The organism is Sphingobacterium paludis, from assembly GCF_004364125.1.
Classification (GTDB): Bacteria; Bacteroidota; Bacteroidia; order Sphingobacteriales; family Sphingobacteriaceae; genus Sphingobacterium; species Sphingobacterium paludis.
In genome coordinates, this window is record NZ_SNZV01000014.1 from 1 (window position 1) to 57,671 (window position 57,671).

Annotated in this window: 46 protein-coding genes; 18 read left to right on the top strand and 28 right to left on the bottom strand. The window is 44.5% G+C overall.

Features of this window, described 5'->3' with window-relative positions; translation table 11 throughout:
- Positions 1-286: 286 nt before the first annotated feature.
- The 4 genes from B0I21_RS18990 to B0I21_RS19005 form a co-directional block, all read right to left on the bottom strand.
- On the bottom strand, positions 287-1,249 hold the full coding sequence (locus B0I21_RS18990) for a helix-turn-helix transcriptional regulator (RefSeq protein ID WP_133642076.1): 963 nt from the start codon (positions 1,247-1,249) through the stop codon (positions 287-289).
- A 68-nt stretch (positions 1,250-1,317) separates the two neighbouring features.
- Entirely contained in the window at positions 1,318-3,042 is a 1,725-nt protein-coding gene (locus tag B0I21_RS18995) for a heme ABC transporter ATP-binding protein (RefSeq protein WP_133642077.1), read from the bottom strand.
- Between the two features lie 30 nt (positions 3,043-3,072).
- A complete protein-coding gene (locus B0I21_RS19000; protein ID WP_133642078.1) occupies positions 3,073-4,104 on the bottom strand; it encodes a FecCD family ABC transporter permease in 1,032 nt (343 codons plus the stop codon).
- Positions 4,105-4,120: 16 nt separating this feature from the next.
- Complete coding sequence (locus B0I21_RS19005) at positions 4,121-4,975, bottom strand: heme/hemin ABC transporter substrate-binding protein (RefSeq protein ID WP_133642079.1); 855 nt, start codon at positions 4,973-4,975, stop codon at positions 4,121-4,123.
- A gap of 286 nt (positions 4,976-5,261) precedes the next feature.
- On the opposite strand from B0I21_RS19005, the gene B0I21_RS19010 reads away from it, so the two are divergent.
- The 7 genes from B0I21_RS19010 to B0I21_RS19040 all read left to right on the top strand — a co-directional run bounded on the left by B0I21_RS19010 (position 5,262) and on the right by B0I21_RS19040 (position 12,594).
- Positions 5,262-7,670 carry a TonB-dependent receptor gene (locus B0I21_RS19010; protein WP_243836268.1) on the top strand — a complete coding sequence of 803 codons (2,409 nt, stop codon included), beginning with the start codon at positions 5,262-5,264 and terminating at the stop codon, positions 7,668-7,670.
- A 28-nt stretch (positions 7,671-7,698) separates the two neighbouring features.
- Entirely contained in the window at positions 7,699-8,442 is a 744-nt protein-coding gene (locus B0I21_RS19015; RefSeq protein ID WP_133642080.1) for an HmuY family protein, read from the top strand.
- A gap of 167 nt (positions 8,443-8,609) precedes the next feature.
- Positions 8,610-9,203, top strand: a complete 594-nt coding sequence (locus B0I21_RS19020) for a hypothetical protein (protein ID WP_133642081.1) — start codon at positions 8,610-8,612, stop codon at positions 9,201-9,203.
- A 192-nt stretch (positions 9,204-9,395) separates the two neighbouring features.
- Positions 9,396-10,199: an HmuY family protein gene (locus B0I21_RS19025; protein WP_243836270.1), complete on the top strand. Its 804-nt coding sequence runs from the start codon at positions 9,396-9,398 to the stop codon at positions 10,197-10,199.
- A gap of 17 nt (positions 10,200-10,216) precedes the next feature.
- Positions 10,217-11,197 carry a hypothetical protein gene (locus tag B0I21_RS19030; RefSeq protein WP_133642082.1) on the top strand — a complete coding sequence of 327 codons (981 nt, stop codon included), beginning with the start codon at positions 10,217-10,219 and terminating at the stop codon, positions 11,195-11,197.
- 61 nt (positions 11,198-11,258) lie between these two features.
- Positions 11,259-11,831 (top strand): hypothetical protein, encoded by a 573-nt coding sequence (locus B0I21_RS19035; RefSeq protein WP_133642083.1) that lies wholly within the window; start codon positions 11,259-11,261, stop codon positions 11,829-11,831.
- 205 nt (positions 11,832-12,036) lie between these two features.
- Positions 12,037-12,594 (top strand): hypothetical protein, encoded by a 558-nt coding sequence (locus tag B0I21_RS19040; RefSeq protein WP_133642084.1) that lies wholly within the window; start codon positions 12,037-12,039, stop codon positions 12,592-12,594.
- A 258-nt stretch (positions 12,595-12,852) separates the two neighbouring features.
- Here B0I21_RS19040 and B0I21_RS19045 read toward each other — a convergent pair whose 3' ends face one another.
- The gene (locus B0I21_RS19045) at positions 12,853-14,094 is read right to left on the bottom strand and encodes a PQQ-dependent sugar dehydrogenase (RefSeq protein ID WP_133642085.1); all 1,242 of its coding nucleotides are present in this window, start codon (positions 14,092-14,094) and stop codon (positions 12,853-12,855) included.
- 166 nt (positions 14,095-14,260) lie between these two features.
- Between B0I21_RS19045 and B0I21_RS19050 the strand changes: the two genes are divergently transcribed.
- The 5 genes from B0I21_RS19050 (at position 14,261) to B0I21_RS19070 (ending at position 19,148) form a co-directional block, all read left to right on the top strand.
- Positions 14,261-14,863: a helix-turn-helix domain-containing protein gene (locus B0I21_RS19050; protein WP_133642086.1), complete on the top strand. Its 603-nt coding sequence runs from the start codon at positions 14,261-14,263 to the stop codon at positions 14,861-14,863.
- A 94-nt stretch (positions 14,864-14,957) separates the two neighbouring features.
- On the top strand, positions 14,958-16,274 hold the full coding sequence (locus B0I21_RS19055) for a S41 family peptidase (RefSeq protein WP_133642087.1): 1,317 nt from the start codon (positions 14,958-14,960) through the stop codon (positions 16,272-16,274).
- A 26-nt stretch (positions 16,275-16,300) separates the two neighbouring features.
- Positions 16,301-16,570, top strand: a complete 270-nt coding sequence (locus B0I21_RS19060) for a hypothetical protein (protein WP_133642088.1) — start codon at positions 16,301-16,303, stop codon at positions 16,568-16,570.
- 273 nt (positions 16,571-16,843) lie between these two features.
- Positions 16,844-17,410, top strand: a complete 567-nt coding sequence (locus B0I21_RS19065) for a biliverdin-producing heme oxygenase (protein ID WP_133642089.1) — start codon at positions 16,844-16,846, stop codon at positions 17,408-17,410.
- A 685-nt stretch (positions 17,411-18,095) separates the two neighbouring features.
- Positions 18,096-19,148, top strand: coding sequence for a sugar phosphate isomerase/epimerase family protein (locus tag B0I21_RS19070; RefSeq protein ID WP_133642090.1), 1,053 nt, complete (start codon positions 18,096-18,098; stop codon positions 19,146-19,148).
- Between the two features lie 68 nt (positions 19,149-19,216).
- On the opposite strand, the gene B0I21_RS19075 is transcribed toward B0I21_RS19070, so the two are convergent.
- The 5 genes from B0I21_RS19075 to rocD all read right to left on the bottom strand — a co-directional run bounded on the left by B0I21_RS19075 (position 19,217) and on the right by rocD (position 27,110).
- Positions 19,217-22,156: a M16 family metallopeptidase gene (locus B0I21_RS19075; protein ID WP_133642091.1), complete on the bottom strand. Its 2,940-nt coding sequence runs from the start codon at positions 22,154-22,156 to the stop codon at positions 19,217-19,219.
- A 232-nt stretch (positions 22,157-22,388) separates the two neighbouring features.
- Entirely contained in the window at positions 22,389-23,513 is a 1,125-nt protein-coding gene (locus B0I21_RS19080; RefSeq protein WP_133642092.1) for an AI-2E family transporter, read from the bottom strand.
- A gap of 149 nt (positions 23,514-23,662) precedes the next feature.
- On the bottom strand, positions 23,663-24,916 hold the full coding sequence (dctA, locus tag B0I21_RS19085; RefSeq protein WP_133642093.1) for a C4-dicarboxylate transporter DctA: 1,254 nt from the start codon (positions 24,914-24,916) through the stop codon (positions 23,663-23,665).
- 144 nt (positions 24,917-25,060) lie between these two features.
- The gene (locus B0I21_RS19090) at positions 25,061-25,738 is read right to left on the bottom strand and encodes a YceI family protein (RefSeq protein ID WP_133642094.1); all 678 of its coding nucleotides are present in this window, start codon (positions 25,736-25,738) and stop codon (positions 25,061-25,063) included.
- Positions 25,739-25,874: 136 nt separating this feature from the next.
- Positions 25,875-27,110, bottom strand: coding sequence for an ornithine--oxo-acid transaminase (rocD, locus tag B0I21_RS19095; protein WP_133642095.1), 1,236 nt, complete (start codon positions 27,108-27,110; stop codon positions 25,875-25,877).
- Positions 27,111-27,281: 171 nt separating this feature from the next.
- Between rocD and B0I21_RS19100 the strand changes: the two genes are divergently transcribed.
- Positions 27,282-29,147 carry a mechanosensitive ion channel family protein gene (locus B0I21_RS19100; RefSeq protein WP_133642096.1) on the top strand — a complete coding sequence of 622 codons (1,866 nt, stop codon included), beginning with the start codon at positions 27,282-27,284 and terminating at the stop codon, positions 29,145-29,147.
- A gap of 41 nt (positions 29,148-29,188) precedes the next feature.
- Here B0I21_RS19100 and B0I21_RS19105 read toward each other — a convergent pair whose 3' ends face one another.
- From B0I21_RS19105 to B0I21_RS19135, 7 genes are all read right to left on the bottom strand, one after another.
- Positions 29,189-29,968, bottom strand: a complete 780-nt coding sequence (locus tag B0I21_RS19105; RefSeq protein WP_133642097.1) for an SDR family NAD(P)-dependent oxidoreductase — start codon at positions 29,966-29,968, stop codon at positions 29,189-29,191.
- A 144-nt stretch (positions 29,969-30,112) separates the two neighbouring features.
- Positions 30,113-30,490 (bottom strand): response regulator, encoded by a 378-nt coding sequence (locus tag B0I21_RS19110; RefSeq protein ID WP_133642098.1) that lies wholly within the window; start codon positions 30,488-30,490, stop codon positions 30,113-30,115.
- Positions 30,491-30,527: 37 nt separating this feature from the next.
- Positions 30,528-31,106, bottom strand: coding sequence for a chemotaxis protein CheB (locus tag B0I21_RS19115; protein WP_133642099.1), 579 nt, complete (start codon positions 31,104-31,106; stop codon positions 30,528-30,530).
- Between the two features lie 5 nt (positions 31,107-31,111).
- The gene (locus tag B0I21_RS19120; protein WP_133642100.1) at positions 31,112-31,939 is read right to left on the bottom strand and encodes a CheR family methyltransferase; all 828 of its coding nucleotides are present in this window, start codon (positions 31,937-31,939) and stop codon (positions 31,112-31,114) included.
- Positions 31,940-32,332, bottom strand: coding sequence for a response regulator (locus tag B0I21_RS19125; protein ID WP_243836272.1), 393 nt, complete (start codon positions 32,330-32,332; stop codon positions 31,940-31,942).
- Positions 32,322-35,921 (bottom strand): response regulator, encoded by a 3,600-nt coding sequence (locus B0I21_RS19130; protein ID WP_133642101.1) that lies wholly within the window; start codon positions 35,919-35,921, stop codon positions 32,322-32,324. Before B0I21_RS19130 ends, B0I21_RS19125 begins: the two co-directional genes overlap by 11 nt.
- A gap of 5 nt (positions 35,922-35,926) precedes the next feature.
- The gene (locus tag B0I21_RS19135; RefSeq protein WP_133642102.1) at positions 35,927-37,393 is read right to left on the bottom strand and encodes an ATP-binding response regulator; all 1,467 of its coding nucleotides are present in this window, start codon (positions 37,391-37,393) and stop codon (positions 35,927-35,929) included.
- 607 nt (positions 37,394-38,000) lie between these two features.
- Between B0I21_RS19135 and B0I21_RS19140 the strand changes: the two genes are divergently transcribed.
- Complete coding sequence (locus B0I21_RS19140; protein ID WP_133642103.1) at positions 38,001-38,444, top strand: nuclear transport factor 2 family protein; 444 nt, start codon at positions 38,001-38,003, stop codon at positions 38,442-38,444.
- A gap of 68 nt (positions 38,445-38,512) precedes the next feature.
- On the top strand, positions 38,513-39,835 hold the full coding sequence (locus tag B0I21_RS19145) for a porin (RefSeq protein ID WP_133642104.1): 1,323 nt from the start codon (positions 38,513-38,515) through the stop codon (positions 39,833-39,835).
- A 241-nt stretch (positions 39,836-40,076) separates the two neighbouring features.
- On the opposite strand, the gene B0I21_RS19150 is transcribed toward B0I21_RS19145, so the two are convergent.
- The 3 genes from B0I21_RS19150 to B0I21_RS19160 all read right to left on the bottom strand — a co-directional run bounded on the left by B0I21_RS19150 (position 40,077) and on the right by B0I21_RS19160 (position 43,256).
- Positions 40,077-40,505: a cold-shock protein gene (locus B0I21_RS19150; protein ID WP_208292398.1), complete on the bottom strand. Its 429-nt coding sequence runs from the start codon at positions 40,503-40,505 to the stop codon at positions 40,077-40,079.
- A 222-nt stretch (positions 40,506-40,727) separates the two neighbouring features.
- Positions 40,728-42,011 carry a Gfo/Idh/MocA family protein gene (locus tag B0I21_RS19155; protein WP_133642105.1) on the bottom strand — a complete coding sequence of 428 codons (1,284 nt, stop codon included), beginning with the start codon at positions 42,009-42,011 and terminating at the stop codon, positions 40,728-40,730.
- Positions 42,012-42,038: 27 nt separating this feature from the next.
- The gene (locus tag B0I21_RS19160) at positions 42,039-43,256 is read right to left on the bottom strand and encodes a Gfo/Idh/MocA family protein (protein WP_133642106.1); all 1,218 of its coding nucleotides are present in this window, start codon (positions 43,254-43,256) and stop codon (positions 42,039-42,041) included.
- 147 nt (positions 43,257-43,403) lie between these two features.
- Here B0I21_RS19160 and B0I21_RS19165 point away from each other — a divergent pair, with 147 nt between their 5' ends.
- From B0I21_RS19165 to B0I21_RS19175, 3 genes are all read left to right on the top strand, one after another.
- Complete coding sequence (locus B0I21_RS19165; protein ID WP_133642107.1) at positions 43,404-43,967, top strand: helix-turn-helix domain-containing protein; 564 nt, start codon at positions 43,404-43,406, stop codon at positions 43,965-43,967.
- Between the two features lie 116 nt (positions 43,968-44,083).
- Positions 44,084-44,743 carry a class I SAM-dependent methyltransferase gene (locus B0I21_RS19170; protein ID WP_133642108.1) on the top strand — a complete coding sequence of 220 codons (660 nt, stop codon included), beginning with the start codon at positions 44,084-44,086 and terminating at the stop codon, positions 44,741-44,743.
- Positions 44,744-44,749: 6 nt separating this feature from the next.
- The gene (locus B0I21_RS19175) at positions 44,750-47,395 is read left to right on the top strand and encodes a heavy metal translocating P-type ATPase (RefSeq protein WP_133642109.1); all 2,646 of its coding nucleotides are present in this window, start codon (positions 44,750-44,752) and stop codon (positions 47,393-47,395) included.
- A 91-nt stretch (positions 47,396-47,486) separates the two neighbouring features.
- Here B0I21_RS19175 and B0I21_RS19180 read toward each other — a convergent pair whose 3' ends face one another.
- The 8 genes from B0I21_RS19180 to fbaA all read right to left on the bottom strand — a co-directional run bounded on the left by B0I21_RS19180 (position 47,487) and on the right by fbaA (position 57,386).
- On the bottom strand, positions 47,487-49,781 hold the full coding sequence (locus B0I21_RS19180; RefSeq protein ID WP_133642110.1) for a GH92 family glycosyl hydrolase: 2,295 nt from the start codon (positions 49,779-49,781) through the stop codon (positions 47,487-47,489).
- Between the two features lie 77 nt (positions 49,782-49,858).
- Complete coding sequence (locus B0I21_RS19185; RefSeq protein ID WP_133642111.1) at positions 49,859-50,824, bottom strand: NAD(P)H-quinone oxidoreductase; 966 nt, start codon at positions 50,822-50,824, stop codon at positions 49,859-49,861.
- A 2-nt stretch (positions 50,825-50,826) separates the two neighbouring features.
- Complete coding sequence (locus tag B0I21_RS19190) at positions 50,827-53,580, bottom strand: outer membrane beta-barrel protein (RefSeq protein ID WP_243836280.1); 2,754 nt, start codon at positions 53,578-53,580, stop codon at positions 50,827-50,829.
- Between the two features lie 155 nt (positions 53,581-53,735).
- Complete coding sequence (locus B0I21_RS19195; protein ID WP_133642112.1) at positions 53,736-54,263, bottom strand: ferritin; 528 nt, start codon at positions 54,261-54,263, stop codon at positions 53,736-53,738.
- A gap of 174 nt (positions 54,264-54,437) precedes the next feature.
- Positions 54,438-54,800 (bottom strand): hypothetical protein, encoded by a 363-nt coding sequence (locus B0I21_RS19200; protein ID WP_133642113.1) that lies wholly within the window; start codon positions 54,798-54,800, stop codon positions 54,438-54,440.
- A gap of 106 nt (positions 54,801-54,906) precedes the next feature.
- Positions 54,907-55,251, bottom strand: coding sequence for a ribosome hibernation-promoting factor, HPF/YfiA family (hpf, locus tag B0I21_RS19205; RefSeq protein WP_133642114.1), 345 nt, complete (start codon positions 55,249-55,251; stop codon positions 54,907-54,909).
- Positions 55,252-55,265: 14 nt separating this feature from the next.
- On the bottom strand, positions 55,266-56,147 hold the full coding sequence (locus B0I21_RS19210) for a tyrosine-type recombinase/integrase (RefSeq protein ID WP_133642115.1): 882 nt from the start codon (positions 56,145-56,147) through the stop codon (positions 55,266-55,268).
- Between the two features lie 159 nt (positions 56,148-56,306).
- Positions 56,307-57,386: a class II fructose-bisphosphate aldolase gene (gene fbaA / locus B0I21_RS19215; protein ID WP_133642116.1), complete on the bottom strand. Its 1,080-nt coding sequence runs from the start codon at positions 57,384-57,386 to the stop codon at positions 56,307-56,309.
- Positions 57,387-57,671 lie beyond the last annotated feature (285 nt).

Here is a 57,671-nt window from a genome sequence, read left to right on the forward strand (position 1 = left end):
GCAACTTTACATTAGGTTTGGGGATAGACTCAAGCTCAATAGAGGCTTTTAGGGTTAGATTAATTATCCACTGACACAGTTGGAGTTACACTCCCCGAGAAGTTTAGGTTTCCCTTACGCTATTGCTTCCTACCCTAATTAAACGAAATGTCGCATCGAAAGCTTTGCGATGTGTAGAAACTTGCCCATGCTCAAGCCCTCCCTGCAAAGGTTTCAAGCGACGGGGTTTTGCTACTTTTGCCCTACAAAAGTAGTGCCCTGCTGCGGCATGCGACCGATGTAACGTTTAAAATTTGAGCTCACCTGGCGATATACCATAATACTTCTTAAAGGCACTGCTGAAATTATTCTGGTGCCCAAAGCCCGTCAGCAACGCAACCTCGTACACCGACATTCTATCTTCCAGCAAATAGGAACGTGCCTTTTCCATGCGTAAGCGCGTCAGGTAGTCATGAATGGTCACCGAAAAATATTCTTTAAAATCTTTACGAAGTTTACTTTCACTCATCAGGACCTCCGTGGCAAGCTCCTTTTGTGTGGGTGGGTTGGCCAGACGTTGTTCCAATATCTGCCTAGCGAGCTCTAGCCGCGTGATATCATCATCGTTAAACAGGGGTGCGCTCTGCTGCGTCCGATCATTGTATTGTTCAAACTGATACATCAACAGCTCAACCACCCTAGATTCTGTATGCAAACGACGAATTTCACCAGTCTTCTTGGACGCTACCAATTCGGAAATGGTATGTTGCATTTCATAGGTCGCCATCAAATCTTCTTCGGAGAAGGAAGCATACCGCCCTTTTTCAATATCGTCCACAAAATGTTTATGTAGAAGGGAATCTCGTTTAATAAGGTTTAGGTAATATTCTTTGGAAATGACTGCAATAAAATAGCTATATTCCACGCCTTCTTTCACTTCATGCGTGGTTTGTACCGAGGGAATATAACGTATGTTATGCCGACTCATGCCGTAAGGCTTTTTACTATCTATGGTTTTGTAAAAGATAAATTGACTCGTAATCGCTTCGCCTTCTATTTCTGTATGAATATGCACAGGCCGATCAAAAAACATCTGTGTATGTAGTACGAAGAGGCCGCTGGTAGAGAGCTGAAAGTTCGTCATGTGCACCGGTTCGCGTTTTATGATCAATCGACTCTCCACCAAAGGTTTGTCGGGCACATAATAATCGGGTATCTCTTCTATGAAAAGCCATTCATCCAACTCTACTATTTTGCCTTTTACCAACATATCATACTTTATTTGCGCAACATATCTGCCTTAAATATACACATAATAGTTCATTGTTTATATTAATTCTAAATAACAACCTCTTGGGTTTGCCACATGCCGTCTACGCTTCCTTGTTTTGCAGGCCTATGCATAACGCGCAAATTCAGTTTCCCAGCATGATCAAAGAACTCCACGACGACGTCGTCCGATGGTAAAGCCGTCAGGTAAATTTGGTCGACCAAAGGCAGGCGTAGTTCCAATTCGATCATATCGTGCTTCAAAATATACCGAAAGCCTTGATCGACAACGTTGCTTATGGACCCAACGTAGCGATGTTCGCAGCCTTCATTTATGGTGGTAAGGGCTAAAGGAGAAGCGCTTGCAGCCGCCGTTGCAAACATTTTTCGCACATCCGCCATGTCGATCGATCTTTTTTGGCAATGTTGAAATGCTAAGCTTTCGGGATCAACGGTCGTTGTCTTTTGTGCGGGTTGAAATTGTGGTTTCTCGTTTGCTTCTTTTTCTAGCCAAGCTGCAACAGCGCAAAACGCATCCTTATTGCTGTTATCGCAAAGTTGCACACCATGGATCAGTTCACCATTGTTGTTAAAAAAATGCATCCCTTCATCTCCCAGTTCCGTGACCAACAGCCCGGCATGCCAACGGCTTATATCATACTGCAGCGACTTCGTCGTAGCGAATGATTCTGCTGCATGCTGTGCAGAACCACCGAAGGCGGTAGCCTCATAGGTATGCATGGTTCTCTGTGTGCAGCAGGCATTTTGAGTGTACACCCAAACCGGTCCCAATTCGGAAAACTGACGAATAACGTCTTCTAGGGACCGGTGAATGAAGTGGGCACGCCTACCCTTGTCTATTATCCAAAGTTCCACTTCCGGGACATGCAGTGCTGCCGCCTGCTCTGCAATACGGAGATACGGGTTTTTGGCGATCAACTGTTCGCGCCGCTGCTGTAGAGAAATAGCTTCCAGAGGTCTGGGCTGCAGTTTGGAATTTATTTTAAATACGTCAACAGGCATTTCTTCCAAACGAACATACGGGCGAAGTGTTCTCGGGTTGAGTTCAACAGAAGCTTCTACAGAGAATACGGTATAGATATTAGCCGGATTAAGGACTTCCACGGGTGTGCCATCAAACAGTTTACGGCCATGCTTCAGCATAATGATACGATCCGCATAGGTGGCAGCAAAATTAACTTCGTGAACGACAAGGACAACCATAAAACCCCGTCGAGACAAGGCCTTTGCAATGGCCAGTACCTTTTGTTGATAATGCATGTCCAGTGCTGAGATAGGCTCGTCAAGCAACAGCAGGCTGTCGGGGTTTTCCCAGACCTGCGCGAGGGTTCGCGCGAGCTGTACACGTTGCTGCTCGCCACCAGATAAACTCATAAATATGCGATGAGCCAACATATCCACCCCGCAAAGCGCCATGACTTCTTCCACGACCTCCTTATCCAAAAGTGATGGGCTGGATTTGAAATGGGGGTATCGCCCCATCATCACTATTTCATCTACAGTAAAAGCGAGCGATACATGCTGCTGCTGGCTGAGCATAGCACGGCTACGTGCCAATGTACGCGGATCATAGCGATCCAGCCTTTTTCCATTGAGCGTAACGACACCACTCGTGGGCCTGTATTCACCGCAAAGAACCTTCATCAACGTCGATTTTCCGGCGCCATTGGATCCTAGTAACGCTACAACTTCGCCTTTCCTAATCTGCAAAGAAACATCACGCAATAGTTTCCGCCCTTTTACTTCATAATGTACTTTCTCAACCCTTAGCATGCTTTATTATTTGAATATCTGCTCAATCCGTTATTTTTCTTTGATCAGTATATATATAAAAACCGGTGTGCCCAGCAATGCGGTAATTACGCCAATAGGCAACTCCATTGGGGCAATCAAGGTTCTCGAAACGACGTCTGCCAGCGTCAGCACCAGCGCACCCAAGGCCAATGAGCCTGCCAGTACATAGCGATTGTCTGCTCCGCCCAAGAGCCGTACCATATGCGGTACCAACAAACCGACAAAACCAATAACACCCGATATGGCTACTGAAGCGCCTACAGCCATCGTCGATAATAGCACGACCAAAAGTTTTACCCGATCGGTACGCATACCCAACAGATCCGCTTGCATCTCTCCTAGCGCAAAGGCGTTCAGCGGTTTACCAAAAAACAGCAGTAAGATGGAAGGAAGGAAGATGCATGGCGCAACAACGGCTACGTTATCCCAGGTTGCTCCGCCCAGACTTCCGAGCATCCAGAATGTAATGCTTCGCAATTGCTGCTCAGTAGCCATGTAAGTCATTAACCCCGTTAAGGCGCCGGCAAACCCATTGATCGCAATGCCCGCAAGCAGCATCGTCGTTACTTGTGGGCGCCCGTCTTTTACCGCAATACGATATACAATAAAAGCTGTTAATCCCGCTCCGGCAAATGCGCCGAACACCAACAAATAGTATCCCAAAAAAGCAGATATTGTAGTAAACAACATGGTTTCAAAGGCGATTATCAAAACAGCAAACAGCGAAGCGCCAGATGATATGCCGATGAGGCCAGGCTCTGCTAACGGATTTCGAAAAATTCCTTGGATTGCGGCTCCGGAGACGCCTAAAGCAGCTCCCACAAGCAGGCCAAGAACCACACGGGGAAACCTCACGACAAAAAGTACGTCTGCAGGCAATACATCATTCGTGTGGATAGACAGCATGCCGAGTTTCTCCACAATGAGCTGTATAACCTCACTTACAGGAATGTAAAAAGCACCCGAACCGAGCGATACAAGTGCTGTTACGAGCAACAATAGCAAGAGTAAAGCGATGATTATGTGTTGTTTGTTTGACACCTTATTCGTTAAGCAATTATGGTGTGACTGCCGTTAAAGCCTGATGAAGCGCCAATACCGCTTCCGGTAAACGCGTACTGAAATTCACCAACAAGGACGCATTCATACTTAAGATGCGCTGCTGTTTTCCAGCTTCCGTCAACCGGACACCCGGCATGTTCAGTATAGCTTCTTTTCCCCCGAGACTACTCAACCCAAAGTCAAACATCAGAATAACATCTGGATTAGCGCTTACCAGTGCTTCTGTGCTGTAAGGTTTAAATTCAGCAAATTCCTGCACCGCATTTTTCCCCCCGGCCAGTCGAATCAGGGCATCCAAACTGCTGCCCTTCCCCGAAACACTCATGGTACCTGTTCCCCTTGCATAGATAAATAGAACGGTTGGCCTTTTTTTACCGCCCCCCTCGGCTGCAATTATCTCGGCAATCTTTTCCATGGTCACCTTCGTTCTGGAAACAACTTCCTTCCCGCTATCCGAAACGTTCAACGCATCGGCAATTTGCTGAATAAAACGATACGCGCCATTCGCTGTAAACTCTTGCTTGAATACGATAACGTGAATGCCTGCTGCTTTCACATGTTTGAGGACTGCAAGCGACATGTCGCCATCGGGGACCAATACGATGGTTGGCCGAAACGCCATAATACCTTCTGCGGATATCGAGCGGTTTTTACTAACTTTTGGTAAGTCGGCCGCTGCTCTTGGTGAGATACTCGTGACGTCGGTAGCCACCACATGCCCACCTAACCCAAGTCCGAATACGGTCTCTGTTATCGCGCTGCCCAACGTAATAATGCGCGTCTCCTTGCCATAAACGTCCATCAATGTGCTCGCGAAGAACATAATAATTACTGCAATACGGTTGATCATACGTGACTGTCTTATGCCTGTGGGAACGTGTTCGTCCTGCCGAATCCTAACGGAGGAGCAAAACAGCGTTCAACTATATGGATACAAAACAAATCAATAATCAGTCTAAATACAAATAATTTTATTTCATGGGATCGTGCGGCTCTAGTTAACATAGTGATCTTTAAGCATTAATTATCAGTTTATTAAGCCAATAAATTGAGCAAAAAAGATCCATATCAAACCGCATTGAAGATAGGAATTATCAATTTTAATATAGTAAAAATCGATTCGATTCACTTCTTTTGTGTCATTATTTAGATTGAATAAAAATAATTTGACACCAATAAGCTTGACGATATACATTAAATTAATATTCGTTATCTGGTTTTTCTTGCCGTCCATACTCGTAGGACAACAGCGGAACGTGCTCTCCGGTTACGTGCTGGATTCCTTAAACCGGCCGATGGCAAACATCCAGGTGACCCTTTTTCCAGATAGAATGATAGTGCATACCGATACTACCGGATTTTTCTCCTTTCCTAATCTCTACAGCGGCACTTACCAGCTGGAGGCGCGGCAAGAAGGCTTTACGACAGCGGTACGCTCTGTCGCACTAGAGAATGTGGATACGCTGATTACCTTACACGTGAACACCGAAGGTCGACGTATTGATACGGTATTGGTCAATGGAAAAGTGGCCGCAGTTGATAATCTTGTTCGGGCAGAAAGTGCTGCCATGCCAGTCAAGATAATCACCCGGCGGGAGATAGAATTAATGGGGAGCCGCAGGCTGGATGAGGTCATGAAAGAGCAAACCGGTGTTGCTGTTGTCAACGATATTGCCGGCGGTTCGCGCGCTGTGGGCGTGCAAGTGCAGGGCTTCAGCAGCAACTACGTGATGGTCTTGATCGACGGGCAACCGATGATGGGTAGAAATAATGGTAATTTCGACCTATCGAGAATATCAGTTACCAACATAGAACGCATTGAAATTATAAAAGGGGCGACATCCTGCTTATACGGTAGCGATGCCTTGGGCGGTGCCATCAATATTGTGACCAGACACGGAGCGTTAACGCCACAGGCGCAAGCTTCGATACTATATGGGAGCCTCAATATTGTCGATGCAACACTGGAGGCCGAAACGCCTTTCGCTCATCAACGCGGATCGGTGGTTGTCTCTGGAAACTATTACCGCACAAATGGTTTCAACAGCGATCGTCAATTTTTGGATAACGAAAGTACCACCTTCCCGCCTTACGAGAATTACAGCTTTCAAGGCCGCGGTCGGTATAGAACGAGTAAAAGTGGCACCATCGGCTTAACGAGTCGCTATGCCGCACGTCAATCAACCATGTTTAATTCCTGGTCAGATAACCTACGCATCGAAGATAGACAGGAAGATCAGGAACTAAGCGTGGCAGGAAGCTATGACCATGTCTTGTCGTCGACGTTTCGAAGCATGAGCCGCTACTATTATACACGCTTTCATACACAACTGCAGGCAGCTTGGCTTCAACAAAATATAGTAGCGGGTGCTGAATCTTTTGGACAGCAGGCGCACCGAATAGAGCAACAATTTGCCTACACGCCTATGCAGGTGCTGAAATTTACAGGCGGTATCGGCGCAGGTCTGGAACGCATGGATGAGCAGAGCCTAGACGAACGCCGCTCACTCCATACGGCATTCGCTTTTTTACAAACCGAGTGGAAAGCTACCGACCGCCTGCTAAGCACGCTAGGTATACGTTATGACTACTCCAATGTGTACGATGGTCGCTTGAGCCCCAGCTTCGGTTTGCAGTATCAGCTGCGGCCTTCTCTCTTGCTAAAAGCTGGTGTGGGTGCAGGCTTCAAAGCGCCTGACTATAAAATGCGCTATCAGGTATTTTACAATCCGGCGGCAAATTATTTGGTTGTCGGCAGTGACCGGGTGCAAGAAATTATCGCAGCAATGGATGCTAGTGGCGAGATCAGTTACCGAAACACCTATATGCTTAACGTGTTGGCAAACAACCTGAAAGCGGAAAAAAGCCTATCCAACAATGTTGGCCTGAGCTGGAGCCCGAGCACGAAATTGCAAGTGGATGCATCGGTGTTTTATCACCGCATCAACGATCAGATTAATACGGTTATCGTGGCTAACGGAACATCGATAGCCAGCATCTTCAGCTACCGCAATTTACCCAAAGCCGTTAACAAAGGTTTTGAAGTTTCTGCGACATACCAAGCAAGCTCGCGCCTGCAATTCTCCGCCGGCTATCAATACCTGATCGCGAAAGATCTTGCCATGCTAGACAGTATACGCGCTGGCCGCTATCCTTACAACCAGTACAACAACGCCGCGACAGGCGAATACCGAGAAAGTCGGCCAAGCGATTACTGGGGAATTGAAGACCGATCAAGGCATATGCTCAACCTAAAAGCACTGTACAGCTATCAGCCCTGGGGTCTGAACCTAAATGTACGGGCGAATATCCGTGGACGATATCCTTTTCAGGATATCAACGGAAACCAGTTTATCGATGATGCGGATGCGTTTGTGCCCTGGCATACTTTACTCAATCTAACGCTTGAAAAGAGCTTACTGAATCGTCGGCTGATCATTCGAGTGGTGGGCGACAACCTGCTAAACTTTACGAATAGAAATATGTTGGGGCAACCTGGACGGGTTTTGCTTGCCGGCCTAAGCTACCGCTGGATGAAGGATTAAAATCGTAATAGATGTAAACACTACAACAATGAAAATAATAATAAAATTTATGGATTTGCTCAAGCCTGTTTTATTCTCGGGTACTGCCTACTTATTCATCCTGTTGTCTGCCCTATTGTCTTCCTGCGGGAAGGAAGAGGATGCCCGGCCTGCGCTAGACGATGGAATAAGCACAGTGGTGTATGATCTGCCCGGGGATACGGAAGCATCAATGGGCCAAGCCGTTGATGGTAAACAACGACGACCTTTCTACACGTTTTTGTTCCGGTTGCGCGATCAACGACAGATCTGGATCAAAAATGCCGCAGACTCTGCACAGTGGCTGAAAAGTGCGGACTGGGATCTTGCTTTTACCGATGAATACAATTCCGGGCTATATCTCAATAATGCACATTTTGAGCACAACCCTGGTTACCAAGGTGCTGCAATAAGCACGGCGGTGGTCCTGGTGAAAGAGGCATATGAAAATGTGCATAGCGCGCCGAGCGATGAGGTCTTCGCGAACAGTACCGTCAACAAAATTGGCTGGGCATCTTCCGAAATTTCAAACGGCTGGTTTCAGTACAGTCTGAATACGCACATTATGCAGGCACTCCCAAACCGCACCTATGTTTTGCGCCTACCCGACGGAAAATACGCCAAATTACAATTGATCAACGCCTATAAAGGCAATCCGCAAACCGTAACCAACATGAATTGGCCAGCTCCTTATTTCACCTTTCGCTATTTCGTGCAGCAAGACGGAAGTCGGAATTTGAGGGGGGAGAAGTGAGAAGTCAAAAGTGAGAAGTAAAAAGTCAAAAGTTAGAAGTGAAAAGTTAGAAGTGAAAAGTTAGAAGTTAGAAGTTAGAAGTAAAAATTTAGAAGTTAAAAATCAAAAGTGAAAATTCGAAAGTATAAAGGAAAACATATAACATTTTATTTTTTATCAATATTTACATGAACAAACTAGTTAAAATTACAGCGATCGCTTGCACGGCTACTATCGGATTTATAGCTTGCAACAAGGGGGATGACCATATGGCTGTTCCAGCCTTAAGCGATGAAAGCGCCGTACAAGTGGAAGCAAAAATAGACGTCCCTGCCGGGCAAAAGGTATTTTTTGATTTTAACACCAATGCACAGGCGGATAGTGCCAAGAGCATGGTTAATCTGTCAGGCATGTACGGTTCTACACTCAAAAATTCGCAGGAAACCGTTTACAAAATGGGTTACTTCGATATGCAAAATACGTCGGTTTCCGCCTTGACTGTACAACAGGTGCTTGGCGCTAACATCACTTTAACGAATACCTTTTCCATTGATGCGACTTCCGCGGGTGCGCCCGCCGGATCAACGCCGTTTTGGATTGTGTATGACTTTGCGAATAACCATGCAGTCTACCCTACCGCAAATCGCTATATCGTGTGGTACAAAGGTGAAAACCTCAGCGCGGCTTCTGACGAACTATTCATCGCTCAAGCAAAACGCGTAACGGCAGCACGTGGCAATGCATCCTACGAAATCGATGTAAAAAAGATAACCAAAAAATAGGGCCAAGACCATACATCTTTTCTATCCTATAGTGTTCAATTCCAATAGCAATAGCCAAGGACGCGTATAAACGCGTCCTTGGTTTATAAAGCAAAATTCATAAACGAAAAATCATTTTGAATAGACCGAATCTACTGAATCCCAATTATATTTGCTATTATTTATAATGATTTTAAATAAAAACAACAAACCATGATGTTTTGTAAACGCATCCATACCTATCTCAACAGCATACGCTATACCCTATTGGTAATGCTCCTTTTGGGCACACTCGTTTCTGCTTGTAGCAAGGGCAATGGTACGGAGCCGAGCCCCGAGCCGGATGTTCCGACAAATGATTCCATCTTCAATCGACTTATTGTCGTTAAAAATTTCGGGGAACTCATTCCCGTTGGTGCGGAACCAACCACACCGCAATCACCCATCTACTATAGCTTAGAAACGAATAGCGCGATCACGGCCGACTACCAACGTACCTCGCGCTGGGACATGTCCTTCGCCGATATCTACCGCAGCAATATCAATTGCAACAACACGCGAGCGGGGGGCGGTGTCGGTGGCCCTGGCAAAGGAGGTATCTTGTTACTGGAACAAGCTTTTGAAGATGTGGTTGATATTCCTGCCGATAACCTGTTTAAAACAGGCGATAAACCTTACGGATTGGATATCAACGGCGCCTTAGGAGAAGATATAGGCTGGGTATTGTATGATTTCAGCGGATCTTTGGTCCGTGACGGCGCGTATGACAACGCTCATATTGCCTATCCCTTAGACAAACCGCTAACTATAAAACTGGAAAACGGTCAGCTGAAGACAGTGCCTGCGCGAACCCTTGTTATCCGTACGGCGAAAGGAAACTACGCTAAGCTAAAAGTAACCAGCTTTTATAGAGACAAATTGGATCGGGATTCTTGGAGAAGAAATGACGCTAAGCCATTTTTCTCGTTCGAGTATGTGTTGGCTAAAGCCGGCAGCAGCAAATTTGAAATTAAATAAAGCTAGTTTTTAACCATATGAACAAGATCTATCTCTTTACACTCCTGCTGAGCATCTTTTGGCTATCGTCTTGCACAAAAACCGAAGGGCTCGAACCGCTGCCGCAAGATAAGATCACCGTATTTAAAGTGGTCAATTTACCCGATGAAAACGTGATCTATGGCGCAGTGGACAACCAAAAGAATACCATCACCGTATACATCCCGTATTACTACAGTTTACTTGTTATTGATCCCGAAATAGAAGTGTCTAACGGTGCACAAATCGACGGGGAAATATGGCCTGTCCTGGTCGAGGAAAAAGAAAAAACATATACGGTCATTGCTGCCAACGGCAGTAAGCGGACCTATACCTTGATCATCGAATCGCAGAATACGCCATCCTTTGAAGCCGCTTGGGTGAGCGCGAGTACCTTTTCTTTACGAAAAGCGCCGTTTACTTCTCTTGTAGGCATACAGGGTAACTTTGGACACACCAATACGGCTGCTACGGGCATTATCCTAGTCAATCAGGAAACGGGAGAGCGTGTAACAATGCCGGTATTAAACTCACTCAAACCGGATATACAAGGTTTTTACGTGCTTATTAACGAAGGCAATATTGATGCGCATCGTATTCCGGCAGATACCAAAGCGGGTATATACGATGTGGAGGTACGCAATCTAAATCACGTTTACCAATTAAAAGAGCCCTTGAATATCCGGTACGTCCAACCTAATCCACACATTCCGCTGGCTGGCGTGCAAGTGCAAAAAAATGCAGACTGGAAAATAGGCCCGGCGCTGGGCACTGTTTTTTTAAACCCGAAGGCAGCCAAGGTAACCTTGGATAACAAGGACTATCCGCTCACTATTAAATCGCATTCGCGCACTGAATTGGTGATCACATTTCCCGACGATCTGCCGGTTGGGACATTCCCTAATGTCAATATTACATTTGAGTTTGAAGGATGGAATACCGTTAGTAAGCCAACAACATTTATGGTATCAGCCACCTAGAAAAGCATCCACAACCCCTCGGGGCAGTATATATATTTATTTATTTCAACTTTTATTTATTATGAAAATTCAATCAATCTTAAAAACTACATTAGCTGTCGCACTTCTTTCCACAACGGTTTTTGCAACTTCTTGCGATAAGGAAAAAGACGAGTCGCAGCTGCAGCTTCAACAAGCGCAGGCCGCTACGCCCTATACGATCAACGGCCAATGGGGATCACCATTTAATCCTGTAGGCTGGGCAAAGGTATACGTGAACTTCGCAACGGCAACCCAAAGTACCTCATCAACGGCCACACATCAAGTTGCCTTCGAGCGTCAGGTAAACGGAAACATTATCGCGGGTGCGGGTTATCAGTTACGCTACATCATAAAGGATATTGATAACGTGACCGCAGCCGATTGGAATACGGCAACAGGCGCTACCTCTATTGGTAGTGGCGTGTGGTATAACTACGACACCAGCACAAATGATTATGAGGCAGTGGATCCATTGACCGTTATCGTCGCAACAGCGGCGGGTGCACCGGTGTACGCCGTGAAGCTTGTTAGGTTTGATAATATCCAGCAAACAGGTTCAGGCAGCTCATTACAAGTAAAAGCTGATCCGGTCATCGAATACAAAGCACTTTAATATTACTTAAGCCGTTTGCTGACCAGTGGATGGGTCGGCAAACTGTTTTCATTCACACATCCGCATATCAATTTTAATAAAATAGATTATGCTAACCACTGCCATTTCTATCCCATCAAAAAAGATACTATTTTGTATTTGTGTGTCCATAACATGCTTGATCGTATCGTGCAAGACGGAATACCCCGATTTTCCGTACAACGAAATGGAAAGCTTTTCCATACAAGACGCAGCCGGAAATCCACTGCATGCCAGCATCGTAGGCAATCAAATCGTAGTTTACTGGCCTCCGTTGGTTGCGCAACCCGAAACCGTGACACCCTATATTACCGTTGCGGAACGCGCCAGTGTAAAGCCTACATCCGGTACAGCAATATCGCTGGCCTCCAAAGAACCGATCACGTACACCGTCACCGCACAGGACGGAACCGAGAAGATCTATACATTCGTCTTCCATTATAATCAACCTATCTTGATTGCCAATATAACCGACCAACAATATGTCACCGGAGACATTGAATACGCCTACGCATTTTTTCGGATTTCAGGCCAAAACATATTGACCGATTCGTTACAGACGCAAGGATACCTTGTTGATAAAGAGGGTAAAGAGACAAAGTTAGACATAGCCTCGATCAAATCTACATTTATCACCTTTAGCCGAACAAAAGCCACGGATCCAGCCCCTGGATTGTATAGGATAAAATTGATATCGGGCAAGTACACGGTATTTACTGACGAATTTGAGGTTGTCCGCTTATAAGAAAAGTAGTGCTCATAAAAAACTATAGTCGGCGAAAAGCTGTAGAGCAGCACAACTATTAAAAACAAAAAAAACCGGATTCACAGGAATCCGGTTTACTTACACATTGCCATGAGGCAATACATATATTACTTATTTCATCACAAAAATACAATCTTTTCAGAAGTGACAAGCTGCACCATGTGTTAAAAATAGCTAATTCTTACACCTTGTAGTGAAACAACTACATTTTACACGTACCACAAACATGTCCAATTTTTAATAGATGCGGTATAGGCGACCTTGATCCGTAATCGCATAAAGCGCTCCATCCGCGCCTTGCGTCACGTCTCGGAAGCGTTGATTCTCGCCAGCTAAAAGCCTTTCTTCGCCCACAACCTTACCATCGCGAATAACAAGCCGCACGATGTGCTGACCACTTAGCGAGCCGATGAAAAGGTTATGCCGCCACGCTGCATGATGACTATGGTTATAAAACGTCATACCGCTTGGCGAAACAACCGGATCCCAATAGTATACGGGTTGTTCCATACCTGGGAGTTGCTGTATGGCGTCCCCTATCACCGCTCCACTATATTCAATACCATAAGTAATAGTTGGCCAACCGTAGTTTGCTCCAGGTTTTATCAGGTTCAGTTCATCCCCACCGCGTGGACCATGCTCGCCCTGCCAGAGATCTCCGGTTTCGGGATGTATGGCTAAGCCTTGTGGATTGCGATGCCCTATCGTATACAATTCAGCACGAGCGCCCCCCTGCGTAAAAGTCGGATTATCGGCTGCGGCCTGCCCTTCTGTCGTGATTCGCACTATTTTGCCAAGCGCCGAACCTACGTCCTGCGCTTGCGCTCGCGTGGCTAAATCCGATCTTTCGCCGGTACTGACCAATAGATGGCCTGTCCTATCGAAAAGGATGCGCCCACCATAGTGGAGCGTGCCCGCATAAACCGGTGTTGCCCGGTAAATGACTGTTGCATTTTCGACCTGTCGTTCGTTCGCAGCAAGCACACCTCTTGCCACGGCAGTAAGATTACCGCCTGCCTGTGGGTCTGTAAAAACCCAATACAGTCTCCGGTTTGATGCAAAGTTGGGGTCCAAGCAAATGCCGAGAAGCCCTCCCTGCCCCGCCGCATCGACCGTTGGCAGTCCCGTAATAGGCTCGCTCACCTCTCCCGTGGCTGTTGCTATCCGAAGTGTTCCCGCTTTCTGCGTGATCAGGAGTCGCCCATCCGGCAAACTCGTAATACCCCAAGGACTAGTGAGTTGTGTGCTAATAACATTGGCTGTATAATTCGACCTGGTCGTTACGCCTGGTGCGCGTGTTTGTCCAACAAATGCTGGTGCGTAGTCGGTCTCCGCGTGATTTGTTTCCACTGGCGGCCCCAGTACCATCGTATCTTGGATAACGTCATTGGTCTTACAGGAATAAAGGCCGGCAGTACAACTAAGGATTAAGCCAAACAAGACTGCTCCTTTGAGAAAAAATGGAGTGAACGTTTTCATAGTTAGCTGTATATCTGATTACAAGTATATAACACGAAATGCTGAAATAGGTTCTAAAAATTTTGAAGATGGTCGGTGATTCGTTTTGGCAACGTATCTTTGTACAACATCTATATATCGAATGCGATGTTTTAAATAGATAATATAAAATTATTTGATCTACATCATGTACGGAGAAGCAACATACAGGCGGGAATATGGCAAACAAGTTGAAAAATACTTGAAAGCTTTCGGTTTGACAGAGGAAGACTTAGGGAAACTAATCAACTCTAGTTCGGACAATGTGCGCGATATTGTGCAAGGTGTTGTCGGACTTAGCCTAGGAAAGATGATAAAAATTGCGAATGTGTTCTCTGTGCATTATTATCAATTTGCCGACCCCGCCTATCCATTGCCCGAAGAAAGGCATTTATCCAGCAGTACCCGCAAAAAAATCGAAAAGCGTAAATCTATGGGCGTGGTAGTGCGGGATAATCAAAACCTGCTGGCCAAAGAGCTCGATCGATTGATAACTGCCGGTTTTCTGAATAAACCGGTTACCGCATCGGCCATACATCAAGCGATGGATCCAGGCCTATCCAACCGAAATCCAACCGAAATCAGCAACCTTCTCCTCAAGCGCCCTCGTAACCAGCTAATCGCAAAATTAGCTGCAAAAATTGGTAAGCAAAATCTGTATGTACACCGAGATTTTCTCCCGCATTACAAGCCGCAGCAGACGCTCGATCTATTCCCATCTGCTGAGCAAGAAGATCGTGTGCTGAAATAGCAATATGCATAGTCGAATCATCGGTTTTAATAGATGAAGAAATAGCGAATCGTGTACATTTGTTATTATTTAGAATAATTTCAAATAAAACGCCATGCACAACCGTTTAGCGAATTTGCTCTTTATCAGTCGTCCTAGTAAGAAACCTACGACTATGGCGTGCATGACGTATATGCTGATCCTGATCTCCTTGATTTTCTCCTGCAAAAAAGACAAAAGTGACTATGCTGAAGACGAGCTTCGCTCACCTCGTACAGGGAGTCGCATGGAATTGACCTTAGATTCCATATTTCTTTACAGTCGGCAAGTCTATTTATGGCGGCAAAGCCTACCTTCTTACACTGCATTCGACCCTCGGGGCCGTTATGGATCTATCGTTCCCGAGTTGCGTGCATACCAAAACGAACTGTACGATATCACACAGCTTTCAAAAGATCCTAGCGGCAGGCCCTATGAGTGGGCAGGCATAGAACAAAGGGCTAAATATTCCTACTTGGAGCGCATAAGAGCGCCATCTTCGTCTGAACGACATGCATCAATTGGGTTGACCAACTTTGTAAACCACCTTCAATTTTGGGATATGGGTACGGCGAAGGTGGCCTACCTGTACCTATCCAGCTTTCCGGATCTTGCGAAAATAAGATCCGAACTCGACGGCATCTTTGAACATATACAACAACGAGCGGTTACGCACCTTATTGTAGACCTACGCCATAACGGTGGCGGCTTTATCAATTCAGCGGTCTATTTAGCTAACCTTATTGCACCGGATCAATTGAACGGTAAGACCATGTTTGTCGAGCAATTTAACGAAGAGATGCAGAACGGCAAAGCCCGCATACTACGAAAACAGGTTTATCGCGATGCAAATGGCAAAACCGTGCACTATCAAGGTAGGCTAGCAACCATGGCTGATGTGGATTACAGTGAAAAAGCCAACACGCAGTTATACGCCAAACAAGGAAATTTCAATTCCGTCCAAAAGCTGTATTTTATAGTGTCTGGAAGAACAGCATCAGCGAGTGAATTATTAATAAGCAGCTTCAAACCCTATATTCCCTTAAAGCTTATTGGGCAAAAAACGTATGGGAAACCGGTTGGCTTCTTCCCTATTCAGATAGACAATTACCGTATTTACTTAGCAAGCTTTCTTCTTAAAAATGCAGCAGGCTGGTCGGACTATTTTGACGGCATACCCGTAGATATTCCAATCAACGATACGCTCACCGATAACCAGCAGATTGGTCAACCGGAAGAGAAAATGCTGGCCGCAGCATTGCACGATATCGCTTCTGGCAACCATAAGATGACACCAAAACAAACCTTTCATACTACGAAAACCATATCCGGAAGCAGCCCTACCTCCCTTATAAAAAAAGATTATTACCTATTACCCCCGGCACGTGAATAGACCACTATAAACAAAAGCTTATGCATATGAACATCGAAAACAGGCCCAACAAGTGGATCCAGGAATTGAAAGACCGCGGGCACGCGGCCAGTCGCCAACGCATTCTTATTATGACGGCCCTATCCGAAAAAAGGGTTATCCATGATATGGAAAGCTTTTGGCTGGAGTTGCGCCAAGAGCACCCGATCTCTTGGGCTACCTTTTACAGCTTTATTCGCTTAGCGGTGAAGGAGAAATGGATCGCCAAACAGGGCAAGGTATCAACGTATGCGCGCTATAAGGTATTGGTTGACTGACTGATTTTCTAAGCTCATGCAGTAGATTTTAACAGATTTTAAGAGGATGGAATCTTTCTACATGATACAGAAATTCTTATATTTGATCTGGAAAGGATGTATCGCGGTAGTTATTTGCCTGTCCCGCTGCGCAGACGATCGAGAAGCGTTACTTTTTGATAGCCGCCTAGCAACGATGAATTAGCGATTTTCATACATCATTAATCATATATCAGCATACAACGTAATGCAGAAATCTGAATATTTGTATAGAATCGTTTTAAATAATAAACTATGGTATTAAGCGAAAATATTAAAGAAAATACAAAGGCTGCCCACCAAAAGCTGGAAGGAGTTGTCGTGCGACAGTTGAAAGCTGTACGATCCAATATGGACTATGCAGAAGTGTTGAAAAATTTCTACGCGTATTTCAATACAGTAGAGCTGGCTATCGCCCCATTTATTACTCCGGATGTGTTACCCGATTATCAAGAACGCCGAAACTCTTCGCACATCAAAGATGACATTCTCGAACTGGGAAGTGATACCAATGAGCTGCCTGTAGCATTTGCACCATCTATCCAGAATACGTTAGATGCTTTGTCAGCACTGTACGTGCTGGAGGGCTCCATCATGGGTGGGCCATACATCGTACAAATGCTCAACAAATATGGTATCGAATTGGGCACGTCGTTTTTCTCAGGTTATGGCGAAAATACAGGCAACATGTGGGCGGCATTTACGGCTGCGTTGAACCAGCATGCGCAGGATCCTGCCGATCACGAACGTGCTATAGCCGTAGCAAATGAAACATTCGCTAAGTTTGGAGATGTTTTTGCATCAAGCACGGTGGAAAAATAGTCTTGCAACTCGCCCATGTCAGAAAATAAGGAAAACAAATCGAAAGTATGGCTTAAACGCGCTGGTATAGGTGCGTTTATGTTTTTTTTGCTGAAAGGCATCGCTTGGCTGGTCGTTTTTGCGCTGGCCGCAAAGTCATGTACATAACACAATAGGCATCTATTCCAGTTACCCCATCTCTCCTGTGTTAAGCAGCGGCTACCTCCTTCCTGTTCCCTCTATTTTTTCTTACGTTTCCTTCAAATGTCACGCACAGCAGCATGAGCAATCTCCTATTCATGTAAAAATTATTCGGGACAAAATATGCAACGTACTGACATCTAGAATAATGCAAATCAGGATACTTTTTCTTTGAAATAAATTGCATAAGCAACTTCACTTAGTGTAGGTAATACACTATATTTGTGCTTTCATAATTTAGGTTTATAATTGGTTAATTAAGGCTTTCATTCTTCGTGTTTGGAAGCCTTTTTTAATTCAAAAAAAGTTACCATTTTTTTCTACACGATCAGCCGGCAGCTGCCGTCTTCGTTTTTAACCACCTTACCTTTAGATTGCGCCTTTTAGGTTGTGTCCTAATTTTAAAAATGCTATTTTTAAATCTGGCATACCAACATCGTTCGGTAAGTCTCTTACATCCAACGTTGAAAAACTATTTTATCATAAAATTAAGCGTATTATGCACATGAAAACGATTAAAGGCCCTGCGATATTTCTAGCGCAGTTTATGGATGACAAAGCGCCATTTAACAGTCTGCAAGCTATCGGAGGCTGGCTCGCTGACTTGGGTTATAAGGGCGTGCAAATTCCTACTTGGGACAAACGTTGCATAGACCTGGAGCAGGCCGCAACCAGCAAAACTTATGCGGATGACATCAAAGGTGTGTTGGCAGAACGTGGTTTGGAAATTACCGAGCTTTCTGTACACCTGCAAAGCCAGTTAGTTGCCACTCATCCAGCATATGACACCATGTTTGATGGCTTTGCACCAGCGCAATATCATGGAAATGCAAAGGATAGAACAGCTTGGGCAACAAGACAAGTCGAGCTGGCGGCACAAGCCTCTGAAAATCTCGGACTGAAAACTATCGCTGCCTTTTCCGGATCTTTACTATGGCATACCGTCTACCCTTGGCCGCAACGCCCTGCAGGTCTTGTAGAGGCGGGCTTTAAAGAGCTCGCTGCCCGATGGAAACCTTTGTTGGACACCTGTGATAGCCATGGCGTTGATGTGGCTTTCGAGTTGCACCCTGGTGAAGACCTACATGACGGTATCACCTTCGAACGATTTTTACATGCGGTGGATGGGCACCCCCGGGCAAACATCTTGTATGATCCAAGCCATTTTGTGTTGCAACAATTGGATTATCTTCAGTTCATTGATTTCTATCACGAACGGATAAAAGCCTTCCATGTCAAAGACGCGGAGTTTTTGTACAACGGTAAGTCTGGTATTTATGGCGGCTATCAGGATTGGATAGATCGGCCAGGTCGTTTCCGCTCTCTTGGCGATGGACAGGTAGACTTCAATGGGATTTTCACTAAACTTTCCCGTTACGGTTTTGACGGATGGGCGGTCATCGAATGGGAATGCTGCATCAAAGACCCGGTACAAGGTGCAGAGGAAGGTGTCGCGTTCGTTAACGATCATATCATCCAAGTAACGACAAAAACCTTCGATGATTTCGCCAGTGCTGGCGCAGACGAAAACCTGAATAGGCAGATATTAGGGCTGTAAGAGAACGCAGTATAAAGCAAGAGGTGCCCTTTTTGGACACCTCTTTTTTTCTGTAGTCTGGTTAGCTATTAATAGCCAAATATTTCTTCCATAGACAGTTTTTTCAGCTTCCCTACTTTTTCTAATTCTTGATCGGCTAAGCTCTCCCGGTTCCCAACAATACAGTATGCGTATGGCTTGTTGCTAAACTCGCGCTGATGGAATGCCTTTAGGTCTGCATAACCCAATTTCGGAGCTTCTTCATAAACCGTTTTCCGGATATCACTTGTGTTTCCCAAGCGTTTAGCCGCAAGGTAACTGTAGAGAATTCCGGCATTCGTTATCCGCTCGCTCGCCAACGACTTTAAAAGGCTCACTTTAGCGGTTTCCAGGGCCAATGGCGACTCAGGAAGTGCGGTCAATAAATCGTTCATCCCGTCGATTGCTTCCTTGAATTTATCGCTCTGCGTGCCGATGTACGCGCCTACTACGTAATGGTTTTCCTTCTTTTGCGGCTGGCCATAAAACGCATATGTGGAGTATGCAAGAGCTTTGGATTCGCGTATGGTCTGGAAGACAATGCTCCCCATACCACCTCCAAAATAGTTGTTGAATAAGGATACCACCGGCGTATTGGCGGAATTGTACACATCTGAGTTACGGAACCAATATACCTCAGCTTGCTTCATGTCGTAGTGGGCAAAAAGCACCTGATTCGCTGTGGTAGGTAGCTCTTTAAATCCTATTCCTCGCTGTATAGCAAGATAATCCTTTTTATCCGCTTTTAAAGGTGGAAGTGCGGCAGTTAACTGCTTCATTTCACGCGGGCCGTAGTACAAGATACTGTGTTTCATACGCGATAAATCGTGTAAGACCTTCACTAAATCCGCTGCTTTTAACTGATCTAACTCGGCGTCCGTAAATGTATTATTGAACGGATTTTTAGCTCCATATTTTGCATAGGCTTTCAGCCCTTCCATAATACTTCCTTTGTTTTCTTTCGCATTTGATCTTGCTTTTTTCAAACGCAGCAAATACGCTTGAAAAGCATCCTCGTCAACCACGCAATTGCGTAACAGGTCTTGGATAAGAAGCACCGTTTTATCAAAATTTTCGTCAAGGCCAGCGATAGAGATCCGCGTCTCTTCATTACCCGCAGCAACCGAAAATGTTGATGCAAGCTTATAAAACTCCTTGCTGAAAGCCTCACTGCTTTTGTCTTTCGTTCCTAAGAATTCAAAATAATCGACGGCTAAAGGAAGCAGCTTATTATCCCATTTACCTAATGCATATTGATAAGAGAGACTAAACAAGGCATTGTCTTTATTTTGTACGGCCAATACTTCTGTATCGATCAGCTTTCCTTTCGCGATGTCTTTTTCGTAATCCACCCATACCGGATTGATCGTTGTTTCCGGCATGGCGTTCACCGCTTGCAAAAACTCGGATTGGTCATCTCGATTGACTGGTATCGGCGTAATAGCGGGCTTCTCCACCTTCACGACATCGGTATCCACCCCTTGTCGTTTATACACCAGCACGTAGTTGTCATCGTTGAGATAGCGGTTCGCAAAATTCACTACGTCTTGCTTCGTCAGTGTGGCGAGCCTGTCTACATAGCCTAATTCATGCGCCCAGTCTACTTCAGAAGTAAACGCAGACATAAGCTCTTGGGCGCGCCCCTGATAGCTTTCGTTCAGCGATATTTGGTCCTTACGCTCATTGTTGATGATGGACGTGATGAGGTCTTCCGAAAACTCCCCATTACGAAGTTTCTTTAATTCTCCCAAAAGAAGATCGCGCACCTGCTCCAACGTTTGTCCTTGTGACGGATTACCTTGAAGAATTAACATGGAATAGTCTTTCAGTACATACGGAAACGCTGCAGCACCCAAAAGTTTTTGTGATTTCACCAAATCAAGGTCGATCAAGCCCGCAGATCCATTGGTTAAAATATTCGACATCAAGTTTAACATCTGCGCATCCTCACTTGCGGCACCAGGAAATCGGAAACCCATAAATAGAAATTCTGCATTAGGCCCTTTCACTTCGCGGACTATAGGTTGCTTAATTTCTTGTTCTTTATCAAAGACATAAGCCGGAACGTCATGCGCTTTCATGTACGCAAAGGCCTGGTCTATTTTCTTGATCATGACCGTCGGATCAAAATCGCCCGACATGATAACGCCCATGTTATTCGGCACGTAATAGGTGTTGTAATAGGCTCGTATGGCTTGCAGAGAAGGGTTTTTAAGATGCTCTATGGTACCGATCACGGTTTGCTTACCGTAGTTATTGTTAGGAAAGGTTGCTTCAAACATCGCTTCGACGGCTTTGCGCCCGTCGTTATCCAAGCCTATATTTTTCTCCTCATAAACCGCTTCCAATTCTGTGTGAAAGAGGCGTAGTACGGGCGCACGAAAGCGTTCTGCCTGAACAGAAAGATATTTGTCAACCACGTTATTCGGAATGTTTTCTATATAGACCGTCTGCTCAAAAGAGGTAAACGCATTGGTTCCTTCCGAGCCCATGTTGCTCATCACTTTGTCGTATTCGTTGGCAAGGGCGTATTTTGCCGCTTCGCCAGAGACACGGTCTATTTCCGTGTAGATTTCTTTACGTTTGGCTTCATCTGCCGTGCTGTTATATTGTTCGTAAAGTGCATCAATTTCATCAAGTAGCGGCTTTTCCTTCGCCCAGTCCAACGAGCCAAATTTGTCTGTGCCCTTAAAGAGCATATGTTCGAGATAATGCGCCAGCCCGGTGTGGTCCTTCGGATCAGTTTTGCTCCCAGCTTTCGTAGCAATATAGGTTTGAATTCTGGGCTCCTTTTTACTCGGGCTTAAAATTACCGTTAAGCCGTTGTTCAATTTGTAAAATCTGGCCTGTGTAGGATCGTTACTGACATAGCGGTAGGTGTAGCCGTCTTCCTTGGCTTCTTTCCATTCAAACTTTTTTTGCTGGGCAAAGGCCCCGACCCAGATAAAAAGCAACGATGCCATGATCGTCGCTCGAAAAACTTTCCTCATACGCTTAATAGATTTTAGATAATAATTTTTACACTATCGCTCACCATATGCCATCAATGGCGGGAGATCGCTGAGCATGTCAGCAGCTTCACGTGCTAAATTTAACAAAAAAAAGTAAAAGCACTGCGCTTCATGCAATTTTAATAATTTTGATGATAAAAATTCGTTGGTACGAAAGAAATATTCCGAGAAAAAGGAGAAGGACCGCTTTCGCTCCAACATGCCTTCCGCACTAGGGCTTTTTATCGTCAGGCTTTTTAAAGATATTGAGATCAGCAAGCAATTTGTTGAAATGATCATCACCTTTCTCTTCCTCTCCAAGCAAGAAACCCCAAGCTTTGAGATCCCGAACCCGATCAAACAAGATCTTACATATAGCGAGAATCGGAATGGCGAGGAACATGCCTGAGATGCCCCACAGCATTTCGCCAACGATGATTGCCATCATCGCAAAAAGCGAGTTCACTTTTACTTTAGACCCAACAATTTTCGGTACGACAAAATTGCTATCGATCAAGTGGACAATCACTAAAGCCAAAACAACCAGTAGCAGATGGGTAACGGAAGATGTGGCGAAGGTGATCACGCTGATAATGAGCAGCGCGATAAATATACCGATGTAAGGCAATACGTTCAGAAAGCCGGTGATAAGCGCCAGCATCAAACTGTATTTAACCCCGATAATACTGAGCGCGATAAAAGTCAGCGCAGCAACAATGAGCATTTGTAATACCAAACCAATCAGGTATTTTTTTACGACATATTGAATTTGCCTAACAATATCCATCACAATAACATGATGCTCCGTACGGTTTACCAGCAGCAAAAACCGAACAATATGCCCCCGATAGATCAATATAAAAAACGTATACAGAAAAGTAAACACTAATAAGATGAGTAAAGACGAAAGGGATAGCAGCGCAATCCCCACAATAGCTGTTCCTTGGCTAACCGATTTTGATACCGTGCTCGTTAGATACTCCATCTGCTGGGCCTGTGCAACACCAAACGTCTTATGCACCCAAATTTGCGAAAGGCTAAAGCTTTCGGTAATTTGCTTTTCAAACGCCGGCCAATCATCCTTCAACATAGATAATTGCGACCCTAGCATAGTAAAAAGCGTCACGATCAGTCCAAAAAAAAGGACCAACGATGTAATGGCGGCTAGTGTGCGGTGAAATTTCAATTTCCTTTCCAGTACATTACACACCGGAACGAGCAATAAGGAAAATAAACTACCTAGAATTAATGGTGCAATAATAGTTTGTCCTATGTGCGCTATATAGCCGAGTGCAATAATGGATATTAGCGTGCACGATAGCTTAATGTAAAAGGGTAAATTTAGGAATCTAATCATTTCAAAACATAATTTGTTCTAATATACAATTTTCGACGTTTGCAAGGTGTCATTCACCGAAATATCGATGCACATGAACATATAGCGATGCGAAGGCCTATGCCAAGATATTTTTCTAAACCTTGCATAGCGGAAAACACTGGGCGACGTTAACTGACATGTTCATCAAGCAACGTTCTGTCCAATCCTTTTTCGAACTTCGCGATGACAAACGTCGCCGCCGTATTTCCGATGATATTGGTAATAGCACGGGCTTCACTCATGAATCGATCTATGCCGAGTATAATGCCGACGGCTTCTACGGGTACGTGCCCCACCACAGGCAATGTTGCAGCCAATGTCACAAATCCACTCCCCGTTACCCCGGCCGCACCTTTTGATGTTAATAGTAAAACCAGAAGCAAGGATATTTCTTGTTGCAAAGATAAGTGCATATTTAAGGCCTGCGAAATAAAGACAGCGGCCATCGTCAAGTATATACAGGTGCCATCTAGATTGAAGGAGTATCCGGTAGGGATAACAAGCCCGACGATGGGCTTTGCGCAACCAGCTTGCTCCAGCTTCTGCATGATGCCGGGAAGCGCAGATTCGGAAGACGATGTCCCCAATACAATCATCAATTCCTCTTTGATATACCGAATGAGCTTGAAAATATTGACACCCACATAGAAATAGAGTACAGCGCCAATCATCACGAAAATAAAAACAATACAGGTCAGGTAAAAACTAAGCATCAGCAGGCCTAATGATGATAAAGCCTCGATCCCGTATTTGCCCACCGTAAAGCCTATGGCGCCCATGGCGCCCAGCGGAGCCAGGTACATGATCATCTTGATGATGGCGAACAGACCTTTCAAAAAGGAATTTAATACGGATAAAACGGGTGCGGCTTGTGCTTCTCCTATCTTCGTCAGCGCAATACCAAACAAGACGGCAAAAACTAACACCTGCAGCAAATTGTCTGACGCCACGGCGGCCACCACATTTTCAGGAATAATACTCAATAGCCAGCTTACCATATCCTTTTGCGACTGCGCTTCTTTTACGTAGTGTGCTACACTGGTACTATCAAGCGTTGCCGGATCGATGTTCATCCCGGTGCCAGGTTGCATCAAATTCACAAAAATTAAACCGATCAATAGCGCTATTGTCGTCATGATCTCGAAATATACCAACGCAGAAAAACCAATCTTCCCCACCTTTTTTACATCCTGCATGCCCGCTATGCCAAGCACAATGGAGCTAAAGATCAGCGGAGCAATTACCATCTTAATCAACTTGATGAAGCCGTCACCCAAGGGCTTCAGCTTAACAGAAAATTCTGGATAAAATATACCGAGGATTACACCTATGCTGATACCAATAAGCACCTGAACGTATAAACTTTTAAGAATTTTAGGCATACCCTTTTGCGAATTTGAATATAATGGATAGGGCTAAAATAGTAAATTTAAAAGAGTGTAGCTGAAAATTTCGATCAACCTAAAAAAAATAGCCCCCTTAAATACTTAAGAGGGCCATCCAATACTGCGGGTAACCGCTATGTATTATTTTTTGGCAGCATCTACATGTATGCCAATTTCGATATCTTTACTGATCATCCATTCTGCAGGATCACCTTCAGATGTACCGAATTTGATACCCCAGTCTGCACGGTTAACCGTGAATTTTGCGTCGACAGATACTTTATCACCATCTACAGCGACTTTGGCTGGGAAGGTTATGTTTAGCGTACTGTCTAGCAACGTTAAATTACCACTTACAGTCTTGTTGGCACCTTCGATGGCATCTTTCGCTGTGGTCGCGTCCAAGTCAGATACCTTGGTAATCTTGAAGGCTGCAGTAGCAAATTTTTCCACGTCAAAGAAATCTGGATTCTTCAGATGGTTTTCAAGATCAGACGATTTTTTATCGGCTTCAGTTACGGAAGCTGAATCTACCTTCAACGACTTCATGTCAATGGTGAATTCACCTGCGGTAACGTTTGATCCATCAACGGATAACTCGCCAGATGTCAAAGACAACGTGCCCCATCTTGGTGCAAACCCTCCTTTGTGAAAAGCCTTCCAGTTGATTTTAGAGGTATTCATGTCTACCGCATAGGTATCGCCCTGCGCTTCTGCGACACTTTGCTCACCTGTTGTAGACGTGTTTGAATTGCTTCCGCCACATGAGGCGAAAATGATAGCCGCGGCAGCGAACATGGATAAACCGATCTTTTTCATAAAAAGTGTGTTTTCGTTTTGAATTAAGTTTTAAAATTATTTATCTTTTCTGATTTAAGCAACTCTGCGTATAATAAAAGTCATAAAAAGACATCTATATTACGAATATATATAAGTTCAAACAAATATTGTGACGCTACTCTAGCGTGCTAAAAGCTTCCCGAATAATCGCGATCGCCTCTTCGACCTGCGCTTGCGATATAATAAGCGGCGGTGCGAAGCGAATTTTGTCGCCGTGCGTAGGCTTCGCCAACAAGCCGCGATGCATCATTTCGTGACACAAGCGATAGGCGGCTTGCGGATCACGATGTGAAATGACCAGCGCATTGAGCAACCCCTTTCCTCGAATCGTTTTGATAGCTGGATGATTGATTTTTGCCAATTCATTGCGAAAGAAACTGCCTAACTGGGCGGCGTGTTCCGCAAGATTTTCTTCCTTCAATACGTCCAGAGAAGCGATTGCGACGGCACAAGCTAGCGGATTTCCACCGTAAGTGGAGCCATGCTCGCCCGGTGAAATACTAAGCATCACCTCATCATCAGCCAATACCGCAGATACCGGTAGCATGCCGCCACTGAGTGCTTTCCCAAGCAGAAGTACATCCGGCCTTACGGCCTCGTGATCGCAAGCTAATAGTCTGCCTGTACGCGACAGGCCTGTCTGAATCTCATCGGCCATAAACAGTACGTTTTTGCTCTTGCATAAGGCAAAGGCTTGGCTAAGGTAACCATCATCGGGTACCACAACACCGGCTTCACCCTGTATGGGCTCAATCAGAAACCCGACAACGTTTGGATCTTCCAAAGCTAGTTCCAAGGCGTGGAGATCGTTGTAGGGAATAGTCGTATAACCATCCACAAAAGGGCCAAAGCCTTTTCGGGCCGAATCATCTGTACTAAAGGAAATAACATTGACTGTCCTGCCATGGAAATTGCCCTCCAAGGTGATGATTTTTGCCATCCCATCCGGCACCTTTTTTTTGCTGTATCCCCACTTGCGCGCTAATTTAACAGCTGTTTCCACAGCCTCCACCCCCGTATTCATCGGTAATACCTTATCATAGCCAAAGTAGGACGTAACATACTTTGTGTATTCCGCTAATTGTTCGCTATGAAAAGCTCTTGAGGTCAGCGTAAGCCGCTGTGCTTGCCGAATCAGTGCATCCACGATCTTGGGGTGACAGTGCCCTTGGTTTACGGCAGAATAGCCGGAAAGAAAGTCAAAATAACGCTTGCCCTCAACATCCCAAACAAAGCACCCCTCCCCCCGCGTCAGCACGACGGGCAGCGGGTGGTAGTTATGCGCACCAAACGCTTCATCCATGGAAATGAACCGCGCTGTTTGATCAGCTATACTTTCGTTTGTCTTCATAACGCATCTTTTAAGTTGCACGATGTCGTAGCAAATACAACCGTAAAACTACAAAATTTATTCATTGCTTGACAGCATTTGAAAATTTCTCGCGAGCAGGTTGCCTAAAAGCTTGTGGTATTTAAAATATTTTGACATATTAGAAGAATTCCAACGTACAAAACCCACACTATGCCGCGTTTCGCCCTTCTCTTCATTATCTTAACCAGCATCTTTAACGCGATGGCTTATGGACAAACGACGCAAGATACAGTGTCCACTGTCGCATCACAGCAGATCGATACAAAACAGATTGAGTTGGAGGCCATGCGTAAACAGCAACGCGAGGATTCTTTGCACCGACTGCGGCTAGAAGATCGGCTTCTACAAGTGCAGCGAAATGACTTTGACGAGAAGAAGAAACTTGTCGAAGAAATTAATCTCTTAAAAAGCCGCGACTCGCTGATCGTCAGTCGACGGAAATTAAAAGTGGATTCCCTGCGAAACCTGAACGAGGGTGTTGGGGTAGTTCCCTTTCGAGATACGCTGTTCAGAATTTACAACGCCGTGGGTAGCTATACCGCTGCCGATAGGGCCGCCGCCATCACAGATCGCATCAAAGCCCTGGCCGAAAACATCAAATTTGACACAGATTCCCTCACGTTGCAAAAAAATGAGGAGAACTGGCTTTTACTTTGGCAAGACCAGATTATCCTAAGTATCAATCAACAAGATGCATTGTGGGCAAATATGGATGCTGAAGACTTGCTTCAGGCACAACAAGCCAGCGTAAAAAAGGCGATTGATGAGCATCGCGAAGAAACCAGCGTAAAGCGCATGCTCGAAGCCATAGCCCTTGCCAGTCTCATTCTTTTCAGCTTAATTGTCATCATTTATTCGATAGGGAAGTTGATCGTATACCTCCGAAAAAAAACATTACGTGGCAAGGGCCGCTTGTTTCACGGCATAAAAATTCGAGGTTATGTTCTGGTCAGCGCGTCCAAACAAATAAAATTTATATGGTCGCTCCTCGCGATATTGCGATGGGTTTTAGTCTTGAGCGCAATATACCTCGCGCTGCCTTTGTTGCTCAACCTCTTCCCCCAAACGGAGGGATACGCGCCTATCTTGCTCGGCTATTTCCTCGCGCCATTGCGCAATGTTGCTTTGGCGGTCTTCGCTTATGTTCCGAACCTCATTACCATATTTGTTATCTGCGTCGTTTTCCATTATCTGCTGAAACTCTTGAAATTTTTTGCCCGGGAATTGCAAAATGAAAACTTAACCATTCCCGGCTTTTATAAAGAGTGGGCATTACCCACCTATCAAATTTTGCGGGTGCTCCTGCTTGCATTTTTGCTCGTTGTTATTTTCCCCTACCTCCCGGGATCGGAATCACCGATTTTCAAAGGCATTTCCGTTTTTATTGGGGTGTTGTTTACGTTTAGTTCAGCGGGCGCATTAGGCAATATTGTTGCCGGCTTACTCCTCACCTATATGCGATCTTTTGCACTCGGCGACCGTATTAAAATTGGCGACGTATCTGGTGACATTATCGAGAAATCCCTACTCGTCACGCGCATCAGGACCATTAAAAATGAGGTCGTATCAATTCCAAATGCGCAGATTTTAAGTAACCACACGATAAATTACAGCGCAGAAGCACAGGATCGTGGCCTTATTGTACATGTCGTCATCACCTTAGCCTACGAGGTACCCTGGCAACAGGTGCATGCACTGGCCAAAGAGGCTGCCCTCAAAAACAGCCGCCTGGAAAAAACACCAGAACCTTTTGTCCTGCAGACCGGTTTGGATGATTTCTACGTATCCTACCAATTAAATGCATACACGAAATTTCCCAATCAGCAAGCGCTTATTTATTCCGATTTGTATAAGGATATTTTAGATGTCTTTCATGCAGCCGGTATTGAGATCCTGTCGCCCCATTACCATGCCGTGCGTGATGGTAGTAGCCGTGATATGCCCGAAGCATTTAAAGAAGCGCAGCCCTCGACAGAGCCTATTCGGGTGAAGATAGAAGATGATAAAAAGCTGTAACGGGCAAAGGCGCGATACCTTATGCGCCCTGTCCCATTACCTTATGCGCCCTGTCCCATATTTAGGCGTAGTCCGCCATCGATAAAAAGCGTCGTGCCGGTGACGTAGGCGCTCTCTTCGCTAGCCAAAAAAACAGCAGCGGCTTTTATATCGTCGACCGTGCCTGCTCTTCCAACTGGTATCTGTTTTTCCATGTCTGTGCGAACTTTTTTATCGTGGAGGGCTTCTTTATTCATGTCGGTAAGAATCATACCCGGGGCGATGTTATTGACGGTGATGCCCGTTGAGGCAAGCTCGAGAGCCAGACTTGCACTGAAATTTTTTAATGCACCTTTGGACGTATTATAGTCGACACTCCCTGGAGAGGGAACCTCTTCATGAACAGACGTAATATTGATGATCCTACCACTTTCTTGACTCTCTTTCCAAGCTTGAAGAAAAGCTCGCGAGCAGAAGAATGGGCCATATAGATTGGTTCGCAAGCATTGCTCAAAGGTCTCGGTCAACATATCGCGCACAGGAACATCACTCCCACCGATACCCGCATTGTTTACCAGAATATCCACCTTGCTAAATTGTTTGATTACACGTTTAAAAAAAAGTCGCACATCATTCTCATCGCCCACATCCAATTGATAAACGCCATGCTTTTGATCTTTTTCGTGTAGCGCCTGGCTAAAGGCATTTGCCTTTGCCTCGTCTTTATGATACGTAATGATTACCGTAGCGCCGGCATCAGCATAGGCTTCTGCAATAGCGCGGCCTATACCGGAATCTCCGCCCGTTACTACGGCGACTTTATTGTTAAACTTTCTTTCCAATAGTCAAACAAATTAAAAGGTAAAAACATGTTGGTACACCAGCGCGCATGTGCACGCCAGGCCTATGCCGCTATCAATAGGTAAGCGGCGAAACGTGCTAGCCGAGCCACACGATTCGCGTTGTGATGCGCGCATCAGCGTCCGTTAGTTTGCTTCTGCTTCATTCAAAACCCGTTCTACGGTATTCTCCAGCTCCGTAATGTCAAAGGGTTTTGGTAAGTAGGCATCGGCCCCCGCTTTTTCCGCCAAAAGATGTATATCATTATTGGCCGAAATGTATACCACCGGTATGTGCTTGTAGGCGTCATGTTGTTTCAACAAGCGTGTCGCTTCAATACCGCCAATTTCCGGTATCCAGTTATCCATCAGGATGATATCAGGTTTAATCTCGGTTACCTTTTCGATGATGTCATGAGAGGTTTCGGAAATTTTGACGGTGTAACCCGCATCCACAAGAATGATCGTGCAAACTTCCAAGATGTTTACATCATCATCAAAGATTAATATAGTTTTATTTTTCATAGTGTTGTTTCAATGGTTCCTTCCCGGAAGCAATACATTAATATAGATTATTTATCAGTTGTCCGAATTCGTCTGGTCTAAGGATGGCATCCACCTTTGTTTGGAGGATAGCCTGTCGAGGCATATACTCGACTTCCGCCGTCGACGGATCTTGCACAAAAATCAGCCCCTCCTCCGATTTCACATAGCGCAGTCCTTCCACGCCGTCTGCATTTGCACCAGACAATAAGATGGTTGCAAGATTTTTTTTGAACACTTGCGCGGCGGATTGGAAGGACACGTCAATGGACGGACGCGAATAGTTTAACTTCTCGGAACAATCCAAAGACACCAACTCCTTATTTTCGAACAGAAGATGATAATCTGGTGGTGCTAGATAAACGGTGTTTTTACACAAACTCATTTTATCCCCAGCTTCCAACAAGTCTAATTGTGTGTAATTTTTTAATAACAGATCCAACACAGAATCCGGATCCGGCTTTCTATGCAAAACAATCACAACGGGAAACGGAAGATCAGTACGTAGCTCCGGCAAGAGCTGCAAGAGCACCTTAAGGCTTCCGGCAGACCCTCCAATAACTAACAATTCTATTTTTCTTCCTGTAAAACTTATCATGTGATTTATTGCATATTTTTACGCCATATCTTTTCGCCCTCAAACTGTTTATACCTGTTCTCCAAACTGGAAAAACGAATAGTTTCTTTGGATCCTAACGCTAAAAAGCCTAGGTTATCCAAACTCTCGTCGAACAGCTTAAATACTTGGTTTTGCAAATCTTTATCAAAGTAGATCAATACATTTCTACAAATGACCAATTGAAACTCATTAAAAGAGCTGTCGGACACCAAGTTGTGCGTAGAAAATATAATGCGTTCGCTTAACTGCTTATCAAACTTAGCCATATCATAGTTGGCCATATAATACGATGAAAAATCTTCTGTTCCGCCTGAAAGAATGTAGCTTTCCGAATATTGCTTCATTTGCGAAATCGGAAAGATGCCTTTACTTGCCTTTTCCAAAACGCCTGGATTAATGTCCGTCGCATAGATCAGCGAGCGTTTGTACAGATTCGCTTCTTTGAGCAATATAGCCATCGAATATGCTTCTTCGCCCGTCGAGCATCCTGCAAGCCATATTCGGATAAAAGGATAGGTACCTAGCTGCGGAAGAACTTTCTCCCGTAACGCCTTGAAGAACGTTGGATCGCGAAACATCTCTGTCACATTGACCGTAATTTCCTCAACGAAGCGTTGCAAGTATTCCGGATGATTCAGCAATCTATAACGAAGTTCAGCAAAACTTGTGAATTTATCAATCACACAAATTCGATTCACCCTCCGTTTAAGCGATGCTTTGCTGTACTGGGTAAAGTCATAGCCGTATTTGGAAAATACGTCGATGAGCAGTATTTCCAGTTCTTCGTCCTTGATAACGTTGGGTTCAAGCATTTAACGCACTTTTTCTAGTATAGCAATTAATTTATCAATATCCACCGGTTTAGCAATGTATTCCTTCGCTCCAGCTTGAAGGCATTTCTCGCGGTCGCCCGTCATCGCTTGCGCGGTGACAGCAATAACGGGTAAATCAGCATACCGATTATCCTGATGTAAGAGCCTAATAGCTTCATAGCCATCAATCTCGGGCATCATCATGTCCATCAAGACCACCCGAATGTTTTCGTTCTGTTCTATGAGCGATAAGCCCTCCTTCACTGATGACGCATCTACGGTTCGGTAGCCGCGGGATTTTAATGCCAAGCGTAATGCGAAAATATTGCGCGGATCGTCATCGATTATTAACACTAGATCTTTCATTTCTTCGTTGCTAATGTTAATTTTCATACAACCAAACGCGTAGCAAAGAAAGCAATTGATCCGTGTCTACGGGCTTGGATATATAGTCAGAAGCTCCTGCCAAGATACAGCGCTCGCGATCGCCCGTCATCGCTTTAGCGGTTACCGCCATAATCGGTAAGCGAGCGTATTGCGGGATGTCGCGTATCAACTTAATCGTTTCATAGCCATCCATCTCCGGCATCATCATATCCATAAGTACAATCGAAACCTCCGGATTGTTTTGCAATTGTGTCAATGCTTCTTTACCATCTATGGCCGAGACCACTTTCATCTGATACTTCTCCAATGCTTTCGTCAGCGAGAATATATTTCGCACATCATCGTCTGCAATCAATACTGTTTTTCCATTAAGCACCTCATTCAGTGACCCTAATTTATTCGTAGACTTCCGAACCGGCTCTGTGTTCTTTTCTTCGACCAAATGCAGGAAGAGCCCTACCTCGTCCAATATGCGCTGATAAGAGTGGGCAGTTTTTATAACGATGGAGTCAGCATATTGCTTGATGCGAAGTTCCTCCGCTTGCGAAAGGTTCTTGCCCGTAAATATTATAATTGGCAGGTTTTCTAACCCTTCATTTTTCTTGATCGCTTCCAGTGTTTCGTAGCCTGTCCTGTCCGGCACGCCCATATCCAAGATCACGCAATTTACATCATCGGAAGACAGGGCCTTGACACTGTCGTCCACGTTATCCTTAATCTCCGACGAAATGTCGAAGCTACTTAAGAAATAGGATAAAGCCATTGCATGTTTTGGATTCTCTTCCACGATCAACACTTTCTTAGGATGTACACGCAAAGCATGTTCAATACGTTTGAACATATTTCCAATTTGCTCGAGGGCAATCGGTTTGTTGATAAAATCAATAGCCCCTTTTAACAGGCTTTCTTTTTTTACTTGCATGGACGACATGATATGCACGGGAATATGGCGCGTAGCTGGATTTCCTTTAATTTCATCCATAACCTGCCAACCGTCCTTAACTGGAAGTTGTATATCCAGCAACACAGCCAACGGCTTATATTTTAGTGCCGCTTCAGCAGCAAGATCGCCGCGGACAATAACGATACCTTTATAGTTTTGTTGACGCGTGTATCGTAACAACGCCTTGGCAAAATTTGTATCGTCTTCCACAATCAGGATCACACGGTCGCCAGCGACAATATCATGGCGATCATCGTCAACGTCATCCGGTATCTCATCAATCGTAAAGGTACTATCGGACTCTTCGAGCAAATGGTTGATTTCTTCAATATCCGAAGCGATGATGTCAATTAGTTCATCGGAGACGGGTTTAATCGCTTTCATTCCTCTTTTTTTGGGAACAAGAAAGGTGAACGTACTCCCTTCATTCTCTTTGCTCGATAAACGGATCTCGCCACCCAACAAGCGCGCTATTTCCCTACTTATGGAAAGCCCTAAACCGGTACCCCCAAATTTTCGCCGCGTGGATCCATCAGCCTGCTGAAAGGCCTCGAAAATAACCAATTGTTTGTCATCCGCAATACCTATGCCCGTGTCGATTACCGAAAATTCCATGAAGTTATTGTCCTTTTCATAATCCTGAATAGCAAGCGTGACGCGCCCTTGGCTGGTAAACTTAATCGCATTGGATAACAAATTTCGTAAGACCTGATCCAAGCGAAGCCTGTCCGTCTCTATAGCCAGACTTGCTGTCGGCGATACGTCAATAGCAAACTCCAGTGACTTTTCATTAACCAATGGGGTAAACAGATTTTTTAGTTCGCGCACCACATCTTCCACATGTACAGGTGCATATTCGAGATCCATTTTCCCAGCTTCAATCTTGGAAAGATCCAGTATTTCATCAATCAGGCTCAATAAACTGGTTCCGGAACTTTGTATGACCTTTGCTGATTCAATCTGCTCTTCATTCAGATTATCGTCTGTATTTTCAGACATGAGCCGCGAAAGTAGCAATATGGAGTTTAACGGCGTACGTAATTCGTGCGACATATTGGCTAAAAATTCCGACTTGTATTTTGTGCTCAACGCCAATTCTTCTGCCTTGTGCTGTATCTCGATATTGCGATCTGCTATCAGTTGATTTTTCTCCTCCAATAGCTTCGATCGTTCTTCCAGTTCTTGATTGGATTGTAATAACTCTTCCTGCTGAACCCGTAATTCTTCTTCGGAGGCCTGTAATTTCTGCGTCTGCGCTTCGAGTTCCGTGTTTAAATTCTCCAGTTCGCCGTGTTGGGTTTGGAGCTCTTCGGCTTGGGCTTGTGTTTCTTCCAGTAATGTTTGTACTTGACGGCGGCTCCTTGCTGCAAAGATAGCTAAGGCGACATTGTTTGTGGCCTCCTCGAAGAAATCGATCGTGCGTTTTTCCAGATTTGTAATTGATCCCAACTCTATAACGCCAATACATCTCCGCTCCAGCATGATCGGCAGGACAATGATGCTCTGTACTTGAAGGAGACCACTCGCAAAACTGACAACATAGGCACTGCTGTCGCCTATATTATCAAATACTTTCTTCCGCTCATCCAAAAACACTTGCCCGACCATGCCTTCGCCAGGGGCATAAAATGCCTTCATCGATTGTTCCAATCCATACGAAGCTTGTAAGGTGAGGCCTTCTCCTTCAAAAGTATACAGCGCCCCATTTAAACAACCGCCGTAGTTGACCATATGCTGCAGGGCATCGCTCGCTATAACCTCTTGCGTTTTGTTCCCCATGAGTTGTTCGTTTAACGTCGCCAAGCCAGATTGTCGCCACTCATTATGATTTAATCGGTCAAAGGATGTTTTTAATGCATCCGTCATATCATTCAGGGATACAGCGAGGCTGCCTAGATCGTCTTTCTCTGTATCTTCCACGCGCGTGGAATAATCGCCATGTGCGACGTTGTAAGCAATTTTCTGGATCAGGTTTAAGCGCCTTGAGATCTCTTCGTCCTTTCTTCGCAGGGTGTTTTGCAGCTCTTCTCTTTTCTTGAAATCTTCCCGGATTCGTAAATAGAAAACAATCGTAATAATCAACGATATCAGCGCCGCCGTTATAATAAAAATCGCCGTGTAGGTAGAGGATACATCCAACGACGATCTTCTGTTTTGGAGCAACATCTCTTCATGCTGTATGAAACGGCTAATGGTGGACCGACAACTGTCCATGTAACGCTTCCCTTCTTCCAATTGTCTCACCGTAACATCTTGACCTATCCGTTTTCTTGCGACGAGATCTGTCAAGATCTTCGTTCGCGAATCGAGAACGGATGTCAACGTATCTAATCGCTTTACCTGAAGCTGATTATCCTGCGTCAATTGCTTAGCTCTCGCCAGCGAATTGGGCAGAGCTTCCAAACTTTGTGTGTAAGGTTCAAGAAAAACCTCTCGCCCCGTTAGTTGGTAGCCTCGTTGCCCCGTTTCTGCGTTTTGCAGATCGCTTAGGATGCTATTTGCGGCAGCAATCGTGCGACGGGTATGGTCTACGCGCTCCCGGCTAGCCACCTGCTGTTTGATACTAATATACGAAGCTGTTGAACTCGCTAACAGGATAACGAGCGAAATTCCGAAACCAACCTGCAGGTTTCGCAAAAATTTTCTAGGCATAGTGGTTAATTTAGTGGTATAGTAAAATAAAACGTCGATCCCTTTCCTACTTCACTCTCCAAACCGAAAGTTCCGTGATGCTGCCGGATAATTTCCGAACAGATATAAAGGCCGATACCTAAGCCTTGAAATTTCACGGAAGATTCTTCAACACGATAAAATTTATTGAAGATATTTGTTTGCTTGTGCACCGGAATGCCAATACCAAAGTCCTGCACCTCCACTTTTATATTGGCGGAATCGTTACTCGTTTTGATAATGACACGTTCGCTGTTAGGAGCATATTTAATAGCATTCGTCAAATAATTGATAATCACTTGCTCGATCCGGATTTCATCCCCTAACACGACCAAATCCAACAAATCGCCCACACGATCAATACGAGGACATTTATCATGGGTATGACAAATGGTATCGATCACACTGCTAAGCAGCTCTTCAAAATTGAATGGCTTCACATTCATTTTTAGCTTTCCGTTTTCGATCTTTGATATATCCAATAGGTCTGTTATCAAGCTATTCAGCTTCGATACCTGAACTTGCACTTTATCTATATATTTATTCGCTGGATGTTCTTGAACGTCGACGATCGTACGCCCTAACAACTGGGTGTAGGCTTTGATGCTTGTCAAGGGCGTCTTTAGTTCGTGGCTGGCAATACTCAAGAACTCATCTTTCTTTTTCTCTACCTGCTTTCTATCTTCAATATCGGTAAAGGTTCCAACCCAACGCGATAATTTACTTTGTTCTTTGATGGGAATGACACGCAAGAGGTGCGAGCGGAAACTATCTGCATCGATTTCTTTGATACGAACCTCCATTTCCAGCGCGCTGTTAGTCATCATCGCCAGCAACCAAGCATCCTGTATGGATTTGTCGTCAGGTGCTGTTTGCGGAAAAATTGTAGAATGATGGGAATAGCGAAACCACTTGTTGTTTACAAAATCAATCTTACCGTCATGGTTGGCTGTGAAAGCAATTTGGGGCAACGACTCGAGTATAAGATGGAGGTAGTCAACCCGTTCTTTCAGCTCGGCCTGCGCTTGCTTTCGGGTTTCTATTTCACTACGTAAGACGCGTTGGGTTTCGTTCAAGGCCATGGTCTGCTCGTAAAGACGATAGAAGGTCTTTACTTTCAAGATCAAGATATCTGGATCTACGGGTTTCGTAACATAATCTATACCCCCGGACGCGTAGCCCTTCGTAATAAACTTTTTATCCGTGTTCACGGCAGATAGAAAGATAATGGGAATATCTTTTGTTTTACTGAAGCCCGACAAGGTCTCTGCAACCTCGAACCCATCGATTCCCGGCATTTGTACATCCAGTATTATCAGGGCATAATCATGACGCAGCACCTTTTTCAGGGCCTCTTCTCCTGATAATGCCGTATCAACCGGAAAATCTTTAGCCTCCAAAAGCTTTTTCAGCGAGTATATATTTTCAGGCTTGTCATCGACTATTAGAATCATCTATATTGTATTATCTAGAAACCAACCTTACCGATGGTTTCTCTATCTATAAAATAAAAGTTTTGTATTATTCGCATAAACATCTAAACCTCTAATCAGTCAATAGTTGCATCAATGGTCTTGTCATCGCGCACGCACTCGTGCATCAAAAATCAATCCAAACTATCCTATTTTCGGGGCTCGTAAAGTTACTGAATAATACTGTAAAACCCTATTCTGATAAGGGAGTTTCAAGTTTTACAGGCCTCAATCACGGCGTATCAAAATTGGCTCGTATGTTATGCTTGAATATGAGTGTATTCCATACAGCTCCGTCCGTTCTCTTGTGCTAAGCCCTATACTTTGCTCCTGATATTTCACAATAAAAGGCGCTTTTTTAAGATGAAATAGGAGGAATTACAGCTTCCGCCATCCGAAATCAAGTATTTAACCCATGCTATCACGTATTTTCCTTGATACGGGCGACTGCTAAGCCGACAGAGTCCGCACGTGTTTGACCCTATTATCTAACGTAGCGAGCTAAATGATCGGCATTTTATGGTATATTTATTGGAAGAATGCCGGCCATTTACTATTTTCGGTCTACATAAACTTAAAACCCAATCCTATGTTTAAGAAAAAATTAGCGGCCCTCTTTGCATTATCTATCCTAGGCGTGTATACACTATTTGCACAAAAACAGCCATCGAAAGCAACTGTGGAAGTGGCGGTAGAAAATCTCAGACAGGCCATGCTTAAACCTGATGAAAAAACGCTATCTGCATTGGCCGCAGCGGAACTGTCTTATGGTCATTCTAGCGGTAAGATTGAGAATAAGCAAGAATTCATCCATGCTTTTGTATCCGGCGCTTCGGTATTCAAGACCATTGAACTGTCGAACCAGCAAATCACTATACACGATAATACCGCTATTGTTCGTCATGTCTTGAGCGCCAAAACAGATGATCCAGGCAAAGGCATGGCTGATATAAAATTAGGTATTATGCTTACCTGGGTCAAAGTTGGCAAGGAATGGAAATTACTTGCACGGCAAGCATATCGGGTTTCGTAGGAGATATAATAATTTGTAAATACTTATCTTCGCAGCTCGAAAAAGTGGAAAATACATCCAGAGCAAGCATGAAAAGAAGATTAATAGTTACAATTATATCGATATTTAATTTCGGAATAGTCTCTGCGCAAAGCGAGACGGATACGCTGCAAACAGCACAGGACAGCCTCCTCGTTAACAAGCCTAAACTGAAGCAGCAGCCGGGGCTGGCCTTGGCTGCATCCAAAATTTTCTTCTCCGACAAACGCTGGTCGGTTAGTGGTTTTGGCGAGTATAATTATGTCCCCATACAACAGCATGTAGACAACACTGTTGGCGACCTTGAACTCTATTATTCAGGGCTGTATCGACAAGCGGTATTTTTTGGCTACAAGCTTAGTGACAAATGGATTTGGAATTCCGAGCTCCAAGTTGAATTTTTGCATTTTAAAAATCAAGAAAGTCATCAAGAGTTAGTTTTTGAAGCCTTTGTAGATTATCTTTTTAAAGATTATCTCAAGGCACGTGTGGGCTTCTACCCCCTAACCATTGGCTACGTGAACAACAACGATGAACCCGTGATGTTCTATTCCGTCAATCGATCCGAAGTGGAAAGGCTAATAACGCCATCCACATGGATAGAGTTCGGCACCATGTTGTATGGGAATTTATCAAAGGAATGGAGTTATGCGATCGGTGTATCCCAAGGCTTGAATGCGCAAAACTATCTAAGCGGAAGTTGGATCAGGCAGGGGCGGGAAATACGGTTTGGAGTACCGCAGTCGGTATCTATAAATCCACAGATCAACTATCACGGCATCGAAAATTTAACCCTTTTCGCATCAGGATATTACGGCAATTCCGGACAGGGAAATAGGGTTCAAATCGACGGCCGTGCCGACGAGGTAAAAGCAAAAATAACGCTGAGCACGGCCTACGCGAAATACGATTGGCGTAACTTCCGTTTTGTAACAGTGGGTACTTACGGCAGTCTAGGCGATACGGAAAAATTGTACGAATTAACGAAAGACGAAACCGGCGAAAATGGTCAAGTGCTTGGTAAGCAAACCTATGGCTATCTGTTTGAATTAGGTTGTGATATACTACCCTACATCCGAAAAAGCAGCAGGATGAGGCCCCACAAGAAAACCTTTTTGTATGATAATCATGATATGAAATTCAGCCTTTTCTCGCGATATGAACGACTAAATACCCACCAACGTGTACATCAGGAATTGGTAAGTTTGCCGCGGACAGAGGGAAATATGAAAATTTTCACGATGGGTGCAAACTTCAACACGAAAGAAAACATCGTGATCAAGGCGAATTACCAGCGTCGGAAGAACCAATCGAACTTGGATCCGAGGCCGGTAAAAAATATCGTAGAAACAGGTCTTGGATTTATATTTTAATGCTGAACAAATCGGCGTAGGTCACTTGCCATACATTGGATCGACCGAACGTTGCCATAGTGATAAACTATCCACCGCTATAAAAAAGAGCTTTGTTTAAAAGGATAGATCGAGGCCGAGAAGCGGTTCAGCATGCGGAGCCCGGACAGCAGGCTAAAAATCCTGCGGCACAGCGCAACCTATACATGCAAAAAAAGCGGCACATATGCTATATGTCCGCCTTATATGAAATATTAAACAATTATGCTTGTACAGACACCTCAGAGATTTGGTTTCCCTGCTTGGTGCGAACAGATTTATATTTAACTCGTTGATTGAGTTGCAAAACCTTACCAGCTAGTAAATCATTGAAGTATACTGTTTGGCCTGTCAGGTTATCCCGGATAAATCCGTAGCGACCTTGCTCATTGTAGTAAGATACTTTTCCGTACTGATATTCATCAACCTCTACCGGTCTCTGTAGATCTGTCTCTTTGAATTCGTACTTCTTCTCTGGCGGTGAATTGGATATATTACCGAATTCATCCACATAGGCAAACATATCTTCTAAAGCTTTGCCCTTATCGTTATCCAACTTATGCATTTCACGTCGCTCTTGCTTATGCTGCTTTTTAAGCTGTTGTTTCTTTACTCGTTCTTTTTTGTTAAATGTAATCTGGCTTTTTCCCATTCAGTGATTTAAATATTAAATAAATTATTGTTTTTTCCCAGGTACGGTAATTCCGATGCTTTCGCGAAGCAAGGAAGCTGCTGTGTAGTGAGGTGTGATACAAATATAACACAAATTTACGAATTTTCCAAGCATAGCGCCAACTGCTAGTGATGTGACATAGCAACGACATGCCAGAAACCTAGGAAGAGAATCTTATGCGTTTCGCATTAGCGAATCGTGTCAAGATTGGGGTAATGTATAACCATTTTGATAGGAAGCCGCTAAAAATTTATTAGCCTCTGGATCCGTAAAGTTTCGCTTTTGGCGATCCCAATACAGCTTTTTCCCTGTTTTATAGGCTATATTCCCCATTTGAGCGAACGTTGCTATATGCGCACCAGCCTCAACGGGCGCCTGTAATAATGTCTTATCGTTCTTACGGATAGCTTCCACGAAATTCTCCATATGCTTTTGCAATCCGTTATCCACAGATTTCTGTAGCGGTATGGCTTCCATCCTGCCCTTCTCGGGAATCACTTCCCACCCCTGACGATTGAGCACTAATGTACCGTTATTACCGATAAAGGCAACACCATGATTTCTGTCATATGGTCCCAAGTCAATACCGTTGGCGTGTTCCCATTGTATATTGAAATTATCAAATTCGAAGACGGTCGTCAACGTATCTGGAGTTTCCGCGGCATCTTCCGGATACGCAAACTTACCGCCTGCTGCCATAATCGATTTTGGATCAGACACCTTCATGCCCATCAACGCATAATCAAGCATATGTACGCCCCAGTCTGTCATTAACCCGCCGGCATAATCCCAAAACCATCTAAACTCAAAATGAAAGCGGTTGGCGTTGAACGGGCGCTTTTTAGCCGGACCGAGCCATCTATCATAATGCACACCCGTTGGCACATCCGTATCCGGTTTTACAGGGATGCTCTTCATCCAGCCTTGGTAGGCCCAAGCCTTCACTAACCGGATCTTACCTAATTTTCCACTTTGCACATACGCAATAGCGTCTTTGAAATGCTGTTGGCTACGTTGCCACTGCCCTACCTGCACCATCTTCTTGTATTTCGAAGCGGCGGCAAGCATCACCTCACACTCTTTGATAGAGTTGCCAAGGGGTTTTTCTACGTAAACGTGTTTGCCCGCTTTCACCGCTTCGACCATTTGCAAACAGTGCCAATGATCAGGCGTAGCGACAATCACCGCGTCTACTACATCATTTTTTAACAAATCTTGGTGGTCAATAAACCGTTTGACGGCTATGTTCCTTTTTGATAGTTCTTGAATACGCTTATCCAACACACGCTCGTCTACATCACATAACGCCGTACACACGACACCGGGTACATTGAGCATAGCATTCAGATTGGACCAGCCCATGCCGTTTACCCCGATTAGGCCGACACGTAGGGGTTTCGCAGGTTGCGAAAAAGCATTTGCCTTGACGAAGAAGCTCGAAGCAGCAAGAACAGATGCTTGGCGAATAAAGTCTTTTCTTTTCATATCACTGATGCTGAAAGAGGGTAAATATTAGATTATTGGAAGATGATAGCCGTTTTGATAGTGTGCCGTTAAATACGTATTTGCGTCTTGCTGTGCAAAATGCTTCTGCGCCTCGCTCCATATTAACTTCTCTCCGGTCCGGTAAGCAATATTGCCCATATGGGATAGCTTGGCAATGTGCGCAGCATCTTCCAAAGGCGCCAATATCAGGGATGGATTTCGTTGCCTTACTGCTGTGATAAAATTTACCATATGTAAATCCAAACCATCGTCCACCCGTTTTTGAAGCGGCACCCCCTCCATCTTTCCTTTTTCCGGAATGACCTCCCATCCGCCCCGATCTAAAACCAATGTGCCATGATCACCGATAAAGGCTATACCGTGTTCCCGACTATAAGGGCCGTTGCTAATACTGGTAGCATGCTCCCAAATGATGTTAAAACCGTCAAATTCGTATACCGCCGTCAGTGTATCTGGCGTATCACCCGCATCATCAGGATAGGCAAACTTTCCACCTGTTGCCATGATCGATTTTGGACTATGTACCTGCATGCCTAATAACGCGTAGTCTAAAAGATGTACGCCCCAATCTGTCATCAAACCACCTGCATAATCCCAGTACCAGCGAAAATCGTAATGAAATCGATTTGGATTAAACGCGTGTCGCTGTGCAGGTCCCTGCCAAAGCAAATAATCAACCCCGGGCGGAACATCGGCATCGGGCTTAACCTCCACCCGCTTTTTCCAGCCTAGGTAAGCCCAAGCTTTCACGGTCCTGATTTTACCGAGTTGCCCGCTGTGCACAAAAGACACCGCATCTTGAAAATGCTTCTGGCTACGTTGCCACTGCCCTACCTGAACGATACGCTTGTATTTCTTATTGGCGTTAACCACCGCTTCGCACTCTACAATTGAGTTTGCCAGTGGCTTCTCGACATAAACATCTTTTCCCGCAGCCATGGCATCCACTGCCTGCAGACAGTGCCAGTGATCGGGGGTAGCAATCATAACCACATCTACGTTTTTGGCGCGCAGCAATTTCGTGTAGTCTTTATATAACGTCGGCTTGATACCCTTTGAGCCTAGCTCCGCAGCTCTGCTTTGCAACACGTTTTCATCAATATCACAAATCGCTGTGCAGCGCACGCCCTTGATTTTCAGCATCGCTTGCAGATTATTCCAGCCCATTCCTTTAATTCCGATGGCGCCGACTCGTATCTCAGAAGAGAAATTATCAAAATCCATTATTACTGTATGGTTTACGAATTAGTATAGACCAAGATAACTAATATTTTTTTTATGGAAAACATATGTCGGCGGTAGACATCGACATTGTTACATTCCGTTTTCGGCTATTTTTTCCGTAAATTTATCCTATATCAATCACGGTACATGAAATTTTTCATTAAAAATATGGTTTGCGCACGCTGTAAAATGGTTGTTGAGGGCGAGTTTCAACGGGCGGGTCTGCAGGTGCTTCGTGTAGATTTGGGTTCTGTCGAGATTGCGGATCAAAGCTTGGATGCAAAACGCCAGGAAGGGCTCGAACAACAGCTGGAAATAATGGGATTTAGCCTACTGACCGATAGCAAGTTAAAGGATATCGAACGCATAAAAACATTAATCATAGAGCTGGTGCATGCGGGTGATAACGCCATAGACCAGAATCTATCGGCCTATCTCTCCACGCGCCTGCACAAAGATTACGCGACGCTCAGCAGCCTGTTCAGCCAGCACGAATCCTACACCATCGAGAAGTATTTCATCAAGCAGAAAATCGAGCGCGTCAAGGAGCTGCTTAGCTACAATGAGCTCACCTTAAATGAGATCGCATTCAAATTAAACTATAGCAGCGTAGCGCATCTTAGCAGCCAGTTCAAAAAAATAACAGGACAGACACCCTCCGCCTTCAAAAAATCAACAAAACAATACCGCCAAGAACTTGACCAGCTCTGACGCATATTAAGACCGGCAGAAGCTGCACCTCGAATCATATAAAACATAACGAGAATTATATAACACCTCATTCATTTGATTTGCCGAAATTTGTTTAGCGAAAACGATAGATAAACATGGCAACAACAGATGAGCTAAGGCAGCTAGCAGCACAGCTGGCCCATCCGAACGGCGAAGCAGGTTCTCGCTTAGCCAAGATGATGGAGGAAACAAACTATACCATGACCCTGCAGGCGCTGGATGCTTTGTCGGTAAAGGCAGGAGATTATGTACTGGAGATTGGGCATGGCAGCGCAAGCCACGTAAAATCATTTCTTGATCAACACCCGGATGTACAGTATGCTGGACTCGAAATCTCGGGCAGCATGCACCAACTCGCTACGCAAGTAAACCAAGCCAGTATAACTGCTGGCCGAGCAGATTTTAGGCTTTATGACGGACAGGAATTTCCCTATTCGCCAGCTTCGTTTTCAGGCATTCTTTCGGTAAACACCATTTACTTTATACCAGATCCAACAACATTTATCGCACAAATAAGCGAACTTTTACAGCCAAACGGTAAGTTAACCTTGACGTTTGCTAAAAAAAGCTTTATGAAAACCCTGCCCTTTACCGCGTATGGCTTTAGGCTCTACGACGAAGAAGAGGTATTGCGCTTTGCAGATCCTCACCTGCTTGCTTTCGAGTCGACTATACAGGGTCGCGAGATCGTGCTGAGTAAAAACGGTGATCAGGTGGAGCGTGAATTCTTAACAATCGTTTGGAATAAAATATAGAAACCCATGAAAAAACAATATAAAATTTTAGGGATGACCTGTAGTGGTTGTCAGAAGATGGTTCAGCAGCAGCTTAATGCACTGCGCGGCGTACATGCCGTGGTACATCTAGAAAAGGGTTTGGTGGATATCGAAAGCGATAAGGACTATACCCTAGACGATTTTCAACAACAACTCGACCCTTTGTCGCATTACCATATCGCTTCATTAGATTCTGATCAACAAATCAAGGAGGCTCCCATCGGAGATTCGCCGAGCCATACCTATGTTTGCCCGATGTTTTGCGAAGGACATGAAAAAACCTATGCGGAAAAAGGGCGATGCCCGGTATGCAACATGTTTTTGGTGCCCGTAGAATCTATAGATAAGCATGCCCATCATGCGGGGGCACGGCACACCGCACAGCAGCATGATACATCTCAAGCCGGGAAGTTTTACTGCCCGATGCATTGTGAGGGCGAGAAAGTGTACGATGACGTCGGATCTTGTCCTGTCTGTGGAATGAACTTAGAGAAAATTCCAGACATGACGATGCAGGTGGAATATCGGTGCCCCATGCATTCCGACGTTGTGCAAGATCATCCGGGCAGTTGCCCCATCTGCGGTATGGATCTCGTAGCCAATCATATGGCAGAAGCGAAGGATCCAGTGTACACGGCTATGCAGCGCAAATTTTGGATCAGTATCGCCTTTACCATACCGGTTTTTATTCTGGCTATGGGTGATATGCTACCTGGCGCTCCCATAAGCAAGCTGATTCCGGCGAACATACATGGTTGGATACAATTCGTACTCACGCTCCCCATCGTTGGTTATACCTGCTGGATGTTTTTCGAACGTGCATGGCTGTCCTTTAAAACCTGGCGGTTAAATATGTTCAGCTTAATCGGCCTAGGAGCTGGCGCTGCTTTTGTGTATAGCTTCATAGCCCTATTGTTCCCGGCTGTGGTGACGCACGACCACAGCCACACGCAGCATCTGCCGCTATATTTCGAATCGGTATGTGTGATCCTTACACTCGTGCTTCTTGGACAGCTCATGGAGGCCAAGGCCCATGCGAAAACCAGTTCCGCCATTAAAGAGCTGATTCGTTTGGCGCCTGCAGAAGCTATTTTAATCGAAGGAAACGATCAGCGAAAAATTCCTGTAGCGGAGATACAGGTTGGTAACCTACTGCAAGTTCGCCCCGGCGATAAAATACCTATCGATGGCGAAGTAATCACAGGCAGCAGCAGCGTTGACGAGTCCATGATAACCGGCGAACCCATGCATGTGGAGAAAACAGTTGGCGATAAGGTGATCGGAGGCACAATGAATGGAAACCACAGCTTTCAGATGAGGGCGAGCCACGTAGGCAATACCACCGTTTTATCACAAATTATTCAACTGGTAAATGAAGCAAGCCGCAGCCAAGCCCCTATTCAAAAGCTTACGGACAAAGTATCCCGTATCTTTGTTCCCATTGTCATCCTAATCGCTATAGGAACTTTTTTAACCTGGTCTATGGTGGGCGACGAGCCAGATTTCGCCTTTGCGTTTAACAATATGCTTGCTGTTTTAATTGTTGCCTGTCCGTGTGCACTAGGCTTAGCCACACCGATGTCGGTAATGGTAGCAGTCGGCAAGGGTGCTAAAAACGGTATCCTTCTCAAAAATGCGGAAACATTTGAACGTCTTCAACGCGTGGACACCTTGGTATTGGATAAAACAGGCACCATCACCGAGGGCAAGCCTAAGGTTTCTGCTGTAGAATCTTTCAACCCACAACACTTTAAACCCGATGATATTTTGCAGATCGCTGCCTCCGTAAATAAAGTGAGCGCACATCCATTAGCGCAGGCTATGGTGAATAGCGCTCGTGAAAAAGCCTTAACCTTACTGGATGTGACCAGTTTTGAGAGCCTGATCGGTAAAGGGGTGTCTGGGAAGATATTTCACATGAACGTGTTGCTTGGCACACGCAAGCTGATGGATGAAAATCAAGTAGACATCGCTGACCTTGCACAAAAAGGACTCGCTGCATTCCAAGAGCAGGCCAACAGTTTATCGCTACTGGCGATTGATGGTAAGCTTGCTGGAGTTATCGCGATCGAAGATGCGATCAAGTCAAGTAGCGTGGACGCCGTTGCGCAGATAAAAGAGCGGGGTATCAACATACATATGTTTACGGGTGATAATGAGCGTACCGGCAACCGTATTGCTAAGCAAGCCGGCATAGCTGCCGTGACCGCAAACATGCTGCCCGCAGATAAATTAAATGCGATTAAAGCGCTACAAGACCAGGGGCACGTCGTCGTCATGGCCGGCGACGGTATCAACGATGCCCCTGCACTGATGCAGGCCGATATTGGAATTGCCATGGGAACAGGTAGCGATATAGCCATTCATAGCGCTGAAGTAACGTTAATCAAGGGGGATTTAAAAGGGATCACGAAGGCCATTATGCTTAGTCGAAAAATGATAAGCAACGTCAAGCAAAACTTAACTTTCGCTTTTTTATACAACGTGATTGGAATTCCAATTGCAGCAGGCTTGCTGTACGTGCCTTTCGACCTGCTTATGTCGCCCATGCTGGCGGCGGCCGCCATGAGCTTAAGCTCGGTATCGGTCATTTTAAATTCTTTACGACTAAATGCCGCTAGGTTAGTGTAGGAATAAAAAGGCGGCATTGCCTATAGACACCTGTATCCGTAAAGTTAAAACTCCCTCAGATCAGCGTGTACGTTGCAATGCCGCCCTCGTCTTATTTGTCGTCCTTGCTCAGGGAGAAAGGCAAATCCGCCTTATTCACTCCCCTGTTTTTATTTGGTTCTGAACGCATATCAAAGTTGAGCGTAGCACCTTTGAGTAGCTCACTGTGTTTCACGAAATTTTTCGTGTGGCTCTTTCCGTTCCATTTCAAGGCATGGACATACTTGTTGGTCGCCGAATTGTTTGGCGCATTGATCGCTATCTTTTTACCGTTAGACAAGTTTAGTGTTGCCTTTTTAAACAACGGCGCGCCCAACACATATTCATCCGTTGCTGGCGTTACTGGATAAAAGCCCAACGCCGAGAAAACATACCAAGCAGAGGTTTGTCCATTGTCCTCATCACCGCAGTATCCATCGGGGTTTGGAGAATACATTCTTTTCATGGTTTCTCTAACCCAATACTGTGCTTTCCAAGGCGCGCCAACGTGGTTATACAAATAAATCATGTGTTGAATAGGTTGATTACCATGCGCATACTGTCCCATGTTGGCAACCTGCATCTCGCGTATCTCGTGAATCGGAAATCCGTAATAGGAATCATCAAAAACAGGTGGCAAGCTGAATACTGAGTCTAATTTAATTTCCATCGCTTGGTGTCCACCCATGAGCTTGGCTAGACCTTCCACATCCTGAAAAACAGACCATGTATAGTGCCAGCTATTGCCTTCTGTAAAAGCATCTCCCCATTTGAAAGGATTAAATGGGGACTGAAATTGCCCATCCTTGTTCTTGCCGCGCATAAGACCCGTCGCCGGATCAAAAAGTTTTTCATAATTATATGAACGCTGCTTGTAAAGCGCCATATCCTCTGCAGATTTATTCAAAGATTTTGCAAGCTGGTAGATCGCGAAATCATCATAAGCGTATTCTAATGTGCGTGCGGCATTTTCATGGATATTAACATCGTAGGGAACATAGCCTAATGTCGTGTAGTATGAGGCACCTGCACGTCCAACGGCAGGCAATGGACCTGCATTATTGGCGCCGTGAATGACGGCTTCGTACAAGGTTTCGATGTCTTTGGACCGGATGCCCTTCACCCATGCATCAGCAACCACTGATGCGGAATTATTTCCCACCATAACGCTGCGTAAGCCAGGGCTTGCCCATTCCGGCAACCATCCGCTTTCGCGATAAGCATTCGCCAACCCGTCTTGCATCTTCTCACTAATTTCCGGGTACATCAAGTTCAGAAATGGAAATAGGCTGCGGAACGTATCCCAGAAGCCAGTATCTGTAAACATGTAGCCTGGCAATACTTTGCCATTGTATGGCGAGTAGTGTACGACTTGTCCGTTTGCATCAATTTCATAAAACATGCGTGGGAACAGCAACGATCTATAGAGGCATGAATAGAATGTGCGCATATCATCGATAGAACCGCCTTCTATCTCGATTTTCTTGAGTTCATTATTCCAGTGATCTTCACCTTTTAGGACACGCTGATCAAACGTGGTACCGTCTAACTCCTTCAAATTCAGAGCAGCCTGTTCTTTGGATATAAAGGAAGAAGCAACTTTTAACAACACTTGATCGCCGGCATTTGCCATCTGAAATCCGACCAAAGCACCAACATGGTCCGCTTTAACCAGGTATCGTCCGTCGGTGAGAACAGAGTCTGCAAAAGTGGCTACATTGGCAAAAGGACGGTCAAACTCGAGTACGAAGTAGTTCTTAAAGTTCTCTGGCACGCCACCGCTATTTTTTGTAGAATAGCCTATGATACGTTGTTCTTGAGGCAAGACCTCTACATAAGAGCCTTTATCAAAAGCATCCAAGAGCACATAGGCATCATTTGTTTTTGGAAACGTAAACCTGAAATATGCCGCGCGCTCGGTTGGCGTAATTTCTGTTTTCACATCGTAATCAGCCAAATAAACCGAGTAGTAATGCGGTTTTGCGACCTCCGCTTTGTGCGAAAAGTAACTGGCACGTTCTTCCTGGTCGAAAGACTTCTTGCCGACCATCGGCATGATGGAAAACTGTCCGTAGTCATTCATCCAAGGCGATGGTTGGTGCGTCTGTTTGAAACCGCGAAGCTTTTCTGCGGTATACATATACATCCATCCGTCTCCCATTTTTCCAGTTTGGGGACTCCAAAAATTCATTCCCCAAGGCATCGCTATCGCTGGATAGGTATTGCCCGTGGATAAGAAATACGTCGATTGGGTTCCTACTAACGTACTTACTAAATCGATTGGCTTTTCAATCTTGTCGATCACCTGTGCCTGTCCCAGCAAAATGCTGCCAGTAAAGACAAGTGTCGCTAAAAATTTAAACTTCATAGAGCTATAGGCTTATTTTATTTTTCTAAAAATACAAAATACTTTTAGAAAACGGGTAGCTAAAAGTATTTAGCAATCTATATAGTCAAGACTAGTTTTCCAAAAAAGTTTCCATCTTCCATACAGGCGTGTGCTTTTGCCGCATCGGCCAATTCAAATTCTTTATACACCTGCGGTTTAAATAGATCTCCTATCAAAGGCCAAACAAATGCACCTATCTCGCGCGTTAATTGCGCTTTAAAGGTTACATCGCGTGCCCGCAAGGTACTTCCCGTAATAACAATGCGCTTTTGCATAACACGCATTAAATCAACAGCGACCTGTTTACCCTGTACCGCATTAATATAGACCAATCGCCCATCAGGCGCCAGAATATCTATATTTTTTTCGAAATAATCGCCCCCAATACTGTCTAAAATCACGTTTACCTTTTGATCTTTCAAAACGGCCACGAAATCATCTTTTTTATAGTCGATGACGATATCTGCGCCGAGTCTTTTACAATACGCACATTTATCCGCACTACCCGCTGTTGTTGAAACGACTGCGCCGCTTGCTTTTGCTAACTGAATAGCCGTACTTCCAATTCCCCCCGAACCGCCATGTACTAAAAGATGTTCGCCCTGCTTAAGACCACCCCGTCTGAAAACATTATCATACACGGTGTAGATCGTTTCTGGAAGTGCCGCCGCCTCTGCAAAACTGAGGCCGGTTGGTATGGGCAGGCATACGTCAGCGTCTGCCGCAACAAGTTCGGCATACCCTCCCCCAGGCACCAATGCACAAACCTCATCCCCGATTTCCCAGCGTTTCACAGCGCTGCCTAAAGCAACGATGACACCCGACACCTCCAACCCCGGGATATCAGCAGGCGCACCGGGCGGAGCGGGGTAATATCCTTTGCGCTGCAATACATCGGGTCGATTTATACCAGCGGCTTTCACCTGAATCAATACTTGATATTCACCTATGGATGGGTCTGGACGCGACTGGATCTGCAATACGTCCGGCCCGCCCGCTGCTGTGATAATGATGGCATTCATGCTTATTTCTTCTTTGGATATTTTTGAAGACGCATATTAAAGGTAACCATAAAATAGCGTCCAAGTCTATTGTTTCGGGCCTCATACAGATCGTTACCAATGTATTCACTGTATGTTCCCATATTCTTATTTTGATCCAAAAGATCAAAACCCTGAAACCGTAAAAGCCCTAGTTTATTGCGCAGGAAAGAAACTTCCAAGTACGCATTTAATATCGTAGGGTTATTATTCATAAAACTACTCTCGTAGCCTGAATTAAATCGCTGAGAAACCTCAGCACCTAATGTTACATAATCACTGATGTAGCCTTTGGTAGCACCACTCATGAGTAGGCTATGCGCCGTGATTTCATTGTTATATGGCCAAGTGTACCGAGCGTTGTTCAATAGGTAACTTGTATTGAAAAGCGATTCAAAATAGTCGCTCCATGTATACCGCATTTGTACAGATTGAGAATAGATAAATTGTTTGGTCGTATTGCGTTCTTCGTTAATAAAGGATATGTTGTTATAAAAATCCGTATTGCCAACAAGATCCAATTGCAAGCTTTCATTAAAAAGCGGAGTATTAAACAAAAAATACCATTTTAAATCGTAGTAACCATCCGAATTGGTAAAAGTCGTTTGCTGAATGGTCGATGTGCCTAACGCCGTTTTATCCGATACAATTTTGTTTAACACCTTATTAAACGCAAAATTGGTCTCAAAGTACTGACTCCGCTTGGTAATGAACTTTCGTAGTGTGGTATTGATTCGATTTGAGAATTCCGCCTTTAATTCCGGATTGCCCACTACGATATTTTGTGAATTACTATTATCTCTGATCGGAATGATGTGCAGGAAATTCGGCTGATTGTTTTTTCCGACATAGTCTACGCTCCAATCCAGCTCGTCATTGATACGCCATTTAAAGCCGGCAGTAGGCACGAGGTTGACATTATCATATTTGTAATACATGTCTTCGCGCGGAAGATAGCCATTGAGCGTTAGCGGCTGCACGGCAAAGCCAATGTTGGATCGGAAAGCCTTGTTGGGAATATACTGGTAGTTCAGTCCGACACGGCTGCTTTGAAATCTATAATCATAACTCACGCCGAGAGAGTCCACATAGAAAAACTGATCGAACTCAGCTGTTTTGAGCTTATCTTCTACGCGCCTGACCGCCGTCATATCCGTGAGTTCGTAATCGTAGAACAGCTCCACAAAGCTGGATGAGGTGAAGGGCTCTACGAACGATACCGACGCTTTTACCCCGTCCGTTCCGCTCGTTTGCCGTATATAGTAATGCTGGTCAAATTTGGTAAGCCGCGGTGGAGCCTGCGAAGAATCCACGGTGGCATAGGCATCAATAACATCTTCCAATCGCCTTTGGCTATTGAAATTTAAGGTCATATTCGCAACCAGTTTCCTTCCTGGCTTTTTGAACGACCTCGCATACAGCATATTGACATCTAGGTTGGGATTCTTTTGATTGGATGTGTCCCGATAAATACCGTCATTGGTAACAAGGTTATTGGTAATAAGACGCTCTCTGTAATTTCCGAAGTATACACTATTGTAGGAAAACACCGGTTTTATCTCTAAAATATCGTTGTTCTTGAAACGATGCTTGAATTCTGCCGTTACGCGGTGAAAATAGTCATCACTCATGGTTCGGTAAGATTCCTGGTTGGAAATTTTATTCATTTCGTAGTCCGAGCGCAAAAATGAATTTCCGGTTGTCACGTTACGCTTGTTCGCAAAGCTGTAGCTCGTACTCAAAACCGTGTTCTTGGCCAAATTGTCCGAAAAGTTAAAACCCAATGATTTGATATTGTTCAGGCCGTCCGTAGGGTCAACAAAATCGTTTGCATCAAACAGAGACTTTTCCCGCTCGCCTACTCCGCTCGGCGAACCAAAGGAAAACAAACTCGTATTCGTATTATTAATTGAGCCGATGACAGAAAACTCTTGCCCATCGTCAAACCTATTCACGCCTACGCTTCCTATATACCGGTCACGGGTACCCACCCCGGCGGTTACCTGTCCAAACGTAATCTGTTTACTATCTTCGTGCAGGACGATGTTGATTACTTTCTCGGGTTCCTCCGTTCGTATCCCACGCTCGGTAGCATAATCTCCAAAATAGTTGATGACTTGTATCTTCTTCACAAAATTTGCAGGTAAATTCTTCGTGGCCGTAGCAACATCGCCTCCAAAAAATTTTTTACCATCCACCATAACGGAGGAGACCTGCTTCCCTTGTGCATAAACGGTTCCATCTCGCGATACCTGAATGCCGGGGAGCTGCCGCAATGCCTCTTCCAATAATGAATGTGGGCGGAATTTAAATGCATCCATATTGTACTGTATGGTGTCCTCTCCGTAGACCACCGGAATAACTTTAACAACAGATACGCCCTCAATCAACGAATTTTGCGGTGTCAGGATGACATTGGGAATTACGACAAACGAACTGGATTCGCTGCTGGGTAAAGTCTTGGTGACGATTTGGTGGCCAAGCATACTGTATGATATCCTGATTTGGTCACCCCCCACATTTTTGAATTGATAAAGACCATTTTTGTCGCTGCTGGTGAGCAACGTGTCTGACGAGCTTGTCAGTCTAATATTGACACCCCGCAGGCCTACCGAGGCCGTATCCAACACGATACCACGAATTTGCTTGCTAGTCGTTTGCGCGTGCACGTGGAGTAATCCCGATGTACAGGACAACAGCATTATGATCAAAAACGTGATACACCTATTACTATTCACAAAAACTGCTCGTTTGCTCGATTGAGATCAATATACAAAAAAAATGAAATTCAATAAAAGTTTCTACTATAACGTTCCATATTCATTTTCCGTATAAATAAAATCGGGTTATTTCCGTAGAAATAACCCGATTTTTATAGCGCGCTTCGTCCAGCTTATTCGCCGTCGAATGTCACTTTCACTAAGTGTCTGTCAATTTCCCAACGACCCGTTCCTTCTTCGCCAATAACGTCGAAAAGTTCCAAGATACGACGAGCAACATATTCCTCTTCCACTTGCTCTTCCAAAAACCACTGTACAAAGTTAAAAGTCACATAGTCCTTCGTCTTCATGCAACGGTCTGCGATGTTATTGAACTGCTCTGTGACAAACATTTCTTGCTCAAGCGTCTGTTCGAACACCCCACGAAACGACTCGAAGTCAGTCGGTATATTGGTGATTTCTGGCGAAATAGCACGACCACCACGGTGGTTAATGTAATTGAATAGCTTCAACATATGTTCGCGCTCTTCATTCGCTTGTTTAGCAAAAAACGACGCAGAATGATCAAAGCCCTGATCATCACACCAAGAAGACATGGCTAAGTAAAGTGCGGAAGAATGTGCTTCAACCTTTACTTGCGCATTCAATATATTTTCGATCTCTTCGGATAACGAAGATTTTATTTTTAATAAGTCTTTCATATTATTCGCTATTTTATATTCCTTACTACTATGAACAATGATTTCCCTACATTGTTTGTACAAAGATAAATCAGAAACTTTCGTTTCTCAACAAAAAAATGCAATACAAATTAAGTCTAAATTAGAAAGGAGAAGACGTAAGTAGTTTGGAATCAGTACAATTAAAGCGAAGACCTAGGAAGCAAGAACGCTGCCTTTTCGCAGCATCTTTTTGACTTCACTATTCAATTCGATCATGAACTTCGCTCCGGCCAAAATCTCACGTAGCGCTAGGATATCTTGCACAGCTAAAAGAAAACATCGCTCTGTACGAAAAGGCATAACAATTTCGAAGTCTGAACGGCGGGAAGCATCATCGATCATGGATGCTACGTTGATGGCATCGATGCGCTTCTTAAAAGAGAAAAAGTCTGAAATCCGAAATGCAGTAGTGGTATGTTGGAATTCCAACCAATAGCAGTTTTTTCTGCTGCATTGATAAACAGCACCCTGTGCTGTGGCGAAAACCTCTTCTACGTTTGCTAAAGGACAATTCATCGACTACGTTTACTTGATGCAACAAAGATAGTCCTTATTAATATTCAATCCAAATAAAAAAGCTGATTTCTCAATCAGCTTTTCCATTTATTCTCCGTAAAATATGCTAAAACTCTTCACTTGCATCATTCAGCAGCTCCTTATGATTGCTGACGGTTGTACGGGTTTTGGTCTTGTGTTTATTGATCTGCCTTCTTATTGATTCGACTACGGCATCCGTCGCCTCTTCGAAACTTTTGGCCTGTGCTTTCGCGAACAATTGATTTCCCGGTATATTTATCTTCAACTCGACGACTTTATTCGATTCGTCATCAACATTTTCTATGCGTAAGTAACATACTCCTTCAATGATATTGTCCAGAAATTGTTCTAACTTGGATGTTTTCTTCTTGATAAATTCGACCAATTTTTGATCTGCATCAAACTTAATAGATTGCACAGTAATATTCATTTTTCCTCCTTTTTTTAAGCCTTTGGATGGGCTTGTTTATAAATAGATTTTAATCTTTCTACAGAATTGTGCGTGTAAACCTGCGTCGCCGCGAGACCAGCATGCCCTAACAGTTCTTTAATGGCATTTAGATCCGCTCCGTTATTTAAAAGTGCCGTAGCAAAAGTATGTCGAAGCACGTGCGGACTTTTTTTCTTTTGCAAAGTGATCTGGCCTAGGTAGTGTTGCACCGTCCGGTAAATTAGGTATCGACTCGCCGACTTTCCTTCTTTGTTAACGATCAATGAAGTGGAATTGTTTTTAAAATTCTGCTCATATTTCAGCTTGAGGTATTTTCTGATGAGCTCGTCCAAGGCCTTATGAATGGGAACGAAACGCTCTTTACTTCGTTTTCCAAAAATCAAAATCTTTCTGTTGTAGGTATCGATATCTCGCTCTTGGATAGCCAGTAGCTCAGCAAGACGAATACCGGTACCAAACAAAAGTTCAAGAACCAAGTAGTCTCTCGTTGCTTCGAAAGTAGCTGCGTCTGTAACACCATCACGCAACAGGTTCACCATTTTTTGCTCTTCAACAACTACGGGCAGTTTTCGAGCGGTCTTCAACGCGTGAATAAGGGTAAGCGGGTTCCGATCTGCAAGCCCCTCCCTATTTAGAAATTTATAAAAAGAACGTAGTGATGAAATGGATCGGTTTATGCTTGTGGCCTCTTTACCTTTCTCCTTCATTTGCGAAAGGTAGTGTCGAATAACACGATGGTCGGCGTTCTCGAAGTCTATTTTTTCGGTATCCAAAAAAAACAAGAAATTATCAATTTCCATCGCATAAGCCGTAACCGTATGGCTGGAATAACGCTTCTCAAATTTTAAAAAATTTAAAAATTTCTCCTTGTTCATGGTTGATCTCCTTCCATGCTAAATATAGCAAAACCGTGGACATAATCAAATTTTATTTTACCAAACAAGCGTGAGGTTTACTAGGAATGCTGGCGCATGTCGACATAAAAAAGCCCAGTGAAATTCACCGGGCTTATTGTATCATAAAGTCTGGACAGACTACAATTTGCTGTTTACATCAACCGCGTTAAGTTCGCTAAACGCTTGCTTTAGACGCGTAACGAAAGCTTCTTCGCCCTTGCGCAACCAAACGCGTGGATCGTAGAACTTCTTATTTGGGGAGTCGCTTCCTTCCGGATTACCGATCTGACCTTGCAAATAATCATGATTCTTAGCTTCATAAGCGCGGATACCATCCCAGAACGCCCATTGCATATCCGTATCAATGTTCATTTTGATAGCACCGTAAGAAAGTGCTTCCGTTATTTCTTCTGCTGATGAGCCAGAACCACCATGAAATACGAAGTTCACTGGCTTTTCGGCAGTCAGCTGGAATTTCTCGCGAATGAATTCCTGCGAATTGTTTAGGATTACGGGTTGTAATTTAACGTTACCTGGCTTGTATACACCATGAACATTACCAAAAGCAGCCGCCACGGTAAATTTATCCGATACTTTGGAAAGCTCTTCGTAAGCATAGGCTACCTCTTCTGGTTGGGTATACAGTTTAGAACTGTCAACATCGGAATTATCAACACCATCTTCCTCGCCGCCGGTAACACCCAGTTCAATTTCAATCGTCATACCCAGTGGCTTCATACGCTCCAGATACTTGCTTGAAATTTCAATGTTTTCTTCCAAAGGCTCTTCCGACAAATCTAACATATGCGAAGAAAATAAAGGCTTGCCATGTTGCGCAAAAAATTTCTCGCCAGCATCCAATAAACCATCTATCCAAGGTAATAATTTCTTAGCGGCATGATCCGTATGCAGAATAACAGCTACGCCGTAATGCTCCGCAAGTAAGTGTACGTGCTGCGCCGCAGAAACTGCACCGAGAATGCAGGCCTGAAGTCCGTCATTGTTCAACGTTTTACCTGCATAAAATTGCGCGCCACCATTGGAAAGTTGTATAATCACAGGCGAGTTAACCGCTTTCGCTGTTTCCAAAACAGCATTGATAGAGTTAGTACCTATAACGTTTACTGCGGGCAATGCAAACTTATGTGTTTTAGCAATCTCGAAAAGCTCTTGAACTTGATCTCCTGTCAAAACACCTTTAAAATCTTTTAGGCTCATATGTTTTGTCTATTTTTAATTATGTGCGACTAAAGGTAAGTAATTTTGCAATACAGCACAAGGCTTAGTGTAAAAAATACACAACGAAACCACCCTCAAGGTATATTCTGAGCAACGCAAAAGCTATTCGACAAAATGACTGGCGGATGGATGTCTTCCAGAAAGAATGGTAAAAGGAAAGGGCGAAGGTGTTCTTTGCCCGGATTGTATCCGAATTTTTACCTTTTTTGCCTAAGTTTTCGCCTCCGTACGGGATTTGTGGCCTGAACAGCTCTGTTATAAAGC

What these genes read in the sequence shown, in the direction of transcription:
- B0I21_RS19005 (WP_133642079.1), bottom strand. Translation starts at nt 4,975, where the DNA reads ATGATCAACCGTATTGCAGTAATTATTATGTTCTTCGCGAGCACATTG.
- B0I21_RS18990 (WP_133642076.1), bottom strand. Translation starts at nt 1,249, where the DNA reads ATGTTGGTAAAAGGCAAAATAGTAGAGTTGGATGAATGGCTTTTCATA.
- fbaA (WP_133642116.1), bottom strand. Translation starts at nt 57,386, where the DNA reads ATGAGCCTAAAAGATTTTAAAGGTGTTTTGACAGGAGATCAAGTTCAA.
- B0I21_RS19130 (WP_133642101.1), bottom strand. Translation starts at nt 35,921, where the DNA reads ATGCCTAGAAAATTTTTGCGAAACCTGCAGGTTGGTTTCGGAATTTCG.
- B0I21_RS19160 (WP_133642106.1), bottom strand. Translation starts at nt 43,256, where the DNA reads ATGGATTTTGATAATTTCTCTTCTGAGATACGAGTCGGCGCCATCGGA.
- B0I21_RS19115 (WP_133642099.1), bottom strand. Translation starts at nt 31,106, where the DNA reads ATGATAAGTTTTACAGGAAGAAAAATAGAATTGTTAGTTATTGGAGGG.
- hpf (WP_133642114.1), bottom strand. Translation starts at nt 55,251, where the DNA reads ATGAATATTACTGTGCAATCTATTAAGTTTGATGCAGATCAAAAATTG.
- B0I21_RS19155 (WP_133642105.1), bottom strand. Translation starts at nt 42,011, where the DNA reads ATGAAAAGAAAAGACTTTATTCGCCAAGCATCTGTTCTTGCTGCTTCG.
- B0I21_RS19030 (WP_133642082.1), top strand. Translation starts at nt 10,217, where the DNA reads ATGAACAAGATCTATCTCTTTACACTCCTGCTGAGCATCTTTTGGCTA.
- B0I21_RS19110 (WP_133642098.1), bottom strand. Translation starts at nt 30,490, where the DNA reads ATGAAAAATAAAACTATATTAATCTTTGATGATGATGTAAACATCTTG.
- B0I21_RS19055 (WP_133642087.1), top strand. Translation starts at nt 14,958, where the DNA reads ATGCACAACCGTTTAGCGAATTTGCTCTTTATCAGTCGTCCTAGTAAG.
- B0I21_RS19065 (WP_133642089.1), top strand. Translation starts at nt 16,844, where the DNA reads ATGGTATTAAGCGAAAATATTAAAGAAAATACAAAGGCTGCCCACCAA.
- B0I21_RS19185 (WP_133642111.1), bottom strand. Translation starts at nt 50,824, where the DNA reads ATGAATGCCATCATTATCACAGCAGCGGGCGGGCCGGACGTATTGCAG.
- B0I21_RS19050 (WP_133642086.1), top strand. Translation starts at nt 14,261, where the DNA reads ATGTACGGAGAAGCAACATACAGGCGGGAATATGGCAAACAAGTTGAA.
- rocD (WP_133642095.1), bottom strand. Translation starts at nt 27,110, where the DNA reads ATGAAGACAAACGAAAGTATAGCTGATCAAACAGCGCGGTTCATTTCC.
- B0I21_RS19145 (WP_133642104.1), top strand. Translation starts at nt 38,513, where the DNA reads ATGAAAAGAAGATTAATAGTTACAATTATATCGATATTTAATTTCGGA.
- B0I21_RS19075 (WP_133642091.1), bottom strand. Translation starts at nt 22,156, where the DNA reads ATGAGGAAAGTTTTTCGAGCGACGATCATGGCATCGTTGCTTTTTATC.
- B0I21_RS19070 (WP_133642090.1), top strand. Translation starts at nt 18,096, where the DNA reads ATGAAAACGATTAAAGGCCCTGCGATATTTCTAGCGCAGTTTATGGAT.
- B0I21_RS19100 (WP_133642096.1), top strand. Translation starts at nt 27,282, where the DNA reads ATGCCGCGTTTCGCCCTTCTCTTCATTATCTTAACCAGCATCTTTAAC.
- B0I21_RS19150 (WP_208292398.1), bottom strand. Translation starts at nt 40,505, where the DNA reads ATGGGAAAAAGCCAGATTACATTTAACAAAAAAGAACGAGTAAAGAAA.
- B0I21_RS19045 (WP_133642085.1), bottom strand. Translation starts at nt 14,094, where the DNA reads ATGAAAACGTTCACTCCATTTTTTCTCAAAGGAGCAGTCTTGTTTGGC.
- B0I21_RS19135 (WP_133642102.1), bottom strand. Translation starts at nt 37,393, where the DNA reads ATGATTCTAATAGTCGATGACAAGCCTGAAAATATATACTCGCTGAAA.
- B0I21_RS19025 (WP_243836270.1), top strand. Translation starts at nt 9,396, where the DNA reads ATGATGTTTTGTAAACGCATCCATACCTATCTCAACAGCATACGCTAT.
- B0I21_RS19020 (WP_133642081.1), top strand. Translation starts at nt 8,610, where the DNA reads ATGAACAAACTAGTTAAAATTACAGCGATCGCTTGCACGGCTACTATC.
- B0I21_RS19140 (WP_133642103.1), top strand. Translation starts at nt 38,001, where the DNA reads ATGTTTAAGAAAAAATTAGCGGCCCTCTTTGCATTATCTATCCTAGGC.
- B0I21_RS19040 (WP_133642084.1), top strand. Translation starts at nt 12,037, where the DNA reads ATGGAAAGCTTTTCCATACAAGACGCAGCCGGAAATCCACTGCATGCC.
- B0I21_RS18995 (WP_133642077.1), bottom strand. Translation starts at nt 3,042, where the DNA reads ATGCTAAGGGTTGAGAAAGTACATTATGAAGTAAAAGGGCGGAAACTA.
- B0I21_RS19125 (WP_243836272.1), bottom strand. Translation starts at nt 32,332, where the DNA reads ATGAAAATTAACATTAGCAACGAAGAAATGAAAGATCTAGTGTTAATA.
- B0I21_RS19090 (WP_133642094.1), bottom strand. Translation starts at nt 25,738, where the DNA reads ATGAAAAAGATCGGTTTATCCATGTTCGCTGCCGCGGCTATCATTTTC.
- B0I21_RS19210 (WP_133642115.1), bottom strand. Translation starts at nt 56,147, where the DNA reads ATGAACAAGGAGAAATTTTTAAATTTTTTAAAATTTGAGAAGCGTTAT.
- dctA (WP_133642093.1), bottom strand. Translation starts at nt 24,916, where the DNA reads ATGCCTAAAATTCTTAAAAGTTTATACGTTCAGGTGCTTATTGGTATC.
- B0I21_RS19175 (WP_133642109.1), top strand. Translation starts at nt 44,750, where the DNA reads ATGAAAAAACAATATAAAATTTTAGGGATGACCTGTAGTGGTTGTCAG.
- B0I21_RS19015 (WP_133642080.1), top strand. Translation starts at nt 7,699, where the DNA reads ATGAAAATAATAATAAAATTTATGGATTTGCTCAAGCCTGTTTTATTC.
- B0I21_RS19035 (WP_133642083.1), top strand. Translation starts at nt 11,259, where the DNA reads ATGAAAATTCAATCAATCTTAAAAACTACATTAGCTGTCGCACTTCTT.
- B0I21_RS19180 (WP_133642110.1), bottom strand. Translation starts at nt 49,781, where the DNA reads ATGAAGTTTAAATTTTTAGCGACACTTGTCTTTACTGGCAGCATTTTG.
- B0I21_RS19170 (WP_133642108.1), top strand. Translation starts at nt 44,084, where the DNA reads ATGGCAACAACAGATGAGCTAAGGCAGCTAGCAGCACAGCTGGCCCAT.
- B0I21_RS19200 (WP_133642113.1), bottom strand. Translation starts at nt 54,800, where the DNA reads ATGAATTGTCCTTTAGCAAACGTAGAAGAGGTTTTCGCCACAGCACAG.
- B0I21_RS19060 (WP_133642088.1), top strand. Translation starts at nt 16,301, where the DNA reads ATGAACATCGAAAACAGGCCCAACAAGTGGATCCAGGAATTGAAAGAC.
- B0I21_RS19080 (WP_133642092.1), bottom strand. Translation starts at nt 23,513, where the DNA reads ATGATTAGATTCCTAAATTTACCCTTTTACATTAAGCTATCGTGCACG.
- B0I21_RS19120 (WP_133642100.1), bottom strand. Translation starts at nt 31,939, where the DNA reads ATGCTTGAACCCAACGTTATCAAGGACGAAGAACTGGAAATACTGCTC.
- B0I21_RS19195 (WP_133642112.1), bottom strand. Translation starts at nt 54,263, where the DNA reads ATGAAAGACTTATTAAAAATAAAATCTTCGTTATCCGAAGAGATCGAA.
- B0I21_RS19165 (WP_133642107.1), top strand. Translation starts at nt 43,404, where the DNA reads ATGAAATTTTTCATTAAAAATATGGTTTGCGCACGCTGTAAAATGGTT.